This is a genomic window from Pseudomonas sp. BTN1, assembly GCF_001907715.1.
Taxonomy (GTDB): domain Bacteria; phylum Pseudomonadota; class Gammaproteobacteria; order Pseudomonadales; family Pseudomonadaceae; genus Aquipseudomonas; species Aquipseudomonas paracarnis.
Genome location: NZ_MPBM01000032.1, coordinates 113,190 through 169,618, shown reverse-complemented (window position 1 = coordinate 169,618; position 56,429 = coordinate 113,190). Strand labels below are relative to the sequence as shown.

Annotated in this window: 50 protein-coding genes and 4 tRNA genes (2 of these 54 cut by a window edge); 31 read left to right on the top strand and 23 right to left on the bottom strand. The window is 61.0% G+C overall.

Going from position 1 to position 56,429, the window contains the following annotated elements:
* Positions 1–410: the end of an NCS1 family nucleobase:cation symporter-1 gene (locus BMH52_RS17110; RefSeq protein WP_073844425.1), read on the top strand. 1,078 nt of this gene lie to the left of the window's left edge; 410 of the gene's 1,488 nt are visible here — the last part of the coding sequence; the start codon falls outside the window, past its left edge; its stop codon occupies positions 408–410.
* Between the two features lie 148 nt (positions 411–558).
* Positions 559–1,842, top strand: a complete 1,284-nt coding sequence (locus BMH52_RS17105; protein ID WP_073844423.1) for a Zn-dependent hydrolase — start codon at positions 559–561, stop codon at positions 1,840–1,842.
* Positions 1,843–1,961: 119 nt separating this feature from the next.
* On the opposite strand, the gene BMH52_RS17100 is transcribed toward BMH52_RS17105, so the two are convergent.
* Genes BMH52_RS17100 through BMH52_RS17090 form a run of 3 tightly spaced genes read right to left on the bottom strand, consistent with a single transcriptional unit; the run spans position 1,962 to position 7,741 of the window.
* Positions 1,962–3,377, bottom strand: a complete 1,416-nt coding sequence (locus BMH52_RS17100; protein ID WP_072433872.1) for an efflux transporter outer membrane subunit — start codon at positions 3,375–3,377, stop codon at positions 1,962–1,964.
* Positions 3,361–4,530, bottom strand: coding sequence for an efflux RND transporter periplasmic adaptor subunit (locus BMH52_RS17095; protein WP_072433873.1), 1,170 nt, complete (start codon positions 4,528–4,530; stop codon positions 3,361–3,363). Before BMH52_RS17095 ends, BMH52_RS17100 begins: the two co-directional genes overlap by 17 nt.
* Positions 4,520–7,741 (bottom strand): efflux RND transporter permease subunit, encoded by a 3,222-nt coding sequence (locus BMH52_RS17090; RefSeq protein ID WP_072433875.1) that lies wholly within the window; start codon positions 7,739–7,741, stop codon positions 4,520–4,522. Before BMH52_RS17090 ends, BMH52_RS17095 begins: the two co-directional genes overlap by 11 nt.
* 206 nt (positions 7,742–7,947) lie before the next feature.
* Here BMH52_RS17090 and BMH52_RS17085 point away from each other — a divergent pair, with 206 nt between their 5' ends.
* Positions 7,948–8,358 carry a hypothetical protein gene (locus tag BMH52_RS17085; protein WP_003192269.1) on the top strand — a complete coding sequence of 137 codons (411 nt, stop codon included), beginning with the start codon at positions 7,948–7,950 and terminating at the stop codon, positions 8,356–8,358.
* Here the strand turns inward: BMH52_RS17085 and BMH52_RS29300 are convergent.
* On the bottom strand, positions 8,355–8,516 hold the full coding sequence (locus BMH52_RS29300; RefSeq protein ID WP_003192266.1) for a hypothetical protein: 162 nt from the start codon (positions 8,514–8,516) through the stop codon (positions 8,355–8,357). The two genes, BMH52_RS17085 and BMH52_RS29300, sit on opposite strands and share 4 nt — an antisense overlap.
* A 334-nt stretch (positions 8,517–8,850) precedes the next feature.
* Between BMH52_RS29300 and BMH52_RS17080 the strand changes: the two genes are divergently transcribed.
* Entirely contained in the window at positions 8,851–9,516 is a 666-nt protein-coding gene (locus BMH52_RS17080; RefSeq protein WP_034134471.1) for a peptidase C39 family protein, read from the top strand.
* A 111-nt stretch (positions 9,517–9,627) separates the two neighbouring features.
* Here BMH52_RS17080 and pbpG read toward each other — a convergent pair whose 3' ends face one another.
* The 4 genes from pbpG to folD form a co-directional block, all read right to left on the bottom strand.
* Complete coding sequence (gene pbpG, locus BMH52_RS17075; RefSeq protein WP_072434112.1) at positions 9,628–10,551, bottom strand: D-alanyl-D-alanine endopeptidase; 924 nt, start codon at positions 10,549–10,551, stop codon at positions 9,628–9,630.
* 155 nt (positions 10,552–10,706) lie between these two features.
* On the bottom strand, positions 10,707–11,276 hold the full coding sequence (locus tag BMH52_RS17070) for an HD domain-containing protein (RefSeq protein WP_072433876.1): 570 nt from the start codon (positions 11,274–11,276) through the stop codon (positions 10,707–10,709).
* 100 nt (positions 11,277–11,376) lie between these two features.
* A complete protein-coding gene (locus tag BMH52_RS17065) occupies positions 11,377–11,934 on the bottom strand; it encodes a helix-turn-helix transcriptional regulator (RefSeq protein WP_072433877.1) in 558 nt (185 codons plus the stop codon).
* Positions 11,935–12,060: 126 nt separating this feature from the next.
* A complete protein-coding gene (gene folD / locus BMH52_RS17060) occupies positions 12,061–12,915 on the bottom strand; it encodes a bifunctional methylenetetrahydrofolate dehydrogenase/methenyltetrahydrofolate cyclohydrolase FolD (RefSeq protein WP_014718989.1) in 855 nt (284 codons plus the stop codon).
* Between the two features lie 275 nt (positions 12,916–13,190).
* Between folD and BMH52_RS17055 the strand changes: the two genes are divergently transcribed.
* The 10 genes from BMH52_RS17055 to BMH52_RS17010 all read left to right on the top strand — a co-directional run bounded on the left by BMH52_RS17055 (position 13,191) and on the right by BMH52_RS17010 (position 22,615).
* A tRNA-Arg gene (locus BMH52_RS17055) sits at positions 13,191–13,267 on the top strand.
* 32 nt (positions 13,268–13,299) lie between these two features.
* Positions 13,300–13,375: transfer RNA gene (locus BMH52_RS17050), tRNA-His, on the top strand.
* 58 nt (positions 13,376–13,433) lie between these two features.
* A tRNA-Leu gene (locus BMH52_RS17045) sits at positions 13,434–13,518 on the top strand.
* A gap of 77 nt (positions 13,519–13,595) precedes the next feature.
* A tRNA-His gene (locus tag BMH52_RS17040) sits at positions 13,596–13,671 on the top strand.
* A gap of 401 nt (positions 13,672–14,072) precedes the next feature.
* The gene (gene tig, locus BMH52_RS17035; protein ID WP_014718988.1) at positions 14,073–15,383 is read left to right on the top strand and encodes a trigger factor; all 1,311 of its coding nucleotides are present in this window, start codon (positions 14,073–14,075) and stop codon (positions 15,381–15,383) included.
* Positions 15,384–15,474: 91 nt separating this feature from the next.
* On the top strand, positions 15,475–16,110 hold the full coding sequence (clpP, locus tag BMH52_RS17030; protein ID WP_003192255.1) for an ATP-dependent Clp endopeptidase proteolytic subunit ClpP: 636 nt from the start codon (positions 15,475–15,477) through the stop codon (positions 16,108–16,110).
* Between the two features lie 112 nt (positions 16,111–16,222).
* On the top strand, positions 16,223–17,506 hold the full coding sequence (clpX, locus tag BMH52_RS17025; protein WP_003192254.1) for an ATP-dependent Clp protease ATP-binding subunit ClpX: 1,284 nt from the start codon (positions 16,223–16,225) through the stop codon (positions 17,504–17,506).
* Positions 17,507–17,693: 187 nt separating this feature from the next.
* Positions 17,694–20,090 carry an endopeptidase La gene (gene lon, locus BMH52_RS17020; RefSeq protein ID WP_003192252.1) on the top strand — a complete coding sequence of 799 codons (2,397 nt, stop codon included), beginning with the start codon at positions 17,694–17,696 and terminating at the stop codon, positions 20,088–20,090.
* A gap of 149 nt (positions 20,091–20,239) precedes the next feature.
* Complete coding sequence (locus tag BMH52_RS17015) at positions 20,240–20,512, top strand: HU family DNA-binding protein (RefSeq protein ID WP_003174819.1); 273 nt, start codon at positions 20,240–20,242, stop codon at positions 20,510–20,512.
* Positions 20,513–20,740: 228 nt separating this feature from the next.
* Positions 20,741–22,615 carry a SurA N-terminal domain-containing protein gene (locus BMH52_RS17010; RefSeq protein WP_073844421.1) on the top strand — a complete coding sequence of 625 codons (1,875 nt, stop codon included), beginning with the start codon at positions 20,741–20,743 and terminating at the stop codon, positions 22,613–22,615.
* An 81-nt stretch (positions 22,616–22,696) separates the two neighbouring features.
* On the opposite strand, the gene nhaA is transcribed toward BMH52_RS17010, so the two are convergent.
* Both nhaA and BMH52_RS17000 read right to left on the bottom strand, forming a co-directional pair.
* Positions 22,697–24,040 carry a Na+/H+ antiporter NhaA gene (gene nhaA / locus BMH52_RS17005; RefSeq protein ID WP_073844419.1) on the bottom strand — a complete coding sequence of 448 codons (1,344 nt, stop codon included), beginning with the start codon at positions 24,038–24,040 and terminating at the stop codon, positions 22,697–22,699.
* A 118-nt stretch (positions 24,041–24,158) separates the two neighbouring features.
* Complete coding sequence (locus BMH52_RS17000) at positions 24,159–25,340, bottom strand: MFS transporter (protein WP_073844417.1); 1,182 nt, start codon at positions 25,338–25,340, stop codon at positions 24,159–24,161.
* A 116-nt stretch (positions 25,341–25,456) separates the two neighbouring features.
* Here BMH52_RS17000 and BMH52_RS16995 point away from each other — a divergent pair, with 116 nt between their 5' ends.
* Positions 25,457–26,356 (top strand): LysR family transcriptional regulator, encoded by a 900-nt coding sequence (locus tag BMH52_RS16995; RefSeq protein ID WP_177345096.1) that lies wholly within the window; start codon positions 25,457–25,459, stop codon positions 26,354–26,356.
* A gap of 88 nt (positions 26,357–26,444) precedes the next feature.
* Positions 26,445–27,236 (top strand): DUF2242 domain-containing protein, encoded by a 792-nt coding sequence (locus BMH52_RS16990; RefSeq protein WP_014718983.1) that lies wholly within the window; start codon positions 26,445–26,447, stop codon positions 27,234–27,236.
* A 366-nt stretch (positions 27,237–27,602) separates the two neighbouring features.
* Here the strand turns inward: BMH52_RS16990 and BMH52_RS16985 are convergent, their stop codons facing one another.
* Together BMH52_RS16985 and BMH52_RS16980 are read right to left on the bottom strand one after the other, a co-directional pair.
* Positions 27,603–28,637, bottom strand: coding sequence for an AraC family transcriptional regulator (locus BMH52_RS16985; RefSeq protein WP_019819480.1), 1,035 nt, complete (start codon positions 28,635–28,637; stop codon positions 27,603–27,605).
* 4 nt (positions 28,638–28,641) lie between these two features.
* Positions 28,642–29,772 (bottom strand): carbon-nitrogen hydrolase family protein, encoded by a 1,131-nt coding sequence (locus BMH52_RS16980; protein WP_072433882.1) that lies wholly within the window; start codon positions 29,770–29,772, stop codon positions 28,642–28,644.
* 211 nt (positions 29,773–29,983) lie between these two features.
* On the opposite strand from BMH52_RS16980, the gene BMH52_RS16975 reads away from it, so the two are divergent.
* Together BMH52_RS16975 and BMH52_RS16970 are read left to right on the top strand one after the other, a co-directional pair.
* Positions 29,984–32,023 (top strand): NADPH-dependent 2,4-dienoyl-CoA reductase, encoded by a 2,040-nt coding sequence (locus tag BMH52_RS16975; RefSeq protein ID WP_019819476.1) that lies wholly within the window; start codon positions 29,984–29,986, stop codon positions 32,021–32,023.
* A gap of 57 nt (positions 32,024–32,080) precedes the next feature.
* Positions 32,081–32,971, top strand: coding sequence for a 1-aminocyclopropane-1-carboxylate deaminase/D-cysteine desulfhydrase (locus tag BMH52_RS16970; protein WP_073844413.1), 891 nt, complete (start codon positions 32,081–32,083; stop codon positions 32,969–32,971).
* A gap of 151 nt (positions 32,972–33,122) precedes the next feature.
* Here BMH52_RS16970 and BMH52_RS16965 read toward each other — a convergent pair whose 3' ends face one another.
* The 3 genes from BMH52_RS16965 to BMH52_RS16955 form a co-directional block, all read right to left on the bottom strand.
* A complete protein-coding gene (locus BMH52_RS16965) occupies positions 33,123–33,677 on the bottom strand; it encodes a cytochrome b (protein WP_073844411.1) in 555 nt (184 codons plus the stop codon).
* Positions 33,678–33,791: 114 nt separating this feature from the next.
* Positions 33,792–34,619 carry a phosphonoacetaldehyde hydrolase gene (gene phnX / locus BMH52_RS16960; protein ID WP_073844409.1) on the bottom strand — a complete coding sequence of 276 codons (828 nt, stop codon included), beginning with the start codon at positions 34,617–34,619 and terminating at the stop codon, positions 33,792–33,794.
* Between the two features lie 27 nt (positions 34,620–34,646).
* The gene (locus BMH52_RS16955) at positions 34,647–35,756 is read right to left on the bottom strand and encodes a 2-aminoethylphosphonate--pyruvate transaminase (protein ID WP_073844407.1); all 1,110 of its coding nucleotides are present in this window, start codon (positions 35,754–35,756) and stop codon (positions 34,647–34,649) included.
* Positions 35,757–35,868: 112 nt separating this feature from the next.
* Between BMH52_RS16955 and BMH52_RS16950 the strand changes: the two genes are divergently transcribed.
* Positions 35,869–36,723, top strand: coding sequence for a LysR substrate-binding domain-containing protein (locus tag BMH52_RS16950; protein WP_014718975.1), 855 nt, complete (start codon positions 35,869–35,871; stop codon positions 36,721–36,723).
* Here the strand turns inward: BMH52_RS16950 and BMH52_RS16945 are convergent.
* A complete protein-coding gene (locus BMH52_RS16945) occupies positions 36,699–37,589 on the bottom strand; it encodes a LysR substrate-binding domain-containing protein (RefSeq protein WP_014718974.1) in 891 nt (296 codons plus the stop codon). The two genes, BMH52_RS16950 and BMH52_RS16945, sit on opposite strands and share 25 nt — an antisense overlap.
* A 258-nt stretch (positions 37,590–37,847) precedes the next feature.
* Between BMH52_RS16945 and BMH52_RS16940 the strand changes: the two genes are divergently transcribed.
* Together BMH52_RS16940 and BMH52_RS16935 are read left to right on the top strand one after the other, a co-directional pair.
* On the top strand, positions 37,848–39,173 hold the full coding sequence (locus tag BMH52_RS16940) for an MFS transporter (protein WP_020302353.1): 1,326 nt from the start codon (positions 37,848–37,850) through the stop codon (positions 39,171–39,173).
* Positions 39,174–39,282: 109 nt separating this feature from the next.
* Positions 39,283–39,987, top strand: a complete 705-nt coding sequence (locus BMH52_RS16935) for a YebC/PmpR family DNA-binding transcriptional regulator (protein ID WP_003192227.1) — start codon at positions 39,283–39,285, stop codon at positions 39,985–39,987.
* Between the two features lie 122 nt (positions 39,988–40,109).
* Here the strand turns inward: BMH52_RS16935 and BMH52_RS16930 are convergent, their stop codons facing one another.
* Positions 40,110–41,408: a protein kinase gene (locus tag BMH52_RS16930; protein WP_073844405.1), complete on the bottom strand. Its 1,299-nt coding sequence runs from the start codon at positions 41,406–41,408 to the stop codon at positions 40,110–40,112.
* 37 nt (positions 41,409–41,445) lie between these two features.
* Positions 41,446–42,540 (bottom strand): cell division protein ZapE, encoded by a 1,095-nt coding sequence (zapE, locus tag BMH52_RS16925; RefSeq protein ID WP_073844403.1) that lies wholly within the window; start codon positions 42,538–42,540, stop codon positions 41,446–41,448.
* Between the two features lie 190 nt (positions 42,541–42,730).
* Here zapE and BMH52_RS16920 point away from each other — a divergent pair, with 190 nt between their 5' ends.
* The 7 genes from BMH52_RS16920 (at position 42,731) to BMH52_RS16890 (ending at position 49,047) form a co-directional block, all read left to right on the top strand.
* The gene (locus BMH52_RS16920) at positions 42,731–43,222 is read left to right on the top strand and encodes a spore coat U domain-containing protein (protein ID WP_093114405.1); all 492 of its coding nucleotides are present in this window, start codon (positions 42,731–42,733) and stop codon (positions 43,220–43,222) included.
* A complete protein-coding gene (locus BMH52_RS16915) occupies positions 43,216–43,761 on the top strand; it encodes a spore coat protein U domain-containing protein (RefSeq protein ID WP_014718969.1) in 546 nt (181 codons plus the stop codon). Before BMH52_RS16920 ends, BMH52_RS16915 begins: the two co-directional genes overlap by 7 nt.
* 18 nt (positions 43,762–43,779) lie before the next feature.
* Positions 43,780–44,322: a spore coat protein U domain-containing protein gene (locus BMH52_RS16910; RefSeq protein ID WP_003192220.1), complete on the top strand. Its 543-nt coding sequence runs from the start codon at positions 43,780–43,782 to the stop codon at positions 44,320–44,322.
* A 2-nt stretch (positions 44,323–44,324) separates the two neighbouring features.
* A complete protein-coding gene (locus BMH52_RS16905; RefSeq protein WP_073844401.1) occupies positions 44,325–44,813 on the top strand; it encodes a spore coat U domain-containing protein in 489 nt (162 codons plus the stop codon).
* Positions 44,814–44,839: 26 nt separating this feature from the next.
* Entirely contained in the window at positions 44,840–45,628 is a 789-nt protein-coding gene (locus BMH52_RS16900) for a molecular chaperone (RefSeq protein ID WP_014718967.1), read from the top strand.
* A gap of 72 nt (positions 45,629–45,700) precedes the next feature.
* Entirely contained in the window at positions 45,701–48,049 is a 2,349-nt protein-coding gene (locus tag BMH52_RS16895) for a fimbria/pilus outer membrane usher protein (RefSeq protein WP_073844431.1), read from the top strand.
* A 77-nt stretch (positions 48,050–48,126) separates the two neighbouring features.
* Positions 48,127–49,047: a spore coat U domain-containing protein gene (locus tag BMH52_RS16890; protein ID WP_073844429.1), complete on the top strand. Its 921-nt coding sequence runs from the start codon at positions 48,127–48,129 to the stop codon at positions 49,045–49,047.
* Here BMH52_RS16890 and BMH52_RS16885 read toward each other — a convergent pair.
* Both BMH52_RS16885 and BMH52_RS16880 read right to left on the bottom strand, forming a co-directional pair.
* On the bottom strand, positions 49,044–49,781 hold the full coding sequence (locus BMH52_RS16885) for an anti-sigma factor (RefSeq protein WP_014718964.1): 738 nt from the start codon (positions 49,779–49,781) through the stop codon (positions 49,044–49,046). The two genes, BMH52_RS16890 and BMH52_RS16885, sit on opposite strands and share 4 nt — an antisense overlap.
* Positions 49,778–50,284: a sigma-70 family RNA polymerase sigma factor gene (locus BMH52_RS16880; RefSeq protein ID WP_014718963.1), complete on the bottom strand. Its 507-nt coding sequence runs from the start codon at positions 50,282–50,284 to the stop codon at positions 49,778–49,780. Before BMH52_RS16880 ends, BMH52_RS16885 begins: the two co-directional genes overlap by 4 nt.
* Positions 50,285–50,451: 167 nt before the next feature.
* Here BMH52_RS16880 and BMH52_RS16875 point away from each other — a divergent pair, with 167 nt between their 5' ends.
* Both BMH52_RS16875 and BMH52_RS16870 read left to right on the top strand, forming a co-directional pair.
* A complete protein-coding gene (locus tag BMH52_RS16875) occupies positions 50,452–51,534 on the top strand; it encodes a catalase family peroxidase (protein ID WP_014718962.1) in 1,083 nt (360 codons plus the stop codon).
* A complete protein-coding gene (locus tag BMH52_RS16870) occupies positions 51,531–52,070 on the top strand; it encodes a cytochrome b (RefSeq protein WP_073844399.1) in 540 nt (179 codons plus the stop codon). The genes BMH52_RS16875 and BMH52_RS16870 overlap by 4 nt, the downstream gene beginning before the upstream one ends.
* Before the next feature lie 51 nt (positions 52,071–52,121).
* Here the strand turns inward: BMH52_RS16870 and BMH52_RS16865 are convergent, their stop codons facing one another.
* Positions 52,122–53,273: a M14-type cytosolic carboxypeptidase gene (locus tag BMH52_RS16865; RefSeq protein WP_014718961.1), complete on the bottom strand. Its 1,152-nt coding sequence runs from the start codon at positions 53,271–53,273 to the stop codon at positions 52,122–52,124.
* Between the two features lie 465 nt (positions 53,274–53,738).
* Positions 53,739–54,032 carry a DUF6124 family protein gene (locus BMH52_RS16860; RefSeq protein WP_014718960.1) on the bottom strand — a complete coding sequence of 98 codons (294 nt, stop codon included), beginning with the start codon at positions 54,030–54,032 and terminating at the stop codon, positions 53,739–53,741.
* 187 nt (positions 54,033–54,219) lie between these two features.
* Here BMH52_RS16860 and BMH52_RS16855 point away from each other — a divergent pair, with 187 nt between their 5' ends.
* Positions 54,220–54,855: a LexA family transcriptional regulator gene (locus BMH52_RS16855; protein WP_014718959.1), complete on the top strand. Its 636-nt coding sequence runs from the start codon at positions 54,220–54,222 to the stop codon at positions 54,853–54,855.
* Here the strand turns inward: BMH52_RS16855 and BMH52_RS16850 are convergent.
* A protein-coding gene (locus BMH52_RS16850; RefSeq protein ID WP_073844397.1) for an acetyl/propionyl/methylcrotonyl-CoA carboxylase subunit alpha crosses the window boundary here: on the bottom strand, positions 54,852–56,429 show its 3' portion. 348 nt of this gene lie beyond the right edge of the window; only the last 1,578 of its 1,926 coding nucleotides appear in the window; the start codon falls outside the window, past its right edge; it ends in the stop codon at positions 54,852–54,854. The two genes, BMH52_RS16855 and BMH52_RS16850, sit on opposite strands and share 4 nt — an antisense overlap.

Genomic DNA, 56,429 nt, shown 5'->3' with positions numbered 1-56,429 from the left:
TCACCGGCCTGGTAGGGCTGGCGCTGATGGCCCATGAATTGCTGAAAAAACTCGGGCTGATCGTCTCGGACGTGAGTCTTGAAACCGTGTATTCCAATTGGCTGCTGGGCTATTCAAGCCTACTGGGGCCGATTGCCGGGATCATGGTGGTGGACTATTTCATCACCCGCAGACAGCAGTTGGACCTGGCCGGCCTGTACCGCGATGACGTGTACCCGGCCTGGAACTGGAGCGGCTTTGTCGCCTTTGGCGTACCGGTGGTGCTGACGCTGCTGTCGCTGGGCAGCGATGCGTTCAGCTGGTTCTACAGCTACGGCTGGTTCACCGGCTCGGCGTTGGGCGGGGTGTTGTATTACGGCTTGAACGCCAAGCGCGGGGCGAGCCCGATCACCGCCAAGGCGCCGTTGTAAACCACGGTCGAGGTGGGAGCTGGCTTGCCTGCGATAGCGGACTATCAGTTAAAGCCGTGTCGTCTGACACACCGCCATCGCAGGCAAGCCAGCTCCCACAGTTGACCGCGTCAATTCATAAGAACCTGTAGCCTGAGGAGACCCCCCCATGAACGCTGCCCTCGACGTTCTGCAATCGCCCCATCAGCACATCAATCGCGACCGTCTGTGGCAGTCGCTGATGGACCTGGCCAAGCTCGGCGCCACGCCCAAGGGCGGTGTGTGTCGCCTGGCCCTCACCGACCTCGACCGCAAGGCTCGCGACCTCTTCGTGCAGTGGTGTGAAGCGGCGGGTTGCACCGTGACCATCGACGGCATCGGCAATATCTTTGCGCGCCGCCCCGGTCGCAATCCCGACCTGCCACCGGTGATGACCGGCAGCCATATCGACACCCAGCCCACCGGCGGTAAGTTCGACGGTTGCTTCGGCGTGCTGGCCGGTGTGGAAGTGCTGCGCACCCTCAACGACCTCAAGGTGGAAACCGAGGCGCCGCTGGAAGTGGTGGTGTGGACCAACGAAGAAGGCTCGCGCTTCCCGCCGTGCATGATGGGCTCAGGGGTGTTTGCCGAGAAGTTCAGCCTGGCCGATACCCTGGCCAAGGTCGATACGGACGGCGTCAGCGTGGAGGAGGCGTTGAACGCGATTGGCTATGCGGGAACGCGGCCGGTCAGCGGGCATAAGGTCGGCGCGTATTTCGAGGCCCATATCGAACAAGGGCCGATTCTGGAGGATGAACACAAAACCATCGGCGTGGTGCTCGGCGCCCTCGGGCAAAAGTGGTTTGACCTGAAGCTGCGCGGTGTTGAGGCCCATGCCGGCCCTACACCCATGCACTTGCGCAAGGACGCCCTGGTCGGCGCGGCAGCGGTGGTGGCCGCCGTGAACGCGGCGGCGTTGGCGCACCAGCCCCATGCATGCGGCACGGTGGGGTGCCTGCAAGCGTATCCGGGATCGCGCAACGTGATTCCCGGTGAAGTGCGCATGACTCTGGATTTTCGTCATCTTGAACCGGCGCGGCTGGATTCGATGATTGCCCAGGTGCGTCAGGTGATCGAAGACACCTGCGCCAAACATGGCTTGAGTTTCGACATGCAGCCTACGGCGGACTTCCCGCCGCTGTACTTCGACAAAAGCTGCGTGGAGGCAGTGCGCAATGCCGCCAATGGCTTGGGCTTGTCGAACCTGGACATCGTCAGCGGGGCAGGGCACGACGCGATCTTCGTCGCTGAGCTTGGCCCGGCGGGGATGATCTTTGTGCCGTGTGAAGGCGGCATCAGCCATAACGAAATCGAAAATGCCGCGCCGGATGATCTGGCGGCGGGGTGTGCGGTGTTGTTGCGGGCGATGGTGGCCGCTTCAGCGGCCATCGCCAGCGGCCAGCTCGCGGCCTGATCGTTCCCACGCTCCGCGTGGGAATGCACCCTGTGACGCTCCGCGTCACGATTTTAGAGGCAGACGCAGAGCGTCCTGAGCGGCGTTCCCACGCAGAGCGTGGGAACGATCAGTGGGTATTAACCCGGCTGCCAGCCGCCGCCCAGTGCGGTCAACAGCCCTACGCTCGCCTGCAACTGCCGGGTCTGCACCGCCTGCAACGTTCTCTGTGCCTGCAACGCGGCGGTTTGGGCGGTGACCACATCCAGATAGCTCACTGCCCCGGCCTGATAGCTGTTCATCGCCAAGGCCTGGGTATGTTGCGCCGCCTCTGCCGCCGCTTGCTCGTCCTCGGCTTGCTGCTGCAGATCCCGCAGTTGCGCGAGGTTATCTTCCACCTCGCGCACGGCTTTCAATACGTGGCTACGGTACTGTGCCGCGGCCTCCTCGAACTCGGCCTTGGCCTGGCGCTCGTTGGCGCTCAAGCGCCCGCCGTCGAAGATCGGCAGGTTCATCAGCGGCCCCAGTGCCCAATACCGGTTGCCGGCGGACAGCAGGTTGCCAACACCTTGGGTCTGCCCGCCCAGCACACCGGTCAAACTGAAATCCGGAAACCACGCTGCCTTGGCCACGCCGATCGTTGCGTTGGCCGCAAACACGCGACGTTCAGCTGCGGCAATGTCCGGACGACGCTGCAGCAGGTGGCTGGGCAACTGCGCCGGAATGCCTGGCAACGCCATTAACTGCGAGCTGGGCGGCAGTGAAAACTCACTGGCCGTCACGCCCACCAATTCGCCGATGGCATGTTCGGCGAGGTTGCGCTGGCCACGCACTTCGTCCAGCTGCGCCTTGGCTTCGGCCAGTTGGTTCTGCGCGCGGGTCAGGTCCAATTCCGAGGCAATCTGGCCTTCATAACGGCTGCGGGTCAGTTGCAGCGCCTGGCTGAAGTCTTGCAACGAAGTGCTCAGGATTCGGCGCTGCGCATCCAGCCCATTGAGCTGTACATACAGGCTCGCCAACTGCTGTTGGAGGCTCAAGCGCACCACCGCCAAATCATCAAAGGACGCTTGTGCCTGGGCATCGCCCGCGGCGACCTGGTTGCGGATTCTGCCCCACAGGTCGAGGTCGTATCCCAGGGAGAACCCAGCGGTATTGCTGTTGTACACCGACGGCTGTGTAGTACCGCGTAACGGTCGTGAATCCGATTGACGCTGGCGCAGCGGTTGCACGCTGGCGGTGATTTGCGGGAAAAGGCCCGCGTGCAGTTGACTGGCATAGGCCTGGGACGCATCGAAGTGCGCCAGCGCCGCGGCCAGGTCCGGGTTGGCCTTGAGCAGTTGCTGCTGCAGCGCGTTCAGGCGCGAATCGTTGTAGAGCTGCCACCACTGGGGCGCCAGTTGGTCTGACGGTTGCGCGCTGTGCCAGGGGCCTTCGCTGGTTTGTTCGCGGTAGTGGGCGGGCAGGTCAATCGACGGCACCGTATAGGTGGGCGCCATCGAGCAACCCTGCAACGCCAGCACCATCAGTGCCGCCAGCGACTTAAGCCTTGGGCGCATGCGCACCTCCCGAGGCGGCGGCCAGTTGCACTGGGTCGCCTTCGCGCAGGGCGTCGGGCGGGTTGTCGATGATGTGGTCAGCAGGCTTCAGGCCTTGGTCGATCACCAAGCGCTCGCCGAGGTCCAGGCCAATATGAATGTCTTGCAGGTGCACATGATTGCGCCCGTCCAGCACCGCAACCTGGGTGCCCTGGGCGCGGAAGATCAAGGCGCTGGCCGGGATGCTTACGCCATGGGTGTCAGCCGGAATCGGTAGGGTGACTTCGGCGTAGTCGCCCGGCAGCAGTTCGCCGTTGGGGTTGTCGGCGACGAACTGGGCCAGCAGGGTGCCGGAGCGGCGGTCGATGGCGGTGGAGTCACCGATCAGGCGTGCCTTGAAATGCTCGCCGGGGTGCTCGGGGACGGTCAGTTCGACCTCAAGGCCCGCATGAATGACCGCTGCATAGTTCTGCGGCACCGGCACGTACAAGCGCAATTGGTGGGTGTCGGCAATGTTGAACAGTTCTGGATCGCTGGCGTTATCGGCTTTGATCAACTGGCCGATGTCCGTGTTGCGGGCGGTGATGGTGCCGGCGAACGGCGCGCGCAGGGTCTTGTAGCTTTCCAGGGCGCACAGTCGCGCATAGTCTGCTGCAGCGGCTTCGGTGTTGGCCTTGGCGGCTGCGGCGTTGGAGGTTTTCTCATCGGCGTCCTGGCGCGATACCGAATGGCTGGCCAGCAGGTTTTGCCAGCGGGTCGCCGTGGTGGCTGCCAGGCGTGCATTGGCTTGTTGCTGGATCAGGCGCGCATGGGCCTGGGCCAGTTGTTGGTCGAGGTCGGGGCTGTCGATTTCGGCGAGGATTTGCCCGGTCTTGACCTGGGTCCCGATGTCGACTTTCCAGTCCTTCAAGTAGCCGCTCACCCGCGCATGGATAGCCGCCTTGCTCCACGCCTCCAGGTGGGCGGGCAGGCGCAGGGTGTCACCGCCGGCGTTTGGCTTGGGTTGGAACACCATCACCTGGGGGACGGCGGCGGCTTCGGTCCAGGCAGTGACCGATTGCTCGTGCAGCGTACGCGCGTGCAGGCCGCTGGCGACCAGCAAGGCAGCCAACGTCAGGCCACCGACACCCAGGAGCATCAGGCGCTTGCGCGAGGGTTTTTGATCAGGCGACATGGGGCGTTTCTCCAGCAGTTGCGCGAGTAGGATGACGACCGTGGACCAGGCTGAAGACCACGGGAACAAACAACAAAGTGGCGATGGTGGCGAAGACCAGGCCACCGATGACCGCCCGGCCGAGCGGGGCGTTCTGCTCCTCGGAAATCGCCAGGGGCAACATGCCAATGATCATTGCCAGGGCGGTCATGCACACCGGGCGAAAGCGTGTGTAGCCGGCTTCCAGCGCGGCTTTCAACGCATCGCCGTGTTCGGCCAGGCGCTCACGGCAGAAGCTCACCACCAGGATCGAGTTGGCGGTCGCCACACCCATGCACAAGATGGCCCCGGTGAGTGCTGGCACCGACAACGAGGTGCCACTGAGGAACAGCATCCACACGATGCCCGCCAATGCTGCCGGCAACGCCGTGATGATCACAAAGGGGTCAGCCCACGACTGGAAGTTGACCACGATCAGCAAGTAGATCAGCACCACCGCGCCGAGCAGTCCGAAGCTCAAACCACTGAACGCCTCATGCAGCGCATCGATCTGCCCGTGCAGGCTGATGGTCGCGCCTTTGGGGCGCATGGACGCCGTGTCATCCAGCACCTTTTGCACATCGCGGGCCACACCGCCGAGGTCGCGACCTTGCACGTTGGCGTACAGGTCCAGGGTCGGTTCGATGTTGTAGTGGGTCACCACGGCCGGGCTTTGTACCCGGGAAATAGTTGCCACGCCGCCGAGGATTTGCGCCTGGCCATTGGCACCGGTCACCGGCAGCGCTTCCAGGGACGGCAGGCTGTCGAGACGGTATTGCGGGGTGGCAGCGACGATGGAATAAGACACGCCATTGGCCGGGTTGAGCCAGAAGGTCGGCGCGGTTTGCGAGCTGCCGGCGAGGGAGGCGACCATGCTGTTGGTAACATCACGCTCGGTAATGCCCAGGCCGTTAGCGCGCATGCGGTCCACGTTTACTTGCAGCGAGGGGTAGCCGGTGGACTGCTGGATGCGCAGGTCGGCAATCCCCGGTACATGCTGCAAGCGCCGTTCAAGCTCGACGGCATAAGCGCGGTTTTCTGCGTCATTGCGCCCGGAGATTTTGACGTCCAGCGGGGCGGGGGCGCCGAAGTTGAGGATCTGGCTGCTGATGTCGGCGGGCAGGAACGCAAAGTGGCTGCCGGGGAAACTTTGCGGCAGGGCTTCGCGCAGTTTTTTCACATAGTCGGCGGTGGGCGCGTGGTGCGTTTTCAAGCTGACTTGAATATCGCCATCCTGCGGGCCGATGGTACCGCTGCTGCTGTAGGCCATGTCGATGCCGCTGAGCGGAATGCCAATATTATCGACGATGGTGTCCAGCTCTTCGGCGGGGATGACCTCGCGGATCCGCGCTTCGATGCGGTCGAACGCCGCGGCGCTTTCCTCGATGCGCGTGCCCAGTGGCAAGCGCACATGCAGGGCCAAGGCACCCGCATCGGTGGCCGGGAAAAAGTCCTGGCCCAGGCTCGGCAACAACAGGAACGACGCGAGTACGCAGGCCAGGAACCCGACAATGAAGCGCTTGCGTGCGCCCAGTGCCAGCGTCAGCAGGCCATGGTAGGTGTCGCGGACATTGGAAAAATGCCGCTCGAATCCCTGTTGAAAATTCAGCACCGATTGCAGCAACGCATTGCGTGGTTTCGGGTGTTGTTCACCCTCGTGGTGATTGATGAATGCATCTTCCGGATGATGCCCCGCGCCTGGCTCCGGCCTATGCGGTTTGAGCAAAAACATCGCCAGTGTCGGCACCAGGGTGCGCGAGAGAATGAACGAACTGGCCATGGCAAAGATCACCGCCAGCGCCATTGGCCGGAACAGGTAACCGGCGATGCCTTGCAGCAAAAACATCGGCACGAACACGATGCAGATGCACAACAGCGAGACGAACGCCGGGCCGACGATTTGCGCGGCGCCGTCGAGAATCGCGGCCTTCACCGCCTTGCCTTGCTCCAGGTGCCAGTTGATGTTTTCGATGGTCACCGTGGCGTCGTCCACCAGGATGCCCACCGCCAACGCCAGCCCGCCCAACGTCATGACGTTGAGGGTTTGCCCACTGACAGCCAATAGCGCAATGGCCGAGAGCACCGCCAGGGGAATCGACGCGGCGATGATCAAGGTCGAGCGCCAACTGCCGAGAAACAGCAGGATCATCGCACTGGTGAGCAGTGCAGCAATGATGCCTTCCTGGGCCACGCTGCCCACCGACTGCTTGACGAACGCCGAGGCATCGCCCAGCAGCGAGGTTTTCAGCGACGGCGGCAGGGTTTCGTTGATGCGCGGCAGCATCTGCCGGATACCGTCGATGATCGACAGGGTGGAGATGCTGCCGTTTTTCAGCGCCGGCATCAGCACGGCGCGATGGCCGTCGACCCGCACGATATTGGTTTGCGGCGGTGAACCGTCGCGCACGTGGGCCACTTGGCCGATGGTGATCAGCGCCCCGTCAACCGTCTTGATCGGCAGATCGTTGAGTTCATCGATGGCCTTGGGGCTGTTATTGAGCAGGATCGTGTATTCGTTGAGGCCCAGCTTGGCGGTGCCCACCGGGATGATCTGGTTCTGCAGCGCCAGGGCATTGCCCACATCCTGGGCCGACAAGCCTTTGGCGGCCAGCGCCTGAGGGTCGAGGTCGAGGGTGATCTGCCGTTGCTTGCCGCCCATCGGTGTAGGCATGGCCAGGCCAGGCAGGGCGCTCAAGGGCAGGCGGATATTGTTCTGCACCAAGTCGCGAATTTTGGCTTCCGACAGGCTGGGGCTGGAAAACGCCATTTGCAGGATCGGCACCGTGGAGGCGCTGTAGTTGAGGATCAGCGGCGGGGTGATGCCCGGTGGCATTTGCTTGAGCACAGTCTGTGACACCGCCGTGACCTGGGCGTTGGCGGTACGGATATCGACGCCAGGCTGGAAGAAGATCTTGACGATGCCCATGCCGGGCAGCGATTGCGACTCGATATGTTCGATGTCGTTGACGGTGGTGCTCAGGGAGCGTTCGTAGGTGTAGATCACCCGGCCGGCCATGGCGTCCGGGGACAGGCCGTTGTACTGCCAGACCACGGCGACCACGGGAATGCCGATATCGGGAAAAACATCCGTGGGCGTGCGCAGGGCCGCCATCGGCCCGATGATGCAGAGGAATATAGCCAGCACGATGAAGGTGTACGGCTTGTGCAGTGCGGTCTTTACCAGCCCGAGCATGCGTGAGTCTCCGAGAAGAGCAGGATTGCAAACCCCGGCAGTCTTGACCGACCCACCTAACACGCACCTTTCAGCCAGGTGAAGGAAGTTTTAGTCAAGGGCTGAAGATACTTTCATAGGGATTCATTTGTTCCAGGAAGGGCGGCTGATCAAGCTTGTCAGCCATCGGATACGCCCTTTTTACATCTGCCCTTTGGAGCGCTGTCATGTCACTCAAACCGCTGTTGTTAGTTCCCGTCCTTGGCTTTGTCTGTTTGTTGTCGGCGTGCGCCGGCCCGATCCCCAAGGCGGACCCCAGCCAAGCCTGGATCGGCTTGCAGGAAGAAGCGCCGAATGACCTGATGGCCGAGCGTGTCGATGGCAAGCGTGTGGACGATGGGCGCTATTTTGAAGTGACCCCGGGGGACCATCGCCTGGACGTGACTTTATTTGAAGACGAGCCGGGTGATGACAACCAGCAGGACTGCCAGGGCCGCATCGAGTACAAGCACTTCAAGGCAGGTGAGCACTACACCCTGGTGGAGTCGAGCCTGGGCACCACGGTGCGTGCGTCCCTTGAGGACGGCCACGGCAAGGAAATTGCCGCCACCCAGGACTTCAATTGCATGCCTGGCTAGGCGTGATGCGCCGTCGTCTTGCGTGGCTCGGCGGGTTCAGCAGGTTTGACGTGGGGATGATGATGCCGGCGCGTCACGCGCATGACCCCCCACAGCATGGCGGCGGCGACGGCCAGCCAACCACAGATCAACAGGAAAATCGTTGTCGCAAGGCTCATTCGGGCCTCCTTTCGCCCACTTGGGGCACACACAGTCTTCTCAATGGACAGTCTAGCCAGCCGGCGGTTGCCTGCTATTGACCAATGGTCGAGTCCGTCCAACTTGTTTGCTCTATCGTCACCGCTTTATTGCACGCGTCGGCTATAGATATCTTGCGCCGCCCCCTGTAGGAGCGAGCTTGCTCGCGAAAAACGTCAACGATGACGCAGGCTTCCTGAATAAACGCGGCGCCTGTAAGTTTTTCGCGAGCAAGCTCGCTCCTACGGGATAGAGAAAGCGCGATTGGGCTATGATCGGGGCCTTTACCGGCAGTTGATCAAGAGAGTGAAAAAATTGCGCTTACGGTCGAACCTTAAAACTTCCTTGCTACTGGCCGTTGCCCTTGGGTTGGCGGCCTGTTCCAGCAACACTCCATCGAAACTGCCTGGCTTGCCCGAGCGCGTCGAACTCAATGGCGTGCCGACCTTTCGCAGTGAGGCTTATCAGAGCGGTCCTACGGCACTTGCCAGCATGCTGTCGCAACAAGGCATTGTCATGACACCGGGTTTGCTTGATAAGCCGCTGCGCCTGCCCGGCGCCGAGGCGGGCCTTGAGCGCAACATGCAGGTGCTGGCGCGTGAGTACGGGCTGATGGTGTACCCATTGGAGGCCAAGCTGACCGCCGTGCTGGCGCAGGTGGCGGCGGGTTACCCGGTGATGGCGCGGATCAACGCCAGCTATTGGTCCGGGGCGCGTTATGTCGTGGTGGTGGGGTTCAACCAGCAGAAGAGTACGGTGCTGTTGCGCTCAGGCAATGAGCGCCGCTTGAGCATGAGCTTCAGCGACTTTGAGTCGGCGTGGAAGGGCGCGGGCCATTGGGCCATCCTGACCCAGCGCCCGAGCCAGTTGCCGGCCAACGTGGATGCGCAGCGCTGGCGCGATGCGGCCAATGCCACGGCCCAGGCGGGGCAGGAGCAAGCGGCGGCCCAAGCGCTCAAGGTGTTGGCAGAGAAGAAGTGAAACTCAAATGTGGGAGCGGGCTTGCTCGCGAAGGCGCAGTGTCAGTCGCTGAATGCTTAGGCTGACCCACCGCATTCGCGAGCAAGCCCGCTCCCACACTAAAATCGCTGTTTATCGACGTACTTCCGTAGCAGTCGCTCGATTCTTGAGGTTTTTATCGGCCTTGTAACGCAGCGCCACATCCGGCACTGCGCCGCCTTTGCCGGTCTCGACCCAGCTACGAATACGGCTGGCATCGGCAAAATGGGTGAACTTGCCAAAGGCATCCAGGATCACCAGCGACACCGGGCGATTGCCCATGCTCGTCACCAGCACCAGGCAGTGGCCGGCCTGGTTGGTGAAGCCGGTCTTGGTCAGCTTGATATCCCAGTTGGCGCGGTTGATCAGGTGGTCGGTGTTGGAGAAGCCCAAGGTGTAGTTGGGCTTGCGGAACGACACGGTCTTTTCCTTGGTGGTGCTCAGCTGGCTCAGCATCGGGAATTTACGCGCATAGGCCAGCAGCTTGCTCAGGTCGCGGGCGGTCGACACGTTATGGATCGACAGGCCGGTGGGCTCCACGTAGTGGGTGCTGGTCATGCCCAAGGACTTGGCCTTGGCGTTCATCGCCGCGATAAAGGCTGCGTAACCGCCAGGATAATGGTGGGCCAGGCTCGCAGCGGCGCGGTTTTCCGAAGACATCAGCGCGATCAGCAGCATTTCCTTGCGCGGCATCTGGCTACCGATCTTCACCCGGGAGAACACGCCTTTCATCTCGGGCGTGTCGGTGATGTTGATGTCGATGTACTCGTCCATATTCTGCTTGGCTTCGAGGACGATCAGGCCGGTCATCAGCTTGCTCACCGAAGCGATAGGTACCACCACGTCGGGGTTGCTGGAATAAATGACTTTATTGGTCTGCAAATCGACCAGCATGGCGCTGCCGGAGGCGATCTGCAGCTTGGAGGCGTCACGCGGGGCCAGGGTGGTTTCGGCGGCGTGGGCGAAGGTACCTGCCAAAGCAAAAAACAGGCTGACAATAGAAAGACGAATTTTCACGCGGATGAACTCGCTAAAAAGTAAGGAAATGCCGTTGTGAAACGGATCTTGTGACAAATGACGTTACATTTTAGGAGTATGGATCAGAAAGCGATAGAGAGCCTTTAAATAAAGGCTGTAAGCCGATGATTGGTCGGGCTTGTAGCGATTTTTACCTACTGCTTTGATATTTTTTCCCGAGTGTCCTCATCGATAAGATGTCGAAGTTGCTCAAACAGAGGGTTGGCATCTGTGTACTTCTTGCCGTAAGCCAGATTGAACTCGTAATTGAAGTCCGGTGGGTTCTTGCCCTGATTGTGCTGGAGCAGCGTTTCCAGCTTGTCCAGCGCCTTGACGGCTTTTGCCTCCGCAGACTGTGCGTGCTCATAGTCATCCCAGAGCGCCAATATCTCAGCTTTCAGCGGTTCATCCAGCGCAGAGGTCAGAAGCAGAAGATCGTTTCTCTCTTGCTCGCCCTTGTTGGGAAACGCCGCCTGGCTGACGGCTGGAATGTCTCCGCTGATGGCCTCACCCAGATCGTGAATGACGCACATCTTGAGGATCTTCAGCATGTCTAGTTCGGCCAGTTGGTCCTCGAAAACAATAGCCATCAGGCAAAGACGCCAACTGTGTTCCGCCGTGCTTTCCGTGCGCCCGGAAGAGGTGTGTGCACTTCTGAGAACGTCCTTGAGTTTTTCCGTTTCGCGCAGGAATTCGAGGCGCCCTTTGATTTTGTCGATGTTCATGAAGTTCTCTGTCTCCGGTGGCGAAGGCTATGCTATTGGAGTCAGATTAAGCCCGGGTAGGCTGTGCGTCCACGCATACAATATGCATAGCGCAGGGCAGTCAAAGCGTCTCCACCAAACGCGCCGATGTACCGTCTGAAAGAGGAATGCGCGTCCACCGACAGGCGCTCTGGCTGATAGGCACAACAAGTGAGTCATTGTGGCCGGTGACGAACTCGATCGCCGGTGGCGCACTGACTTCCCTCCACCCGGATTCATCCAGGGAGAGCTCCTTGCTGATGATTTCCGGTGTCGCAAAGCGCCATAGCGAACGCCCCAGCAATTCGCTGACGGGGCTTGCGAACTGGGCTGCGCGGGCAGGGGAGCAAGCCAGCAGACGATGGGTCAGGTCGCACATGAGATGAACGGGTCGTGAGCTTTCCCTGACCAGGCGGGCCAAGGCTTGATCGGCGGCCGCATCAAGGCGGGCGGCGAGCAATTGCTCAAGCTGTTGGTGCGCGCAGGGGTCGATTGCCTGTACGCCGCTTTCCCAGCGCGAAATAGTGGATTGGGTGACGTTGAACAACTGCGCAGCGTGGGCTTGTTTGACTCGGTGCAACAAGCGCCACCGCCTGAGCGCGATACCAGGCAAGGCTGGCTTTGGGAAGATGCCAGGCATTTCGAATCCGGAAGAGTGGCGGCTTTTGGCTAGTTTGTTTAATGCACTAACAGCCTGCAACAAGGGTTTTTCACGGGCATTAAAAAGCCCTGCGATAAAGCAGGGCTTTTTCATCATGCCTGGTTATCAGCCGTGTAGGGTTTCTGCGGCATACAGCGTATTTTCCAACAGGCACGCCCGGGTCATCGGCCCGACACCGCCTGGAACCGGCGTGATCCAGCCAGCGCGGGGCAGGGCGGTTTCATACACCACGTCGCCCACCAACTTTCCGTCTTCCTGGCGGTTGATGCCCACGTCGATGACGATAGCGCCTTCCTTGATCCACTCACCCTTGACCAGGCCTGGCTTGCCGGCGGCGACTACCACCAGGTCAGCGCGGCCGACGTGGCCGGCCAGGTCCTTGGTGAAGCGGTGGGTGACGGTCACGGTGCAGCCGGCCAGCAGCAGCTCCATGGCCATCGGGCGACCGACGATGTTCGATGCGCCCACCACCACAGCGTCAAGGCCATACAGGTCGACACCGGTGCTTTCCAGCAGCGTCATGATGCCTTTGGGGGTGCATGGGCGCAGCAGGGGAATGCGTTGGGCCAGGCGGCCGACGTTATAAGGGTGGAAACCGTCGACGTCTTTGTCCGGGCGGATGCGCTCCAGGAGCTTGGAGGCGTCCAGGTGCTCGGGCAGTGGAAGTTGCAGCAGGATGCCGTCCATGTTCGGGTCATCGTTGAGGCTGTCAATCAGGTCGGTCAGGGCCTGTTGAGTGGTGTCCGAAGGCAAGTCATAGGCCTTGGAAATAAAGCCGACCTCTTCACAGTCTTTACGCTTGTGCGAGACATAAACCTGAGAGGCAGGATCGCTGCCGACCAGGATCACCGCGAGGCCAGGCGTGCGCAGGCCTTGCTGGCTGCGCTCGGTGACTCGTTTGGCGATCTGCTGGCGCAGGCTGGCGGCGATTGATTTGCCGTCGATAAGTTGTGCAGTCATTACGCGTGATTAACCATCGAGAGGGGGAAGAAAAGTGCGCGCATTCTCGCATGCCAAGGCGCGAGGGCAAAGGCGCTTGGTCTGCAAATTGCCCTAACCCCTTAAATAAAATCAGTTTTTTTCAAAAAAGATTTGACGGGTTTCCGGGGCATCTATACTATTCGTCGCACTTGTCGGGCACAGCCTAGCACTGGTTAAGAAGGTCGAGCAGAATAGTTGTACTGCAAGGCTGGAAGCACTTAGTTTGTAATCCTCCAAGAGTACAGATTAATAAGGCGCCCGTAGCTCAGCTGGATAGAGCATCCGCCTTCTAAGCGGATGGTCGCAGGTTCGAGTCCTGCCGGGTGCGCCATTAGGCAGCTTTGGCACAAGTAGCGCTATATGGTGGGCGTAGCTCAGTTGGTAGAGCACGGGATTGTGACTCCCGTTGTCGAGGGTTCGATCCCCTTCGTCCACCCCATATTCTGAAAAGGCGCCAGATTTAACAGTCTGGCGCCTTTGCTTTAAGAGCTTTAAGCGCGGATGTGGTGGAATTGGTAGACACACTGGATTTAGGTTCCAGCGCCGCGAGGCGTAAGAGTTCGAGTCTCTTCATCCGCACCAATTAAAGCTTTTCCCGGTCGTCAGGCGGGGCAGGGCTCAACAAAGAAGTGGTTTGGTTTCTTTGTTAACGCAATATGGTGGGCGTAGCTCAGTTGGTAGAGCACGGGATTGTGACTCCCGTTGTCGAGGGTTCGATCCCCTTCGTCCACCCCATATTCGAAAGGCGCCAGATTTAACAGTCTGGCGCCTTTTTTGGTTTTGGCGGTTTGAGATTGGGTGGTCGCAGGTGCTGGGCTGCCCCGGCAGGGCGTGTCGTCGTATTTGTGTATCTCGATGATGCCGCGTTGCTTGCTCGCTCTGTTCGCAGGGCGGGCCGTCAGGGAGATGGATGCGTGTTCCTTCTATATATAGAGAGGGGCGGCGCAGAGCCCTGGCGCAATTTGGCTGTATTTGTCACCGGGGCGAGGTACTTCAGTGCTTTCGTACCGATAAATTGCCGGCTGTTTTCCGCTGTGTTTTCAGTAGGGTGACTTCTTGAGTTTGACCCACTAGAATGCATGCCCTTGATTGGGGTCGGAAATGGCCGGCTAATGTCTGTGCAACGAGGAATATCCATGCAAGTTTCTGTTGAAAATACTACTGCTCTCGAGCGCCGCCTGAGCATCACCGTGCCGGCAGAGCGTATCGAGACTGCGGTCAACAAGCGTCTGCAGCAGACTGCCCAAAAGGCCAAGATCGCTGGTTTCCGTCCAGGCAAAGTGCCGATGAGCGAAATCAAGCGTCGTTTTGGTGCCGATGCGCGCCAGGAAGCTGTAGGTGACGTGATCCAGGCTTCTTTCTACGAAGCCGTTGTCGAGCAAAAGCTGAACCCGGCAGGCTCGCCTTCGATCGAGCCCAAGTCCCTGGAAGCGGGCAAGGACCTGGAATACGTTGCCGTATTCGAAGTGTTCCCGGAATTTGAAGTGGCCGGTTTCGACGGTATCGAAATCGAGCGTCTGAGCGCCGAAGTGGCCGATTCGGACCTGGACAACATGCTGGAAATCCTGCGCAAGCAGAACACTCGTTTTGAAGTGGCCGACCGTGCCGCCCAGAACGAAGACCAACTGAACATCGATTTCGTTGGCAAGGTTGACGGCGAAGTCTTCGCTGGCGGCTCCGCAAAGGGCACTCAACTGGTGCTGGGTTCCAACCGCATGATCCCTGGTTTCGAGGACGGCCTGGTTGGCGCCAAAGCCGGCGAAGAGCGCGTTCTGAACCTGACTTTCCCTGCTGACTACCAGAACCTGGACCTGGCTGGCAAAGCCGCCGAGTTCACCGTTACCGTCAACAGCGTTTCCGAGCCTAAGCTGCCAGAGCTGAACGAAGAGTTCTTCGCCCAGTTCGGCATCAAGGAAACCGGCATCGAAGGCTTCCGCACCGAAGTTCGCAAGAACATGGAGCGTGAGCTGCGCCAGGCTATCAAGTCCAAGGTCAAGAACCAGGTCATGGACGGTCTGCTGGCCGCCAACCCGATCGAAGTGCCTAAGGCCCTGCTGTCCAACGAAGTGGATCGCCTGCGCGTTCAAGCGGTTCAGCAGTTTGGTGGCAACATCAAGCCTGACCAACTGCCGGCCGAGCTGTTCGAAGAGCAAGCCAAGCGCCGCGTTGTGCTGGGCCTGATCGTGGCTGAAGTGGTCAAGCAGTTCGACCTCAAGCCAGACGAAGACCGCGTTCGTGAAATGATCCAGGAAATGGCTTCGGCCTACCAGGAGCCTGAGCAGGTCGTGGCTTGGTACTACAAGAATGAGCAGCAGATGAACGAAGTACGTTCGGTTGTGCTGGAAGAACAAGTTGTGGATACTGTTCTGCAGAAGGCTAAGGTGACCGATAAAGCGGTCTCTTACGAAGAAGCAGTCAAACCGGCGGAAGCAGCACAAGCCGACTGATTGTCCAACTCGTTGGAAATTCAACCATAAGCCAGCCTCGCGCTGGCTTATGCGTTTTCAAGACATGACTATTTGGGAGTAACTGCAGAGCATGTTCCGTAATTCCTATATTCAGCAGAACTCTGATATCCAGGCCGCAGGCGGCTTGGTCCCGATGGTTGTCGAGCAGTCCGCTCGTGGCGAACGCGCCTACGACATCTACTCGCGCCTGCTCAAGGAGCGAGTGATCTTTCTGGTTGGCCCGGTAGAGGACTACATGGCCAACCTGATCTGTGCGCAATTGCTGTTCCTTGAAGCGGAAAACCCGGACAAGGACATCCATCTCTACATCAACTCACCGGGCGGTTCGGTGACTGCGGGCATGTCGATCTACGACACCATGCAGTTCATCAAGCCAAACGTGTCGACCACCTGTATTGGCCAGGCGTGCAGCATGGGCGCCTTCCTGCTGACTGCGGGTGCCGAAGGCAAGCGTTTCTGCCTGCCGAACTCGCGCGTGATGATTCACCAGCCGCTGGGCGGTTTCCAGGGCCAGGCGTCGGACATCGAAATCCACGCCAAGGAAATCCTCTTCATTCGTGAGCGTCTCAACACGCTGATGGCCAAGCACAGCGGGCGCACCCTGGAAGAAATCGAGCGCGATACCAACCGTGACAATTTCATGAGCGCTGAAGCCGCCAAGGAATACGGGTTGATCGACGCAGTGATCGACAAGCGCCCCGCTTAATATAAGCCGCTCAAAATAGGGCTGGTCGGCATGTCCGACCACTGGCGGGCTTGAAAAAGCCCGCATAAGCCTTCATCTTGTGTTGCAAGCCTATCGGATTTGGATCGAACGAATGACTGACACCCGCAACGGCGAGGACAACGGCAAGCTGCTCTATTGCTCCTTCTGTGGCAAAAGCCAGCATGAAGTACGCAAATTGATTGCCGGCCCCTCGGTGTTTATCTGCGACGAATGCGTCGACCTGTGCAATGACATCATCCGTGAGGAGGTGCAGGAAGCCCAGGCCGAGAGCAGTGCGCATAAATTACCTTCGCCTAAAGAAATCAGCGGCATCCTTGACCAGTACGTCATTGGTCAAGAACGTGCAAAGAAGGTTCTGGCCGTAGCGGTGTACAACCACTACAAGCGCTTGAACCAGCGTGACAAGAAAGGTGATGAGGTTGAACTCGGCAAGAGCAACATCTTGCTGATCGGTCCTACAGGCTCGGGTAAAACCCTGCTTGCAGAAACCCTCGCTCGCCTGCTGAACGTTCCGTTCACCATCGCCGACGCCACCACCCTCACCGAGGCTGGCTACGTGGGTGAAGATGTCGAGAACATCATTCAGAAACTGCTGCAGAAGTGCGACTACGACGTAGAGAAAGCCCAGATGGGTATTGTCTACATCGACGAGATCGACAAGATCTCGCGCAAGTCTGATAACCCGTCGATCACCCGGGACGTTTCCGGTGAAGGCGTGCAGCAGGCCCTGTTGAAACTGATCGAAGGCACGGTTGCGTCCGTACCGCCGCAAGGTGGTCGCAAGCATCCGCAGCAGGAATTCCTTCAGGTTGATACGCGTAACATCCTGTTCATTTGTGGCGGTGCGTTCTCCGGTCTGGAGAAGGTGATTCAGCAGCGTTCCACCCGTGGCGGCATTGGTTTCAGTGCGGAAGTGCGCAGCAAGGAAGAGGGCAAGAAGGTGGGCGAGTCCCTGCGTGAAGTCGAGCCTGACGATCTGGTCAAGTTCGGTCTGATCCCGGAATTCGTTGGCCGTCTGCCGGTCCTGGCCACGTTGGACGAGTTGGATGAGGCGGCTTTGATCCAGATCCTCACCGAGCCGAAAAACGCCCTGACCAAGCAATACGGCAAATTGTTCGAGATGGAAGGTGTAGACCTCGAGTTCCGGACCGACGCGCTGAAATCGGTGGCCAAGCGAGCACTGGAGCGTAAGACCGGTGCACGTGGCCTGCGTTCTATCCTCGAAGGCGTGTTGCTCGACACCATGTACGAAATCCCCTCGCAGTCTGAGGTGAGTAAAGTGGTGATCGATGAAAGCGTGATCGAAGGCAAGTCCAAGCCACTGTATATCTACGAAAACAGTGAGCCGGCTGCCAAGGCTGCACCCGACGCATAAGCGTTCAGCAGTTGCGGTACAAGCAAGGGGCCTCTAGGGGCCCCTTGTCTTTGGGGGCGTTTCTTAGGGCGGTGGTTAAATTCGCGTGTATTCATGCGTTTAACTACTGGCATTGAGCTTGTTTTTTTTGCATGTAACCCCCATCTTGGTTTCAAGCTTATTTTTGAACTGTCATAGAGGCGAAATCATGAAGACAACCATCGAATTGCCTCTCCTGCCGTTGCGCGATGTCGTCGTCTATCCGCACATGGTTATCCCGCTGTTCGTGGGGCGCGAGAAGTCTATCGAAGCCCTCGAGGCCGCGATGACGGGCGACAAGCAAATCCTGCTGTTGGCCCAGAAGAATCCTGCTGATGATGATCCGGGTGAAGATGCCCTGTATCGCGTCGGCACCATTGCCACTGTCCTGCAATTGCTCAAGCTGCCCGATGGCACCGTCAAGGTGTTGGTCGAAGGTGAGCAGCGCGGTGCCGTAGAGCGTTTTATGGAGGTGGACGGCCACCTGCGCGCGGAAGTGGCGCTGATCGAAGAAGTCGAAGCCCCGGAGCGTGAATCCGAGGTGTTCGTGCGCAGCCTGCTGTCGCAGTTCGAGCAATATGTGCAGTTGGGCAAGAAAGTCCCGGCTGAAGTCCTGTCTTCGCTCAACAGCATTGATGAACCGAGCCGCCTGGTCGACACCATGGCTGCACACATGGCGCTGAAGATCGAGCAGAAGCAAGACATCCTCGAAATCATCGACCTGTCGGCCCGTGTCGAACACGTATTGGCGATGCTGGATGGCGAAATCGACCTGTTGCAGGTTGAGAAGCGTATCCGTGGCCGCGTGAAGAAGCAGATGGAACGTAGCCAGCGCGAGTACTACCTGAATGAGCAGATGAAGGCCATTCAGAAGGAGCTCGGCGACGGCGAGGAAGGCCACAACGAAATCGAAGAGCTGAAAAAGCGTATCGATGCCGCTGGCCTGCCCAAAGACGCCCTGACCAAGGCCACCGCCGAGCTGAACAAGCTTAAGCAGATGTCGCCAATGTCGGCCGAAGCCACTGTGGTGCGCTCGTATATCGACTGGTTGGTGCAAGTGCCGTGGAAGGCCCAGACCAAGGTGCGCCTGGACCTGGCCCGTGCTGAAGAGATTCTCGACGCTGACCATTACGGTTTGGAAGAGGTCAAGGAGCGCATCCTTGAGTACCTCGCCGTGCAAAAACGTGTGAAAAAAATCCGCGGTCCGGTGCTGTGCCTGGTCGGGCCTCCAGGTGTGGGTAAAACTTCCCTGGCGGAATCGATTGCCAGCGCGACTAACCGCAAGTTCGTGCGCATGGCCTTGGGTGGCGTGCGTGACGAAGCTGAGATCCGTGGTCATCGCCGTACCTACATCGGTTCGATGCCAGGAAGATTGATTCAAAAGATGACAAAAGTGGGTGTACGCAACCCGCTGTTCCTGCTCGATGAAATCGACAAAATGGGCAGCGACATGCGTGGCGACCCGGCGTCGGCCTTGCTCGAAGTGCTTGATCCCGAGCAGAACCATAATTTCAACGACCATTACCTGGAAGTCGACTACGACTTGTCTGACGTAATGTTCTTGTGCACCTCCAACTCCATGAACATTCCGCCAGCCTTGCTGGATCGGATGGAGGTGATTCGTCTGCCGGGCTACACCGAAGACGAGAAGATCAACATCGCGGTCAAGTACCTGGCGCCCAAGCAGATTTCGGCCAACGGCCTGAAGAAGGGCGAGATCGAATTCGAGGTCGAGGCGATCCGTGACATCGTGCGCTACTACACCCGCGAGGCCGGTGTACGGGGCCTTGAGCGCCAGATCGCGAAGATCTGCCGCAAGGCGGTGAAGGAGCACGCGTTGGAAAAACGCTTCTCTGTGAAGGTGGTCGCCGATTCCCTGGAACACTTCCTGGGCGTGAAGAAATTCCGCTACGGCCTGGCCGAGCAGCAGGATCAGGTCGGCCAGGTGACTGGCTTGGCGTGGACCCAGGTGGGTGGCGAATTGCTCACCATCGAAGCGGCGGTGATTCCGGGCAAAGGCCAGTTGATCAAGACCGGCTCCCTGGGTGATGTGATGGTCGAATCCATTACGGCCGCGCAGACCGTGGTACGCAGCCGCGCCCGCAGCCTGGGCATCCCGCTGGACTTCCACGAGAAGCACGACACCCATATCCACATGCCGGAAGGGGCGACCCCCAAAGACGGCCCTAGCGCTGGCGTGGGCATGTGCACGGCGCTGGTATCAGCGTTGACCGGCATTCCTGTGCGCGCTGATGTGGCGATGACCGGAGAAATTACCCTGCGTGGCCAGGTATTGGCGATCGGTGGTCTGAAAGAGAAATTACTCGCTGCGCACCGAGGTGGAATCAAGACCGTGATCATTCCTGAAGAGAATGTTCGCGACTTGAAGGAAATTCCTGACAATATCAAGCAGGATCTTCAGATTAAACCGGTTAAATGGATTGACGAGGTCCTGCAAATTGCGCTGCAATACGCGCCGGAGCCCTTGCCGGATGTGGCCCCGGAGATCGTCGCGAAGGACGAAAAACGCGAGTCCGATTCCAAGGAAAGAATTAGCACGCATTAATGTGTTGGAGCCTGGGGGGCTTCCTTGACAGCTTTTTAGAGCCCTTGTTATAAAGCGGCTCTTAAGTGTCTGTAGGCCATTCAGCACTGGTTTTGCTTTTTACCAAAAAACTTAGAATCATACTCAATAGATATATAAGGGGACTTAGAGTGAACAAGTCGGAACTGATTGATGCTATCGCTGCATCCGCTGATATCCCGAAAGCTGCTGCTGGCCGTGCGCTGGACGCAGTAATCGAATCCGTCACTGGCGCTCTGAAGGCCGGCGACTCCGTGGTACTGGTAGGCTTCGGTACTTTCTCTGTGACTGACCGCCCAGCTCGCACTGGCCGTAACCCACAGACCGGCAAAGCACTGCAAATCGCTGCTGCCAAGAAACCAGGTTTCAAAGCCGGTAAAGCCCTGAAAGAAGCCGTTAACTAAGCTTCGTTCAAGCCTTTGCTTACCCGGGTCGGACGCAGGTCTGGCCTGGCAGCGGAGCGGTAGCTGACCCACGTATCGGGTCGCCACGCCGGGGGTGCAGATTCGAACCCCCGTCCGCTCCGCCAGTTACGAGAAGGCGCATCCTCGGATGCGCCTTTCTTCTATCCGGACTCTACCCACGCTCCACGGTTGCCTAATTTTTGAAGTTCAACCGTTTCTGGGGGACGCATGCTGCAAAATATCAGGGACAATTCACAAGGCTGGATTGCCAAGACCATTATCGGGATCATCGTCGCTTTGATGGCGTTCACCGGTATCGAAGCCATTTTCCAGGCTTCGGGTAATAACAAGCAGGACGTGGCCAAGGTCAACGGTGAACAAATCACCCAGACCGAGCTGAGCCAGGCTGTCGATATGCAACGGCGCCAGCTGATGCAACAGTTGGGTAAGGATTTCGATGCTTCCCTGCTCGACGAAAAACTGCTGCGCGATGCTGCCCTCAAGGGCCTGATCGATCGCAAGCTGCTGCTGCAAGGCGCTGCCGATTCCAAGTTCGGCTTCTCGGAAGCTGCGCTGGATCAGGTGATCCTGCAGACGCCGGAATTCCAGGTGGACGGCAAGTTCAACGCCGAACGCTTTGACCAGGTGATCCGTCAGCTGGGCTATAGCCGCATGCAATTCCGTCAGATGCTGACCCAGGAAATGCTGATCGGCCAGGTTCGCGCAGGCATCGCCGGCAGCGGGTTTGTGACCGACGCCGAGGTGCTGGCATTTGCCCGTCTGGAAAAACAGACCCGCGATTTCGCCACCGTCAACATCAAGGCTGATCCCGCGGCGGTGAAACTCACCGACGCTGAGGTCAAAGCCTACTACGACCAGCGCGCCAAAGAGTTCATGACCCCGGACCAAGTGGTCATCGACTATCTGGAATTGAAGAAGTCTTCCTTCTTCGACCAGGTGACTGTCAAGGACGATGAGCTGCAGGCTGCCTACGAGAAGGAAACCGCCAACCTCGCTGAACAGCGTCGTGCCGCGCATATCCTGATTGAAGTCAACGACAAGGTCACCGAGGCGCAAGCCAAGGCCAAGATCGAAGACATCCAGGCGCGCCTGGCCAAGGGTGAGAAGTTCGAAGCTCTGGCCAAGGAGTTCTCCCAGGATCCAGGTTCGGCCAACAATGGCGGCGACCTCGGTTTTGCTGGCCCTGGTGTTTACGACCCGGACTTCGAAACCGCCTTGTACGGCTTGAAGCAAGACCAGGTGTCGGCGCCGGTGCGCACCACCTTCGGTTGGCACCTGATCAAGTTGCTGGGCGTTGAAGCGCCTGAAGTGCCATCGTTCGCCAGCCTGAAAGACAAGCTGACCCGCGAGCTCAAGGCACAGCAGGTTGAACAGCGTTTTGTCGAAGCGACCAAGCAATTGGAAGATGCGGCATTCGAAGCCTCTGACCTGGCTCAGCCGGCGTCTGACCTGAAGCTGACCGTCCATACCTCCGCGCCGTTTGGCCGCGAAGGTGGCGAAGGTGTAGCGGCCAACCGTGCCGTGGTCACTGCCGCATTCAGCCCGGAAGTGCTGGATGAAGGTGCCAACAGCAGCGCCATCGAACTGGACCCGGAAACCATCATCGTGCTGCGTGCCAAGGAGCATCTCAAGCCGGCCCAACTGCCGCTCGAGAAGGTCGAGGCGGCCATTCGCACCCAGATGACCAAGGAGCGCGCAAGCGCTGCTGCCAAAGCCCGTGCCGACGAGTTGATCGCCAGCCTGCGTGATGGCAGGACCGCGCTGGACCAGCCGGTTGACGGTCAGGCTTGGAAGGTGACTGAGGCGGCTACCCGTGGTCAGGAGTCTATCGACCCGGCCGTGCTGCAAGCCTTGTTCCGCATGCCTAAGCCGGCGGCCAAGGACAAGCCTACCTTCACCACCGTGACCCTGCGCGATGGCAGCCTGATGATCGTGCGCTTGAACGGCGTGAACGAAGCGGCGGCCCCTACGGACGAAGAAAAGGCGCAATACCGCCGCTTCCTCGCTTCCCGTATTGGCCAGCAGGACTTCGCGGCCTACCGCAAGCAGCTGGAAACCCAGGCAGACATCAAGAAGTACTGATGCCGGCCTGAATAAAAAGACCCCGACCTGAAAAGGCCGGGGTCTTTTTTTGCCCTTGATAAAGTGAGTGCTGAATGCGCTTTAGGCGTTCTTGGCTGCAAACTTGAGCTTGCCCCACGTCAACCCGATCACCGCCGCCAGGGTTGAAGCCGCCAATACGCTCAGCTTCGCAGCCGACAGCAGGGCCGGGTCGGAAAATGCCAGGGACGAGATAAAGATCGACATGGTGAAACCGATCCCCGCCAACAGCCCTACCAGGCCAACGCCCGTCCAGTTCACACCGTCCGGCAGCTTGCAGATGTTGAGCTTGACCAGCGCCAGGCTCGCCAGCATCACGCCCAGAGGCTTGCCGAGCACCAGGGCGAAGACGACACCCATAAATACGCCATGGGCCAGCGGGTCATCCAGATTGAAACCGTCCAGGCTCACACCGGCGTTGGCCAATGCAAACAGCGGCATTACGCCGAACGCGACCCAGGGGTGCAGCGCCGATTGAACACGCTGCACTGGCGGCAGTATTTCCCGTTGAGCTTCGCGCAATTGTTTGAGGGGCGTGGCGACTTGCTGGGCCCCTTCGGCTGGCTGCGAGAACCGGTCCATCAGCTCGTTGAAGGTGCGTTCGATGGTTTCCAGCGGGCGTTCCCGGGTGGGCTTGGAATTGACGGGGGTCATCAAGCCAAGGATCACCCCGGCGAGTGTTGGGTGCACGCCGGTCTTGAGCAGGCCAAACCACACGATAGCGCCTGGCAGCAGGTAGATCGCCGCCTTGCTGATGCCCATGCGTTGGAACACCAACACCAGGGCCAGCCCGCCGACAGCAATCACCAAGCCCATGTAGTCGAGGCTGGCGGTGAAAAAGATCGCGATGATCAGAATCGCCACGATGTCATCGATGATCGCCAAGGCCAGCAGCAGGATGCGCACGCCACTGGGAATCGATTTGCCCAGCAGCGCGAGCACGCCCACGGCAAAGGCGATGTCGGTCGCGGTGGGGACCGCCCAGCCACTCGCGGCGGCGGTGCCGTGGTTGAGCAGGGTGTAGATGAGGGCGGGCATCAGCACACCGCCCAACGCCGCGCCCAACGGCAGCGTGGCCAGCTTCAGGTTAGCGAGGGCGCCGTCTTTGATTTCCTGGCGGATCTCGGCTCCGACTACCAGAAAGAAAATGGTCATCAGCCCGTCATTCACCAGAAAATGCAGGGAGCGCGACACGCTGTAATCGCCCAGCCCGAGGGTGATGGGCGTGTTCCAGAAATGCTCGTAGGTCGCGGCGGCGGGGCTGTTGGCCCACACCAGCGCGACGATGGCGGCGAGCAGCAGCACGATACCGCTGACGGCTTCGATGTGTGAAAAGCGCTCAAGGGCGGACAGCGCGCCCTCAGTCAAACGTTGGGGGCGGGGAATGGCGGGGTGTTTATCAGGCACGACAAATCTCCATTGGCGGCCCGACCAATGCTTGGCTTTTAACCTGCGCCGTGCTTTATGCAACAACGCACCCAGGGGCGATGATAGGAAGGTGAGGAATAAGTTGTAAACAAACTTGTCATCGCGCGGGCAGCGCTTTACCCCGGATTGCACCCAGCGCCAACACGATCAATCCTAGAACTGCCCATGGAAATGCCACGACGCCCCAACGTTCGAGCAAGAGCCCGCCCACTAATCCACCTCCGGCGATGCCCAGGTTCCATACCGTAACCAACATCGATTGGGCGGTATCGGCCGAGTTGCCAGCCGACTTGGCCAGCGCGGTTTGCAATAGCGCTGGGAGGCCACCGAAGGCGAGCCCCCACAACGCCACGCTGACGTAAATGGCGACTACGCAGTTGAACCATAGTCCGAGCAGCAGGGCCGCAACGGCGAACATCGCGCAACTGATGAGGGTCAGCAGCCTCAGGTGCTGATCAATCCAGATGCCTACCAGCCAAATGCTCAGCAGGGCCATCAGGCCGAACACCAGCAGCACGCGATCAATCTCGCGGTCGATACCGGCGGGCACCAGCAAAGGGGCGATGTAGGTATAGAGAATGTTATGCGCGAGCACGTAGGTAAAGGTCACCCAGAGCACCGGCCTGATGCCTGGCAACGCCAGTACCTGACGTAAGCCGAGGCGTTTGCTTGGCGGTTCACCGGCAAAATCCGGCAGTTGCCAACGCGCCCATATCAGCAGTAACAGGGTCAGGCCAGTCATGATGGCAAAACTGGCGCGCCATCCGACAAGCGTGCCCAGCAGGGTGCCGGCGGGCACGCCGAGGGACAAGGCCAGCGGCGCACCCAGCATGGCCACGGCAATCGCCCGGCCCTGCAGATGAGGTGCGACCATACGACTGGCGTAACCCGCCAACAAGGCCCACAGCAAGCCAGCGAACACACCGGCGAAAAATCGTGCAGCCAAGGTCAAGCCATAGTGGCTGGAGAACGCGGTGACGCTGTTAACCAATGCAAAACCGCCGATGGCGATCAACAGTAGCGGCCGCCGGCGCCAACCCCGGGTCAGCAATGTCAGGGGGATAGCAGCAAGCAACGAGCCGAGCGCATAGAGGGTCACCAGTTGCCCGACCAGGGCCTGGGAGACCCCAAGCCCAGCACCGATTTGCGGTAATAAGCCGGCGGGCATCGCCTCGGTCAGGATGGTGATAAAGCCGGCGCAGGCCAACGCCAGCAGACCGGCCAGGGGCAGGCGTTCAGCGTGGGGCGCTGTATCGACCAATAGGGGACTGTCGTTCATGGGCGCTCTCCTTGAAAGGGCAAGGAGCCAGGGTAGGGGGCTGCGAGGCGCGGAAAAACAGGCTAAGGTTCCGAACTTATCGGACGTTGATGTCCGCAATCGGCAAAGGCATCACCATGGACAATCTGGGCAGCCTCTCGGTTTTTGTGCAGGTCGCGCAAACCCTCAGCTTTACCGCTGCGGGCCGCGTACTGGGCGTGTCATCGTCGGCGGTGGGTAAAAGCATTGCGCGGATGGAGGAGCGCCTGGGCGTCAGGTTGTTTCATCGCAGCACCCGCAGTATCACCCTGACCAGCGAGGGCGCGCTGTTCCTGGAGCGTTCGCGGCGCATCCTGGCGGAACTGGAGGCGGCCGAACAGGAGTTGACTGAGGTCACTGCCAGCCCTCGCGGCAAGCTGCGGATCAGTGTGCCCCAAGTGCGCGGCTTGTTGATGCCGGTGATCAGCGATTTTATGCGCGCCTACCCGGACATTGAGTTGGATGTGGATTTTTCCGACCGCATGGTGGACGTGATAGAGGAGGGCTTCGACGCGGTGATTCGCACCGGCAAGCCAGAAGATTCGCGCTTGATGGTGCGCCATCTAGGGCATTACCAGTTGGTTCTCGTCGGTACGCCCGGCTATTTCGACCAGCATGGTACGCCCCATCGGCCACAGGACCTGAATCATCACGCCTGCCTGCGGCACAAATTCTGCGCCACCGGCAAGCTGGAGCCCTGGCCACTGCGTCCTGTCCCGGGGGCTGCGGAACTGAACCTGCGCGCACCGCTGGTCAGCACCACCATCGAGTCCCTCAATCATGTGGTGCAAGAAGGACTGGGCATTGCGTGCCTGCCGGACTACATGGTCAACCAGGCCGTACAACATGGGCGTTTGCGACGGGTGCTGGATGAGCACCTCGAACATCGCGGCAGTTTCTGGTTGCTGTGGCCGGCCAATCGCCATGCTTCGGCCAAGCTGCGGGCCTTTATCGATCATATGTGCGCCGGGCTTTTTCCTACTGACGCCGCTGTCTGAGCTTGAGATGTTTTACCGACAGGAATCGCGCTTCAATGTCGCGTTCTGTTGCACAATACCGTCCGGACCGTTTTCTTCAGGATTTTCAATGTCGACATCATTTCACTTGCGCAATCTCGGGTTGGCGCTGGTGCTGGCGGGCGCCGCGGGCTGCTCGTCACCCAAGACCGCTATCTATGAACATGAGAATTTCGACGATTCCGGTACGTTTTCCCGCGATTACCCGGTCAGCGATGTGGCGGCCTGTGAAGCTGCGCGCCGTGCCCTGCTGAGCCAGGGCTACATTATCACCAGCAGCGATCCGAAACTGGTGGCCGGCAACAAGAGTTTCCAGCAGACCGGCGAGACCCACCTGCAGATCAGTTTCAATGTGGTGTGCGCTGCTGATGGCAAGGGCAGCAATCACTCGACGATGTTTGCCAATGCCTTGCAGGACCGCTATGCGCTGAAGAAGGTCAACAACTCCGCGAGCCTCGGTGTAGGCGTGCTGGGCTCGGTGTCGATGCCGATTGGCTCCACCGACGACTCGATGGTGAAGGTGGCAAGCGAGACCGTCTCGGCACCGAAGTTCTACGAGCGTTACTTTGCGTTGGTGGACGTGTTCCTGCCGCAGGAAGTAAAGCAGGCCGAGCATATCCCCGAGCAGCCCAAGGCTGACCTGGGCGTGCCTGAACCCAAGGCCGCTCCGGCACCCGAGAAGGTCGAAGCGCCGAAGGAGGTGCCTGTAGCGCCTGCCGCTGCAGAGCCGCTTGCGCCGCCACCTGAGGCTGCACCGATTGCACCGGTGACAGAGCCCGCTCCGGTTGCGCCGGCGCCGACTGATCCTGCCTTGCCGGCCCCGACAGAAGCGATTCCACCGCTTCCGATGCCTGCGCAATAACGCAATGCTCTTCTACTGTTGGAGCGGGCTTGCTCGCGAATACGGCGTAACAGTCGCCAGGTGTGTTGAATGACACACCGCTTTCGCGAGCAAGCCCGCTCCCACATTTTGACCGAGGTTGCGGTTAAGTTAAATCCAGTGATCGCCGCTACGTTTAATCCTGAAGAGCAGGAATGTCACGACGTCGACATTTTTTCGTCATGACGGCACTTTAGGCTGGGTTCGCAGGTCATTAATCTGCAACCGCTTTCAACACGAAAAGGAGTCCACCATGGACGATTACCAGGAAGAGCTGCTGGAGTACCAGGCATTCGAATTGGACCCGCTGGATCCGGTCGACGATGCCACCGAGCTGTAACGCTGACTTCAGGCGGAATGCCGCTGACTGCGGCGAAATTCCCCTGGGGTCTGGTTGTTCCAGCGTCTGAAGGCCCTTTGGAAGGCTTGGGCCGAAGCAAAACCGAGCAAGTAGGCGATCTCGCCGAACGCCAGTTCCGTATCGCGAATGTAGGTCATGGCCAGGTCGCGACGGGTGTCATTGAGGATCGCGCGAAACTGCGTGCCTTCCTCGGCCAGTTTGCGCCGCAATGTCCAGGTTGGCAGCTTCAAGCGTGCCGCCACTTCCTCCAGGTCGGGTTCCCGGCCGCCATTGAGCATCGGCCCGAGCAAACGGGTAATGCGCTCGCGCAGGCTGCGGGTGCGGGTCAATTGCTCTAATTCCCTTTCACACAGCTGTAGCAACAGGTGCCAGGTGCTTGGGCAATGCTGCGGGTTGCGCAGCGCCAGGGTGGGTTGGCTGAGGCGCAGTTGATTGACCTCGGCGCCGAAGTGGACCACGCCCTCTCCCAACACCCTGTAGTGGTCGTGGTAGTCCGGCGCGTCGAATTCGATTTCAATCCGCTGGGCCTGCACCGGCTGTTGCGCCAGGCCAGACAATTGCTGCAGCCAGCCGGCGATGATCGAATCCACCACAAAGCGGTTGTAGGCGTTATAGGGGCTGATGGAATAAAACCGCAGCCACGCGCCTTCAGCGTCTTCATGAAAGCTTGATTGCCCGCGATAGTTGGAGCCGTACAGCGCTTCAAAGCGTGTGAGCGTGCGCGCCGCTTCGCGCACTGTAGGCGCTTGAGCGGCAGTGACGCCGGCAAGACCAGCCTGGCTCAAGCGGCTGAGCTGGCCCATACGCAGGCCCAGGCCGGGGTTGCCGGTCAGTTGGATGGCCGCGTGGCCCAGGCGCATGTAGCGCGGGATCGACAAGCGTGCGCCGGCCTCAGCCAGGCGAGCTGGATCAAGGCCGTATTGCAGCAGCAGGGGCTGTGGGTCCAGGCCGTGGCTGTGGATGGCGTCGGCCAGGGTGTGCACGAAGCCCACCGACAGATCCCCCAGGCGCACCGGCTTCAAGGCGCTACAGCCAGATATTCAGCAAGCGCGCACCACGGGCGTCGCCATCGGCGAAGACTTGCCCATTGCGGCTGAGAAAACTCTGGCCGGCGCTGCCCAGGTCCCAGAATTGCCCGCGCAGAAAGACGCTCATGCCCGCGGTGGCTTCGCTGACAGGTGGCTGGCTGATCAGGGTAAGACGACGCCAGGCCGCGCCCTCACTGGTTTCTTCGGGCTTGAGGCTCACTTCTGAGGGCGTAGATACGCTCTTGAAACCGCGCCACGGACGCTCCCAGGTATCGCGGCCGGTGACAAAAGCGGGTACCGCGATCAATTGCGCGCCTTGCTCGTTGAGCTTGCGGTAGTTGTCCGGGTACCAGCTGTCGCTGCCGACCAGGATGCCCAGGCGCCCGGCGGGGGTGTCGACAACGTTGACGACATGCTCATCGCCCGGCTCGATAAAGCCACGCTCATCGTAGATCGGGTAAAGCTGGCGCTGCGGCTGGCCCAGCGGCAAGCCGTCGGCGGCAAACACCACGCTGGCGTTGTACAGCGCGCCGTGGCCGATCTCCAGTTGTCCCTGGATCACGCTTGGGTTGGGCAGGGCGATGGAGCCGGCCACCAGGGTCACGCCAAATTCTTTGGCGAGGCCGCCAAACAACACTTGATAGTCGCGGGCCATGGCCGGGGCTTTCATGCGCAGGTATGCATCGTCCATGCGGTTGTCGCCGGTGGCGCTGATCCAGGCTTTGGCAAATTGCAGCGGGTTGCTGATCGACAGCCAGTTCATGGCGTCCTTGAGGTGAGCGGCCTGGTACAGCTCATTCTTCTCTGCGCCGAGCATCAGCCAGGTGCCGATATGTTCCGGCAGCACCACCACGGTCTTGGCATTGATCAGCCCAAGGTCCCGGGCATTTTGCAGGTAGGCCGACAGCTTCAGGTGCAGGCGTTCCAGGCTTTGGTAATCAGCAGGGAACAGTTCCGGCTGGATGCCCAGCAGGTTGCCCCGGTCGGCCGGTTCGCCCTCGTTGACGGCGAGGGTGATGCGCAGGTCGGACAGGTAATGCGCCACGGGGCGCTCCTGGGTCCAGACCAAGTACGCGGCGAGGGAGGCAACCAGGGCCATGATGACGGTGAACGCTAGAAGTTTACGCATGGGGCAACAGACAACAGACCAGGTGCAGGGTTCGCGACTAGGGTAGGGCCCATGGCGTGGCTTGCCAAGGGGCGCTGTGCATTTGGATCAATAACTTGTCAGTTTCAGTCATTGAGCCGTGGTCCACCGCCTCTTAGTCTGTGGGACATAAACCGATGGCACGCCGTTCGAGTGCGCCACGTCCCGTGATGATCCGTTGTGGAGCTGTACCATGACCGCTGCTGCCTACCCGCACCTGCTGGCCCCGTTGGACCTGGGTTTTACCACCTTGCGCAACCGTACCCTGATGGGCTCGATGCACACTGGCCTGGAAGAAAAGCCCGGCGGTTTCGAGCGTATGGCCGCTTACTTTGCCGAGCGTGCCCGTGGCGGCGTGGGCCTGATGGTCACCGGCGGTATCGGCCCCAATGACGAGGGCGGCGTGTACGCCGGTGCAGCCAAGCTGACCACCGAAGAAGAGGCGCGCAAGCACAAGATCGTCACCCAGGCCGTGCACGACGCGGGTGGCAAGATCTGCATGCAGATCCTCCACGCTGGGCGTTACGCCTACAGCCCCAAGCAGGTGGCACCGAGCGCTATCCAGGCGCCCATCAACCCGTTCAAGCCCAAGGAATTGGATGAAGAGGGCATCGAAAAGCAGATCCAGGATTTTGTCACCTGCTCGCTGCTGGCCCAGGTCGCCGGGTATGACGGCGTCGAAATCATGGGTTCCGAAGGCTATTTCATTAACCAGTTCCTTGCCGCCCACACCAACCATCGCACCGACCGTTGGGGCGGCAGCTTTGAAAATCGCATGCGCCTGGCGGTGGAAATCGTGCGCCGGGTACGCGAAGCCGTAGGCCCGAACTTCATTATCATCTTCCGCCTGTCGATGCTCGACCTGGTGGAAGGCGGCAGCGTCTGGGAAGAAATCGTGCAGTTGGCCAAAGCCATCGAACAGGCCGGCGCGACGCTCATCAACACCGGTATCGGCTGGCACGAAGCCCGCATCCCGACCATCGCCACCAAGGTACCCCGTGGTGCGTTCAGTAAAGTCACGGCCAAATTGCGCGGTTCGGTACAGATCCCGCTGATCACCACCAACCGCATCAACACTCCGGAAATTGCTGAGCAGATCCTGGCCGAAGGCGACGCCGATATGGTCTCGATGGCGCGGCCGTTTCTCGCCGACCCCGAGTTCGTCAACAAGGCCGCTGCCGGGCGCGCTGATGAGATCAATACCTGCATCGGCTGCAACCAGGCCTGCCTGGACCACACCTTTGGCGGCAAGCTCACCACCTGCCTGGTCAACCCGCGGGCGTGCTACGAAACCGAGCTCAATTACTTGCCGGTCAAGCAGATCAAAAAGGTCGCGGTCGTCGGCGCAGGCCCTGCGGGTTTGGCCGCTGCCACCGTGGCCGCCGAGCGCGGACATCAAGTGACCTTGTTCGACTCGGCCAGCGAGATCGGCGGCCAGTTCAATATCGCCAAGCGCGTGCCGGGCAAGGAAGAGTTCTTCGAGACCCTGCGTTATTTCAAGCGCAAATTGCAGACCACCCACGTCGAGCTGTGCCTCAACACCCGTGTGGACGTTGCGCAACTGGTAGCGGGTGGTTATGACGAGGTGATCCTGGCCACCGGCATCGCACCGCGTACCCCGGCGATTCCCGGTGTCGACAACGCCAAGGTCCTGAGTTACCTGGACGTGATCCTTGAGCGCAAGCCGGTGGGCAAGCGCGTGGCGGTGATCGGCGCCGGTGGCATCGGTTTTGACGTGTCTGAATTCCTCGTGCACCAAGGCGTCTCCACCAGCCTGGATCGCGAGGCGTTCTGGAAAGAATGGGGCATCGACACCCAACTGCAAGCCCGTGGCGGCGTGGCCGGGATCAAACCCGAGCGCCACGCGCCGGCCCGTGAAGTGTTCCTGCTGCAACGCAAGGCTTCCAAGGTGGGCGACGGCCTGGGCAAGACCACGGGCTGGATCCACCGCACCGGCTTGAAGAACAAGCAGGTGCAGATGCTCAACAGCGTTGAGTACCTGAAGATCGACGATGAAGGCTTGCATATCCGCATCGGCGCTGAGGGCGAGCCGCAAGTCCTGGCGGTGGACAATATCGTCATCTGCGCCGGCCAGGACCCGCTGCGCGAATTGCACGACGGCCTGGTCGCGGCCAACCAGAACGTGCACCTGATCGGCGGCGCCGATGTGGCGGCCGAACTGGACGCCAAGCGCGCCATCAACCAGGGCTCGCGCCTGGCGGCCGAGTTGTAAGGCGACAATAGGGGCGGTGTTAGACTACCGCCCCTTTTTTCATGCAGATGCGCCCACATGGGTCCTTTCGACTGGCTGCCCCACGCGCCCCTTGAATCTTTGCAGCTGGATTGGCTGAACGGAGTCGAGCTGGCCGTGCTGCGCCTGGACCGTATCGATCCGCTGATCAGCGGCAACAAGTGGTTCAAGCTCACCGAGCACTTGGCCCAGGCTCGCGATGCCGGAGCGTCAGGTATTATCAGCCTCGGCGGAGCCTACTCCAATCATCTGCACGCATTGGCGGCCGCGGGCAAGCGCTTTGATTTCCCCACCGTCGGCCTGTTGCGCGGCCATCCTCAAGACACACCCACGGTGCTCGACCTCAAGGCCTTCGGCATGCAACTGCATTGGCTCGGTTATGGCGGCTATCGCGCACGCCACGAGCCGGGCTTTTGGCTGCCTTGGCGCGAACAATATCCCCACCTCCATCCGATACCCGAAGGCGGCGGTGGGCTGGCCGGTGCGCAGGGCTGTGGCGTGTTGGTCGAGCAGGCGCGGGCGCAGTTGGGCAGCGTCGGTTGGACCGATTACGACGCCTGGTGGCTGGCGGCAGGTACCGGCACGACAGTGGCGGGGCTGGCACTGGCGGAGGCGGGTGCGCATCGGGTGTATGGTGCTCTGGCGGTGCCGGATGATCACGGTGTAGCGCAGAACGTGAGTGCTATCGTGCAGGACGGTTATGCGTTGCTGGACGCCAGTCGCGGTGGCTTTGCCAAGGTCGATCCGCTGTTGTTGGACTTCATCCAGTGCACCGAGCAAGCATGCGGTCTACCGTTGGAACCGCTCTACACCGGCAAGGCGCTGCTGGCATTGAAACAGCAGATCGAGGCCGGACGCTTTGCCCCCGGCACGCGCCTGATCTTCATCCACACCGGCGGCCTGCAAGGCCGCCGAGGCTTCAGCGACTGACGCAAACCCCTTGTGGGAGCGGGCTTGCCTGCGAAAGCGGTAGTGCAATAGGAGATACTGTGGCTGACACACCGCCTTCGCGGGCAAGCCCGCACCCACAGGGGAGTTGCGCTTAACTGATGGCCTGAGTTCAGTCGATGAATGGGTTGGCTTAAAGCCTCCTCCCACCCGGCATCATGCGCAGCGCCGTGTTATCGCGCACCACATAATGATGAAAGATCCCCGCCAGTGCATGCAGCCCGATCAACCAATAGCCGACCTGGCCGAACAGCACATGCCAGCCTTCAATCTCCTCGGCCAGCGCCTTGTTTTCCGCGATCAGCGGCGGCAATTCCATTCCATAGAACATCACCGAATGCCCTTTGGCACTGACGATCAACCAACCGGCAATCGGCAACCCGATCATCAACGCATACAGCGCCCAGTGCATCAGCTTCGCCAGCAGATTCTGCCATTGCGGCGGTGCCGGCACGATCTTCGGCGCCACCCCCAGGCTGCGTGCGAACAGGCGCAGCCATACCAGCACAAACACGGTAAGGCCGAGCATAAAGTGCATTTCCACAATCAGCGTGCGTGCGCCGCTGCCTTTGGGGAATTGCCCGCGCAGTTCAATGCAGGCGTAGACCACCGCCAGCAGCACCACCATCAACCAGTGCAACGCAATGGACATAGTGCTGTAGCGCGTATCGGAATTTTTCCACGGCATCGCTGTGTTCCTCACTCATCAGGGCATACCTCCATTCTTTAGCGATGGAGTGCATTAACTGTATGCCTGTTTTGAGCGCTGCGCTTGTTGCCAATGCCCTTGTCTTGACTTCGGTCAGTAGGCCTGCGGCATTTCCCCGCGGGCCAGGCGCTGGTTGATGTCACTGATGACCCGTTGCAGATCGGTGATGGTGTCAATCAGGTAGTGTGGACGTGAAGCTTCGAACATCGCCTCGATGCGCTGGCGCTCGCTGGCCAGTGTGTCGCTGTCCAGGGCGCGGAATTGCTCGTAGGTGAGGCCCAGCGCATTGCCCGAGCAGGTCAGGGCCACGGTCCACATGCCGGCACGGCGACCTTCAAGAATGCCCGGCACGGTGTCGTCGACCTTCACGCAGGCGGCCACATCATCAATGCCCAGGGCGATCACGTTGGCCAGTGCCTGGGCCGGCCAAGGGCGACCGTTGGGGACTTCGTCGGTAGCCACGACGTGGTCGGCGACATAGCCGTTGGTGGCGGCCAGGGCCACGACCTTGTCCATCACTTGCTTGGGATAGCCGGAGCAGGAGCCGATCTTGATCCCTTGCGCCCGCAGCGCTGCAATGGTGTCGAGGGCGCCGGGGATCAGGGCCGAGTGTTCAGCGATCTTCTCGATCTGCAGCGGCATGAAGCGCTGGTAAATGGCGCTCACATCGTCGTCGGTCGGCGTGCGGCCGAACGCCTTGCGGTAGCGTTCGGCAACCTGCGGCTGGTCGCAGAGGGTGCGGATATGGTCCCACTTGCCCATGCCCATCGGGCCACGGGCTTCCTCGATAGACACCTGCACGTCGAACTCGGCGAAGGCCTCGACAAAAATCTGCGTGGGGGCGAAGGAGCCGAAATCGACCACGGTGCCGGCCCAGTCGAGGATAACGGCCTGGAGGGTGTTGGGGTTTTGATAGTTCATGGTTCAGATCCTGTGGTAATGGGGGGGTCAAATGTCCAACACTTCCATTTCTTGCAGCACCTCGGCGATGGCCTCGACCGCCGCGCGCATGCCGGCTGCGTCGACATGGCCGATGCAGCCCACGCGAAAGGTTTCCACCTGGGTCAATTTGCCGGGGTACAGGATGAAACCCTGGGCCTTGACCCGTTCGTAGAACTCCTTGAACTGGTAGCGCGGGTCTTTTGGGGCGTGGAAGGTGACGATGATCGGCGCCTGGATTGCCGCCGGCAGAAAGCTGCGCAGGCCCAGCGCGGCCATGCCATCCAGCAGTGCCTGGCAGTTGTCCGCGTAGCGTTGATGGCGGGCGGGCAGGCCGCCTTCCTCAGCGTATTGCAGCAAGGCTTCATGCAGGGCGGCGACCACGTGGGTCGGCGGGGTGAAGCGCCATTGTCCGGTCTTGGCCATATAGGTGTGCTGGTCGAACAGGTCCATCGCCAGGGAATGGCAGTTGCCCTGGGACGCAGCCAGCGCCGCTTTTTCGGCAAAGACAAAGCCCATCCCCGGCACGCCTTCCAGGCATTTGCCCGAGGCGGCAATCAGCGCGTCGAAGGGGATTTCACGGGCATCAATCGGTAGCGCGCCGAAGGAACTCATGGCGTCGATGATCAGGCGCTTGCCGTGGCGTTTGACCACCTCGGCGATCTGCGGCAACGGGTTGAGAATGCCCGTGCTGGTTTCGCAATGGATCAGCGCGACGTGGGTGATGGCGCTGTCGGAGCTCAACAGGCGATCCACATCGGCGGCAGTGGTGGGCTCGTCTTCGGCGGTTTCAAAGGTGCTGAATTCGCGGCCAAGCACCTCGCAGATTTTCGCCAGGCGCTTGCCGTAGGCGCCGTTAATCAACACCAGCACCTTGCCATTGCGGGGGACCAAGGTGCCGATCGCCGCTTCGACGGCGAAGGTACCGCTGCCTTGCAGCGGCACGCAGTGGTGGCTGTCCGCACCGTTGAGGATCGCCAGCAGCTGCGTGCACACACTGGCTGTGAGCTGGTTGAAGCGGTCGTCCCACGACCCCCAATCCACCATCATCGCCTGGCGGGTGCGGGTCGAGGTGGTCAGGGGGCCGGGGGTCAACAGGATCGGCGCGGCAGTGGGCATGTCAAATCCTCGCAAGGTGTTGGGGTTCAAGCTACGGCGCCTAAATTGCAGTTTGGCTTGTCATCAATCAAATTGTTTGTTGTTATGCGAGCTATCAGTGAGGCCGATAACGATGAACCTGTTCCAACTGCGTGCATTCGATGCCGTGGCCCGTGAGGGCAGTTTTACCCGCGCGGCGGCTCGGCTGTTTATCAGCCAGCCGGCAGTGACCGGGCATATCAAGGCGCTTGAGGAGCACTACCAGATCCCGCTGTTGCGCCGCACCGCCCGCCGGGTGGAGTTGACCGAGGAGGGCGCACGCCTGGCGGCCATCACGCGGGCGATCTTCGGTTTGGTCGACGAGGCGCAAACCATGCTGGAGGCCAACCGCCAGTTGCTCACCGGGCGCCTGGAAGTGGCGGCGGACGGCCCTCACTTGGTCATGCCGATGATCGCCAGCCTGCGCGCGCGCTACCCTGGCATTACCGTGAACCTGCGTTTGGGCAATGCTCAGGAAACCCTGGCGGCGCTGCTGTCCGAACATGCCGATGTGGCGGTGCTCACCGAGGTGGAGCCGCGCAATGGCCTGCACTTGCAACCCCTGGACGAGTCACGGATTTGCGCCTTGGTGCCGGCTGCGCATCCGTGGGCCAGGCAGGCCAGCGGTATTGAACTGGCGCAGCTGCATGAGGTGATCATGGTGCTGCGCGAGCCGAGCTCCATCACCCGCCGCACTTTTGATGACGCGTGCCTGGCGGCGAATGTGCAACCCAAGGTGCTGCTGGAACTGGACAGTCGTGAAGCCGTGACCGAAGCGGTGGCGGCAGAGTTAGGGGTGGGCGTGGTGTCGTCGATGGAGGTCAGCCCGGACCCGCGTGTACAGGCGGTACCGATCCTGGGCGATGGCCTGCTGAACCGGCACATGCTCGGCTGCATGGAGCGGCGCCGCTCGCTGCGCTTGATTCAGGCGTTTTTCGAGTTGGCGTGAAGGCTCTCACGCACGATCTCCAGGAAGGTCGCGACCACGCGGCGTGAACTCTGCTCTTTCAGGCACACCAGGGTTTCTTTCATGCGTTGTGTGCAATCGCGGATCGGCATGGCGTATACCCGCGCGTCGGCGCCGAACTCTGCCGCCGACACCACGCCCACGCCAATTCCCACCACCACGGCTTCCCGGGCGGCTTCGCGGCCTTCCACCTGGATGGCCGGGCGAATGCGCAGGCCGGCCTGGCGCATTTCCTGCTCCAGGGTTTGACGGGTGACCGAGCCGGTTTCCCGCAGCACCAGCGGAGTGTTATCGAGGTCGGCCAGGCAGATCGATTCGCGCCCGGCCCAGGCATGGTCACGTGCGACAAAAGCCAGTAGTTGATCGTCGGGCAGCGGCAGTGACAACAGGCGCGGATCATCGACATCGCGCCCCAACAGCGCCAGGTCGGCCTGGTAGTTGTAAAGGCGCGACAGCGACTCATCGGTGTTGCCGGTTTCGATTTTCACGCTGATCCCAGGGTAGCGCTGGCAGAAGCGCGCAATCTGCGGCAGTACGTGCACGGGTGCATCCACCGCCAGGGTGAGGGTGCCGGTGAGCAGGGCGCGCGAATCCTGCAGCAATTCTTCGGCTTCGGCTTCGATCACAAACAGGCGCTGGGTGATGCCCAGCAGGCGCTCACCCAGATCGGTCAGGCGCACCGAGCGCTTGTTGCGGTGGAACAGCAACACGCCGAAGCGCTCTTCCAGTTTGCGCACCTGGTCGGAAATCGCAGGCTGGGTCAGGAACAGGCGTTCGGCCGCCCCGGTAAAACTGCCGTGAATGGCCACCGCATGGAAGGCTTTGAGCTGGGCATGGGAAACCGACATAGCGCGTCCTCTTACAAGCTGGGCTTATATTTGAAATACGATAAATCGATTTTACCTATGAGTCAGCCATTGCTTTCATGCGCCTCAGTCGCCGTAGGTTGAGTCCTACAACCACGGCTGCCATGGGGGCAGGCACACCGCACCCATCTGACCAATACCGCGCTCTCCAAGGCCCGGCATTGCAGTGCTCAACCATAAAAACAACAGGCGTTTTCTTTCGATTCTGCCGGCACACTCACACCTGAGGTCAGAACCACCATGAATATCCCTATGGGTAGCATCAAGCGTTGGCGCGTGCAGATTTTTGCCATCACCTGGCTGGCGTATGCCGCGTTCTATTTCACCCGCAAAGCGTTTTCAGTGGCGAAGCTGGGGATCGGCGACGACCCGAGTTTCCCCCTCGACAAAATGATGATGGCCAACCTGGATGGGCTCTACCTCGCCGCGTATGCCGTAGGCCAGTTCACTTGGGGCATGCTTGCCGACCGCTTTGGACCACGGGTGGTGGTGCTCGGTGGCTTGCTGATTTCCGCAGGCGCAGCGCTGGTGATGGGCACCTTTGCCACCTTGCCGATCTTTGTTACCTGCATGTTGGTACAGGGCTTGGCCCAGTCCACTGGCTGGTCGGGGCTGTGCAAGAACCTCGGCAGTTTCTTCCCGGCCCAGCAGCGGGGGCGGGTGCTGGGGTTATGGAGTTCGTGTTACGCGTTCGGCGGATTGGTCGCGTCACCGTTTGCCGGTTGGTGGGCCTATACGCTGATCGGTAGTTGGCATGCGGCGTTTATTTCCAGTGCCGCAGTGGTAGCGGTGGTGGCCGTGCTGTTCTTTATGTTCCAGCGCAATACCCCGCAGGATGTGGGCTTGCCGGCAGTCGAGCCTGAGCCGGTGCTGAGCGCCGAGCAGTTGGCCGCCCAGCAGCGCGTCAGCGTACTCGAACCCCTGCGCGCGATCCTGCGTAACCGCACAGTGTTGACCCTGGGGCTGGCGTACTTCCTGCTCAAGCCGGCGCGCTACGCGATTCTGTTGTGGGGGCCGGTGATCGTCTACGAGCAGATGCCGTCGGTGGGCAAGGTCGGCGCCGCCATCGTGCCCACCGCGTTTGAGTTGGCTGGTTTACTGGGGCCAGTGTTGATCGGCCTGGCCTCCGACAAACTGTTCGGCGCCCGGCGCATGCCCGCCTGTGTGCTGAGCCTGTTGGCGCTGACGGTTGCCCTGGCGCTTTTCATGGGCGCGCTGCACACCGGCAGTGTGGTGCTGGTGATGACGTTGCTGTTTGTCATGGGGCTGACGCTGTATGGGCCCGACTCAATGATCAGCAGCACGGCGGCCATCGACTTCGGCACCGCCAAGGCCGGCGCTACCGCCGCGGGTTTTGTGAACGGCTGCGGTTCGGTGGGGGCGATTCTGGGTGGTTTGCTGCCAGGCTATTTCGATACCGTGACGGTATTTATCGTGTTTGCCGGTGCGGCGCTGTTTTCTTCGTTGGTGCTGATGCCCTACTGGAATGCCAGGCCCGCCGTACTGGCCCAGGCGGGGGATTTTGTGCCGGACCGCAATGCGGTGATCAAACCCTTGCGCACCTGAGTACCCTGGCCGGTTTTTTGGTGGAACGAAGCGTTCTCGCGCTATAAACTCTGCCCCCAAAGCGCCGGCCAGTAGACGTTTCGGCGCGATGGAAATAAGAGAGTGAGTCATGGGCGCACAGTGGAAAGTCAAACATAAAGAAGCGGCAGCCAATGCCAAGGGCAAGATTTTCGGCAAGCTGGTGAAAGAAATCACCATCGCCGCCCGCAACGGCGCCGATACCGCGACCAACGCGCACCTGCGCCTGGTGGTGGAACAGGCCAAAAAAGCCTCGATGCCCAAGGAAACCCTGGACCGCGCAATCAAAAAGGGCGCCGGTCTGCTCGGTGAGACCGTGCAATACCACCGCGTGACCTACGAAGGTTTCGCGCCGCACCAGGTGCCTTTGATCGTCGAGTGCGTGACCGACAACATCAACCGCACCGTGGCGGAAATCCGCGTGGCCTTCCGCAAGGGCCAACTGGGCGCTTCCGGTTCGGTGGCCTGGGATTTCAACCATGTGGGCCTGATCGAAGCATCGCCGGACACGCCAGACGCCGATCCAGAAATGGCCGCCATCGAAGCCGGCGCCCAGGACTTTGAAGAGGGTGAAGAAGGCGCCACCTTGTTCATTACCGAAACCACCGACCTGGATGCTGTGCAGAAGGCCTTGCCGGAGCAGGGCTTCACCGTGCTGTCGGCCAAGCTGGGTTATATCTCCAAGAACCCGGTCAGCGGTTTGACCGATGAGCAGATGGCAGAAGTCGAGGCGTTCCTGGAAGGCCTGGACAACCATGATGATGTGCAGGATATGTTTGTCGGCCTGGCGGGCTGATTTCTACCTGACTACACGCGGTCAACCTGTGGGAGCGGGCTTGCTCGCGAATGCGGTGTGACAGTCAACAGATGTATTGGCTGTTCCACCGCATTCGCGAGCAAGCCCGCTCCCACATTGGTTTAGTGGTGTTGCATAGATTCGAGCAAGACCTCAATTTCTTCAAAGCTCGGCCGCGCCAGCACATCCGGCTGGCAGCAGCGTTGTTGCAGTGCCTGCAAGCCTTCGTCACTGGCCTCAACCCGCTCCAACAATTCCCCCAGCAACACTCCGAACGCGCGCACTTCAATACGCTGCAGCGCACGGGTTTCCAACGTGTCCGCCGTGGCATGGAAGGAGGCCGCGCCAAAGTCTCCCAGCAAGCAATCACCTTCTGCGTTCCACAAAATATTGTGACCATACAGGTCACCATGGGTAATGCCGCGCCGATGCAGGTGCGCCGCCACCGAAGCAATGCCCCGCGCTATGCGCAGTGCTACGTCCAGGCTGAAACGGGTGGTGGGTGCGTAGACATCCCGCGTGCACGACGCCAGGCTCGGCAGGGCTGCGAGGTTGCGGTAACTGGGGTCGATCAGCTCCATCACCAGGGCGGCCTGGTTATCGGGATGGCCGACGACGCGTCCTTCAACCTTGATCAGGCTGGGATGCAGGCCAGCAGCGATGCAGGCTTGCATTTCATGCAGCGGTGAACCGTCGCTGGTGATGGTGCCCTTGTACAGCTTGACCGCGACCGGCAACGCCCGGGGTTTCCACAGCGCCTTGCGAATAATCCCCGAAGCGCCTTCGCCAAGGACTTCGCCCATGTCCAGTTCCTGCCAGGCGATGTTCGGCGTCGCCTCATCACTGCTCACCTGCACGGCCATTTCCACCGGGTTGCCGGCGTAGGCCAGCCAGGTCAGGCTCGGCAGGGTCAGCAGCCACTGCGGCAGGTGGGTGAGGCGGTTGGAGGCGATGCGGATCAACTCCAGGTTTTGGCACTGGGCCAGGCTTGGCGGCAGGTCGGTCAACTGGTTACCGGCCAGCATCAGCTTTTGCAGCAAGGGGCGTTCGCCCAGTTCATCGGGCAATTGGCTGATGCCGTTGTCGGTGAGGATTAGCCAGCGCAACTGTGGCGGCAGGGCGGCAGCGGCTACCTGGCTGATCTGGTTGGCCTTGAAGCCGATCATGCTCAGTTTTGCACACTGGCCCAGGCATTGCGGCAGTTCGGTAAAGGCGTTGTCCGAACAGAACAGCACGCGCAGGTTCGTCAGGCGGTGCAGGTCGTCGGGCAGGCTGCTCAGGGCGTTGCCGGTGAGGTTGAGGATTTCCAGCGAGTCGGCCAGTTCGAAGATTTCCCGGGGAAACTCGGTCAGCCCGCAGGCCAGGTCCAGGCGCGTAACGCCAGCCAATTGGCCAGCCTTGAGTTGGGCGAGGGTATTCATGCAGGGCGCGGTGCTCGGAAGAGGGCGTAAAAGGCGCTCATGATAGCGGCTCGGACGCGGTTTGCGGGCACAGCGTCTGCAATTGGCGCAGGCGACTGGCGGTGCGGGCGAGGTCGATGGCTTGGCCTTCCAGGCATTTATCCAAGGGCTGATGGCCGATCAGCGTCAGTTGCTTGTCCTGGTCGTAGAGCACGTCTACCAGATTGATAAAGCGCTGTTGCACGGCGATGGGGCATTCGGCCAACTGCGGCAGGCCGTCGATGATCCAGTGGTCGAAGTCCTGGCACAACAACAGGTAATCCATGACCGCCGTGAGTTGTTCGCACAGGTCATTGAAGGTGAACGCGATGGTTCGTGCCTGATGGCCTCGGCACGTTAACTGCCGAGTGCCGACCTTCAGGGTTTGCGCCGGGCAATCTGTGGCAGGCAGGCCCAGGCTTTCACGCTGTCCAGCGGTACCTGGCCAGACGTACTGGCCGCCCGTGAAGCGCTGTTGCGCGTGGGCCTGGGCCAGGCTGCGAAAGTCCTGAGGCGCACTGACTTCCAGCACCTCCATGCGCGCGGCGATCAGCTCGATCACCGGTTTGAAACGCTCGTGATACAGCGGATTGGGCAGCAAGCCTTCGGGTGGGTAGTTGGAGGTCACCAACACCAGCACACCGCGCTGGAACAGGGCCTTGAACAAACGGCTGATGAGCATCGCATCGCCGATATCGTGCACATGGAATTCGTCGAAACACAGCACTCGGCAGCCGGCCAGCAGCTCGTCCAGCGTGACGCCCAGAGCATCATCATGTCCGCGGTGCAGGAACATGCCTTGGTGCAGCCGGGCGAAGAAAGTGTGGAAATGCACACGTTGCTTCTCGGCGATGGGCAGTGCCTGGAAAAATCCATCCAGCAGCCAGCTTTTGCCACGCCCCACCGGGCCATGCAGGTACAGGCTGCGCGTGGCCTGGCCGTTGAGCAGGTGTTGAGCTTCGCGATTCAGGGCGGTAATCGCCCGGATTTGCCCATCACTGAGGGTATAGCCCTGTTGTACGGCCTTTTTTTGAAAATACGCCGGGATAGGCGAGGCGTCCGAGGCGTCGGTTTTTTTACCCAGCAGGCGCTGGAGCAGGGCAAGCACGGCCAAGAATAAACACTCTGTATTACGGTGGTCGCTCACTGTAGGACGCCCGATGCCATTTGACCAATGGTGAAGGGCCCCAAACCTTGCAAACTGGCACTTTCGCGTTAACTGGCTAACCTCATACACAGTTGTCACCCCTGTATAAGGAATTGGGGCTGTGAAGGGACCGGCGGTATTGGCTGTCATGGGCACGATGCTCTGCAACACGGTGTTTGCTGCGCAACTCCAGGTGCAGGTGCGCATCGACGTGCAGCGGGGTTGCCAGTTGGTGGGCACCACCCGCAATGCGGGCATCGAGCAACTTGGCGTATTGGATTTCGGCAGCGGCCCGCGTCTGGATGACCCGGCCGGCCCCCTGAGTGCGGCCCTGATCAGCCAGCGCCAGCCGCGCCTGGAATGTAACCCCGACACGCCTTACCAAATGCGCGTTGACGGCGGCCTGCATGGCGGCGCCGGCGAAGTGCGTTATCTCGCCAATCCGGCGCCCTCCAGCCGGCCCATTCCCTATCGAATCTATGCTGACGCCGCGCGGCTGATCCCCTTGCCGGTGGACGTGCCGATCAGTGGCCGCGTGCCGGACACTGGCTCTGTCGACCTGCCGCTGTATGGACGCATCGAACCGCTCAAGGACATCCCCGCCGTCGGCCGTTATTCCGACCTGCTCAAGGTCACGGTCACATGGTAAGCCGCTACCTGGCCGTGACGGCCCTGGGTGGCCTGCTGTTGCTGGCGGATGACGCGCAGGCGGCGGTGGTCAACGGCCAGGTCCATGCGCGGTTGGTAATCACCGCCAGTTGCGAAGTGAGCAAGGGCGTGGAAACCGCGCCGGTCACACCCGAAGGCGGCACCGCGCTGTTGGACTTTGGCAGCCAGGGGCCGACGTGGAACGAGACCTTGGACGCGGCGATCTCCGATGGCGACAAGGCGCCGCTGTCGGTGTCCTGCAATCCTTCGGTGGTCAGCAGTTTCACGGTGACCATCGATGGGGGGGCTAACGGCGACGGGACCACGCGGCGCCTGAGCAATGGCCGCCAGACCATTCCCTATCGACTGTCGGCTGACCCACAGGGGCGCAGTGCCTACAGGATCGGCCAGCAACGCAATTTCGTCGTGACCCAGGGCACCCAGGTACCGATCCCGGTATTCGGTTCCGTGGTGGCGAATACCAGGGCCCTACCGGCCGGCCTCTACACAGACACCCTGACGGTGACTCTGGATTGGTAAACCATGAGGATGGATATCATGCATGTACTTGTATCGCGAATCGGCCTCTGTGCCCTGGGCCTGGGGCTGGCGTCCAGCCTGAACGCGGCGACCACGGTGACCGGGCAGATCAGTTCCAGCCTGACCTTGATCGCCAGTTGCCAAGTCAACGGCTCCGGGGCGGCCACCGGGTTGAATTTCGGTAGCTTGAACTTCGGCACCACCAACAGCCTGTTTACCAATGCCGACGCCCAGCTGCTCGGCGGCACCGGTACCGGCGGGGCGTTGTCGATCCTGTGTTCGGCTGGCACCGCGCCAACGATCAAGGTGCGTGCCGGCGCCCACGACGGTGCTTCCCCCGGTGGCACCCGTGCGCTGGCCGATGGCGTGGGTAACTTCGTGCCCTACGATTTCTACACTGACAGCGGGCGTTCAGCGCTGTTGGCGATTGACGGCGTGGTGACCCTCGCCACCAGTACCGGCGTGGCGCAGACCGTCAACCTTTACGGCCGGGCGGTGGGCAAGGCGGGACTGCCGGCGGGCACCTACACCGACACCGTGGCCGTGGAACTGACGTTCTAACGATGTGGCCCAGGGTGTTGCTCGCCATCGGCCTGGCGATACCGTTGCCGCTGTCGGCGGTGGTCAACCAGAGCTTCCAGGTGAGTGCGACCATCACGCCGGGCTGTTTGATCGTGGGCGGCGGCGCCAACTACGGCACCTTGGCCTACGGCAGCTATTCGGCCCTGGCCACCAGCACGGTCACAGCGGCTCTCACTGGCGGCGTAACCCTGCAATGCACACCGGGCGTGGCCCTGAGCATGAGCGTGGATGGCGGCCTGTACAGCAGCACCGGGCGCAATTTGCAGATCAACAGTGGCAGCGCGCGGGTGGCTTACCAATTGTTTCGCGATGCGGCGTTCAGCCAGAGCCTGGGGATCAACCAGAGCGTCAGCGTGACCTACAGCGATGCGAGCAACATCAGCCTGCCGATTTACGGGCGGGTGGTTTTACCGGGCAATCAGCCTGGGGGGACGTACAGCGACACGCTGCAGGTGCAGCTGACGTGGTAGGGCTAACGGTTTTAAGGAGGGGTGTCATGGGTTGTGCTTTGCGACGGTTATGGACCGCGGGTTTCGCCTTGGGGGCGTTGTGCTCGGCAGGGTTTGTACAGGCGGCCAGTTCGGTGCTGATCTGGCCCATCGACCCGGTGCTGGAGGCTGACCAACAGGCCAGCGCGCTGTGGCTGGAGAACCGTGGCACCGAGACCGCCAACCTGCAGATCCGCGTGTTTGCCTGGAGCCAGAATGGCTTTGACGAGCAGTACCAGAACCAGCGCGATGTGATCGGCAGCCCGCCGGTGGCCAAGATCGAGCCGGGCCAGAAGCAACTGGTGCGCCTGACCCGCACCCGGGAAGTGCCGCCGGGGCAGGAGTTGGCCTATCGCATCATCATTGATGAAATCCCCTCGGCGTTGCAGGTGCCGGCGCCGCCGGAGGGCAAGAACACGGCGGCGGCGATTCGCTTTCAGATGCGTTATTCGGTGCCGCTGTTTGCCTACGGCGCCGGCTTGTGGAGCAAAGATGACGCTACCCGGCAGCGCGATCCCAAGGGCGCGGGCAAGCCGCAGTTAAGCTGGCAAAAGGTCAACGTGGCAGGGCGCAACTACATCGAGGTGCGCAACCAGGGCGCCGTGCATGCGCGGCTTACCGATGCGTCATTCAAACAGGGCGGGCAGACCCGGCCGTTGGTGGACGGTTTGCTCGGCTATGTGCTGCCGGGCGCGAGCATGCGTTGGCCGGTGCCGGACGCCGTATCGGCCGACCAGCCGTTGCAGGTCAGGGTCAACGGCGCGCCGCAACTGGAGAGCCTGGCGCCCAAGCGCTAACCGTTATGTAGCGCAACGGGCACACGCCCGGGTTTTCACAGGATGGAGATGTCCATTGAAGGACACAACGCCATGGTGAGTCGTGGTTGGGCTCGGGTTTTATGGCCGTCGGTGGCAGTGGCAAGCGGGCTGTGGGGCGCAGCGATGGCGGGCGACTTGCCGCCGCCGCCCGGCAGCATGGAGGCAGTTGCCGATGCACAGCTGTTTCTGGAACTGGTGGTCAACCAGATGGACACCGGCCGCGTTATCGCGGTCGAGCAGCGCGCCGGCCAGCTGTTTGTGCCGGCCAGCGCGTTGCAGGACGTGGGCATGAAACTGCCCGGTGAGCCCGTCGGCAGTGTGGCCCTGGACCAGGTGCCGGGCCTGCACAGCGACTACGACAGCAACGGCCAGCGCCTGCTGCTGGATGTGCCGCCTTCCTGGCTGCAGGAACAGTTCATCGGCAACCGCAATACCTATTCGCGTACCCAGGCCATGAGCAGCTTCGGCGCCTTGCTCAACTATGACGTGTATTTCAATGACACCGACGACGGCGGCAGTTACCTCGCGGCGTGGAACGAAGTGCGGCTGTTCGACACCTGGGGCACCTTGTCCAACACCGGGCAACTGCGCCAGACCCTGTCCGACGGAGTCAGCGGCGGTACCCTCAACAATGGTTACCGACGTTACGACACCACCTGGCGTTTCTCCGACGATGAGCGCCTGCTGACCTACGAGGCTGGCGACGTGATCAGCGGCGCGCTGCCCTGGAGCAGTTCGGTGCGCCTGGGCGGGGTGCAACTGTCGCGCGATTTTGCCGTGCGCCCCGACCTGGTCACGTACCCCTTGCCGCAGTTTGCCGGTGAGGCGGCGGTGCCGTCGTCGGTGGATCTGTTTATCAACGGCTATAAATCCGACAGCGCACAGTTGCAACCCGGCCCCTACACCCTGACCAACATCCCGTTTATCAACGGTGCCGGCGAGGCCGTGGTGGTCACTACCGACGCCCTGGGACGCCAAGTGTCGACCACGGTGCCGTTCTACGTCACCAGCACCTTGCTGCAACAAGGCTTGACGGATTTTTCGCTGGCCGCCGGTACCTTGCGCCGTGACTACACCCTGCGGGACTTCGGCTACGGGCCGGGCGTGGCCAGTGGCACGTTCCGCTACGGCTATTCCGATAACCTGACCCTGGAAAGCCACGCCGAAGCCTCCAGCGACCTGACCCTCGGTGGGCTCGGCGGCAACCTGCGCCTGGGCAACTTCGGCGTGCTCAATACCGCCCTCAGCCAGAGCCAGTTCGACAGCCGCACGGGCCAGCAACTGAGCCTCGGTTACCAGTACAACAGCACGCGCTACAGCTTTATGTACCAACGGGTGGAGCGCCGCGACGACTACGCCGACCTGACCCTGGTCGATACCCCTTACGCCAGCCTCAGCAAGCGCAGCGAGCAGGTGACCCTGAGCCTCAACCTCCAACGTTTCGGCAGCCTGGGCCTGGGTTATTTCGACGTGCAGGCGGCGGACGACTCGCGCACGCGCCTGCTCAACCTGAGCTGGAGCAAACCGTTGTGGCGCAACACCAGCTTTTATCTGTCAGCCAACCGCGAAATCGGTGACAGCAACTGGGCCATGCAGGCGCAACTGGTCATCCCGTTCGACCTCAACGGCAGCCTGGCCTTGAGTACCGAGCGCAGCAAGGACGGCGCCAGTCGCCAGCGCATCAACTACAGCCGCGCGGTGCCCAGCGAAGGCGGGGTGGGCTACAACCTCGGCTATGCCCAGGGCGATGCCCCCAGCTATCGACAGGCCGACCTGACCTGGCGCTTGCAGTCGGTGCAGTTGCAGGCCGGCGTGTACGGCAGCAGCGAGGCCATGACGCGCTGGGCCGATGCCAGCGGCTCGCTGGTGTGGATGGGCGGCGAAACCTTTGCCGCCAACCGCATCAATGACGCCTTTGTGGTCGTGAGCACCCAGGGCTTTGCCGGGATTCCGGTGCGCTACGAAAACCAACTGGTGGGCCAGACCGACCGCAACGGCCATTTGCTGGTGCCGTGGAGCAGTGCCTATTACCGCGGCAAATACGAGATCGACCCGTTGAACCTGCCGGCGAATGTGCAAAGCCCCAATGTGGAACAGCGCGTATCGGTACGCCGTGGCAGCGGTTACTTGTTGGAATTCCCCCTGCGCCGGGTGCTCGCTGCAAGCATCACCCTGGTGGACCGCCAGCATCAGGAGTTGCCGCTGGGCAGCCTGGTGGTGCACGAGCAAAGCAACACCCAGGCGGTGGTCGGCTGGGATGGCCTGGTGTATCTGGAAAACCTCAGCGCCCACAACACTTTGCAGGTCACTTTGGGAGAGGGCCGCACCTGCCAGGCAACCTTCGATATGGACGAGCAGCAACAGGACGTGCCCTTGATCGGGCCATTAGTGTGCCAATGAGGGATCGAACAGGGAGTGTTCAGGTGAAGGGCAGCGTAGGGTTGTATGGCGTGGGTTTGTTGTTTTGCGGGCAGGCCATGGCGGCGTGTTCGGTGGTGTCCACCGTGCCGGCCAGTTTTGGTTCGATCAGTTCGATGACGGTGCGCACCGCCGCGCAAACCAGCTCTACGGCCAACTCAGGGTTGAGTTGCACCTCGGCGCTGATATCGCTGCTGGTGTCCACCGACCATTTTTACGCCACGATCACCTCGGCCCAGACCGGTTTGGTCGGGCCGACCGGTGATGTGATCAGCTACACGATTTATGGCAATAACAGCACCAGCTATCCCATCACCCGTGGCAGCCAATTCGATTTCGGCGGCGCTGGCGGCATCGCCCAGAGCATCGGCCTGATCGCCGGGCCCGGCGCGAAAACTGTGCCGTTGTACCTGAGCAGCATCACTGGCAGCAACGTCGCCGCCGGGGTGTACACCGAGACATTGAGCATCGCCTGGGTGTGGAATTATTGCTCGGGGATCGGCCTTGGCGGCATTTGCCTGGGACGTGACATTGGCAGCGGCACGGCGTCCCTGACCGTCAGCATGACCGTGACCAACGATTGCCAGATCACCGCCCCGAATATCAGCTTCGGCAGCGCGCCGGTGGTCAGTGGGTTTAGTGCGGTGAGCGGGCAGACCATCAACATCGCCTGCACCAAGGGCAGCGCCTATACCGTGGGCTTGAGCGATGGCCAGAACCCGGTGAGTGTCGGCGGCCGGCGGCGCATGGTTTCCGGCGGCAATTACCTGGCCTATGACATTTTCAAAAGTGCCGGCACCACGCGTTGGGGCAGTGTCGGCGCGGCGCGGCGGGCCAGCTCCACGGCCGAGGTCAATCCCGGCAACGGCTTGGGTAATGGCAGCCAGGTGTACAACTACAACGCCAAGGTCTACACCGACCAGCCCACGCCGCCGGCTGGCACCTATCTGGATAACGTGGTGCTGGACGTCGGTTTCTAGAATGGCGTCTGCAACGCGGCGGCCTGATCCACCGGGCTGACCATCGCGTAGTTGTAGCCGCCGCCCGACCAGTAGTCGGCCTGCAAGCCATCGGCACTGCGGCTGCCGCGAGGCAGGAAACCGTTGTTCGGGCCCGGCGGGCGGATATAGAAGCTGATGCGCCGGCCTTGCGCGTCCTGGTACAGCACCATGGCTGCCGCGCCTTGGTCGGTGGTGAGCAGGCGCCCGCTGACCGGCTTGAAACCGGCTTGGCTCAGGTCGGGCAGGCGATGGGCCTGGTTGAAATAACGGTCGAGCCAGGCCTGCATGGTGCCAGGGTCCTGAGCGTTGTAGTCGGCGGGCATGATGCCGTCCTGGGCAAACAGGCGGTAGGCCTGCATGGCGTCGGTCATCGGCAACAGCGGCGGCTGGGTGGCTTCACGGGCGTGCCAACCGCCAACCCCGCCGAGGCTCACGGCGATCAGCAACAACGCCGCCGTGGCCAAGTGCCGACGGGACTGTTTCTTGATGCGCTGGCGAATCAGCGCCGGGTCCAATGCCGGGTTGTGCGGCTGTTGCAGGGCGCCGCTCAACGACGCGCGCAGCAACTGCGCATCTTGTTGCCAGGCCTGTACCCGGGCCGCCACTTCGGGGTGGCTGGCCAGCCAGGTTTCAAGCACACAGCGATCAGTGTCCGGCAATTGGTGATCGACGTAGGCATGTAAATCGCGTTCGCTGGGGGGCAGGCTGATCATTTGAGTCTCCGCAGGGCAGGGCCGGCCATTTCGCCATCGCTGAGCTGACGCAACGCTTGGCGTGCGCGGGACAGGCGTGACATTACGGTGCCGATGGGCACCTTGAGGATCTCGGCCACTTCCTTGTAGCTCAAGCCCTCGACGGACACCCACAGCAACAGGGCGCGCTGTTCGGTGTTCAGTTGGTCGAAGGCTTGCAGGGTGGATTGGGCCAGCACCGTGCGTTCTACCGAAGGTTGCACGTCATCGCGGCCGGTGAAGAATTCGAGCATGCGCGCATAGCGGCGGTTGCGGCGGTGGGCGTCGAGGAACTGCCGGTAGAGGATCGAAAACAGCCAGGCGCGCAGGTCGCCCTCGATACGTTTATCGGCCCAGGCGACGATCGCGCGTTCCAGGGTCGATTGCACCAGGTCATCGGCGCTGCTGCTGTTGCGCGTCAGGGACACGGCAAAACGCCGCAACCTGGGGATGAGTTCGCGTAACTGTTCGTCGAGTTCATGCATGGGTGTCTGGCTGATCACTACGCTGGGACTAGAGAGACGTTTGGCGTTGAAGGTTATTCCCCGTCCCGCAAAATAAATCCAGGGCCTGGGAATAGAGCCCATCGGCGTTCGTCTTAATGCTCCGACCTTATGTTTAAGCCTGAGGCCTCTGGCCCTGGAGTTCCTGCATGGTAGATCACTCATCACCACCCCGTCCTCCCTTGAGCACTGCGAGCCTGATCGCACGACTCGCCGGCATCGGTGCCGTGGTTGCGGTTGTTGCCGGCGCATTTGCCTACGTCAATGGCACGCTCGACCCACAACGCCTGCGGCCAAAAACCTTGGTCAATGCCCTGGAAACCAATAACGGCGTGCATCCGGGTTTTCGCCGTAACCATGCCAAGGGCGTATGCGTGGCGGGTTATTTCCAGAGCAGTACCGAGGCCCGTGCCTATTCCAGCGCCCAGGTGTTCAGCGAGGCCAAGACCCCGATCATCGGCCGGTTTGCCTTGCCCAGCGGCAACCCCTACGCGCCGGACAGCAGTGTGCCGATTCGCAGTTTCGCCGTGCAGTTCAGCCAGGCCAACGGCCAGCAATGGCGTACAGGGATGAACAGCATGCCGGTGTTCCCGGTGGGTACGCCCGAGGCGTTCTACCAGTTGCTCAAGGCCGGCGCGCCAGACCCGGCCACTGGCAAGCCGAACCCGTCGAGCATGCCGGCTTTTTTTGCCGCACACCCGGAGACAGCGCCATTCTTGGCCTGGGTCAAGACCGCCAGGCCATCGGCCAGTTATGCGACTGAAACCTATAACGGCATCAACGCGTTTTACCTGGTGGCTGCCGATGGTTCGCGCCAGGCCGTGCGTTGGGAGGTGGTGCCCCAGAGCCAGGATGCGGCGGGTGATACCGCACCTGCTGGCAGTGACTTCCTGGAGCAGGATTTGGTGCGACGCCTGGCTGCCGGGCCCTTGCGTTGGCAGTTGAACATGACCCTGGCCAACCCCGGCGACCCGCTGGACGATGCAAGCAAGACCTGGACCGGCGCGCACAAGGTACTCAATGCCGGCACGTTGGTGTTGCAAAGCAGCCAGCCCCAGGCAGACGGTGATTGCCGCGATATCAACTTTGACCCGTTGATTCTGCCCAGTGGTATCCAAGCCTCCAACGACCCCTTGCTGGCCGCACGTTCGGCCGCGTATGCCAGTTCGTACCTGCGCCGCGCCGGTGAAGTCAGCCCGTTGCACAGCGCCCCTCAGGAGTCGAAGCCATGAATGCTCAACCACGGTTCTTTGCGCCCTTGGCGCGCGTGTTGCACTGGCTGATGGCGTTGATGATCATCGCCATGCTGTTTATCGGCGCGGGTCTGGCGTCGTCGGTGTCGGAGCGCCATGAGTGGCTGATCCACCTGCACAAGCCGCTGGGCATTGCGATTCTGGCACTGGTGATCGTGCGCCTGGCGGTACGTTTTTCCACCCGCCAGCCGCCGTTACCAGCGGATTTGCCGGTGTGGCAGAGGCTGGCAGCCAAGGCCTCTCATGTGCTGTTGTACGTGTTGATGCTGGTGTTGCCGCTGCTGGGTTGGGCGATGATTTCAGCGGCCGGTGACCCGGTGATGCTCAGTAGTAACCTGCAACTGCCCGCGCTGCTGGGGGCGAATGCGCCGTTGTTTGCGTTGTTGCGCAAGGCTCACGGTTATTTGGCCTATCTGCTGTTTCTCACCGTGCTGGTGCATCTGGCAGCCGCGTTATTCCACGGTTTGATCCGCCGCGATGGCGTCTTGCAAAGCATGACCGGCAGCAAGGATTGACTGCTTCTGGTGGCGAGCAAGCTCGCTCGTCACCAGAGCTCGCCTCAGGGGTTAGCGCAAACGCCCGACGATATCAGCGACGCTGCTCAAGACGTCCTTGCCCAACTGTTTCGAACGATCGCCTGACCAGCCAGTTCGCAGGTTGGGTGCGTCGTCGTTGTCCTTGAAAGGCATTTCCAGGGTCAGGGACAGGCAGTCGTACTTTTCCCCCACCGCGTTGCAGGCCAGGGTCATGTTGGCTTGGCCAGGCAGGTCGCGGGTGTAGCCGTGGGTGGTCTGGAAGTCTCGGGTCAGGTGGCTCAAATGGCTGCGGAAATGTTTTTCCAGGGCTTCGATGCGCGGCGTGTAGCCGGGGTTGCCTTCGCAGGCTGCGGTGAACACGTAGGGGATTTCTTCATCGCCGTGGATGTCGAGGAACATATCCACGCCGTATTTTTCCATCTGTTGCTGGACGAACAGGACTTCCGGGCTGAGTTCCTGGCTGGCGCTTTGCCATGCGCGGTTAAGGTCCTGGCCCATGGCGTTGGTGCGCAGGTGGCCATGGAAGGCGCCATCCGGGTTCATGTTCGGTACCAGGTACAGGTCTGCGACGGCCAGCAGTTTTTTCAGTTCGTCGTCGCCGTCCTTTTGCAGGCGCTCAATCACGCCCTCCATAAACCACTCGGCCATGTGCTCGCCGGGGTGCTGCTGGGCGATGATCCACACCTTGCGCCGGCCTTCGATCCCTTTGCCACGGCGCAGCAGTTGGATATCGCGGCCTTCAGCGCTCTTGCCGGTGGCTAGCAGGGTGACCCCGGCGTACTTCAGGGCTTGCTCGATCAACCAGTCATGACGTTCACGGCTGTAGGGCTCGAAGTAGGCAAACCAGGCGTACTTTTGCCGGGTCTGGAGGGTGATGTGCAGGATCTCGCCATCAAAGCGCGTCGGTACCCGGAACCAGTTGATATGGTCATAGGACGCCACGGCGTTGTAACCGCTCCAGGCATGCTTGTAGGACGAGCGCCCTGCGTTGCTCAAGCGAAAGGTGTGGGTGTGCCCCACGTGCATGCCTTCGGCCTTGAAGTGGAACCATTGGTAGTGATCGCTGCGGGTGTCGGGATTGATTGCCAGCAACAACTGATAAGCGTCGCTGGCATCCAGGACCTGGATGTTGCCGCTGTCGAAGTCGGTGCTGATCTTGATGGAGGTCAAGGCCACGGTCATAGTCTGGTTGCCTGAATATGAGTGATGTGGCGGCTATCTTACACAGGCGTTCGGTAAAACCTGGATGCAAAAATTGTTGCAGGGGGAGGGGGCGTCATCCCTGACGCCGCCGCAGCTTAGAGTCTATGAGATTGATTCTCAAGCGCTAATTCGCAGAGATACGCGCTAGAGCACTCGGACGACTTTCGTTGGGCGATAGTCTTTTGCTACCATGCGCGGCATCAAGCAACACACAGTCTTCATTAGCCTGAAGCCACGCCAGGAAAACTGGCAAAAAAAAGACCCGGCCAAAGAGCCGGGTCAAAAACCGTGATTAGCCTGATGAGGAGATATTCCAAGAGTCCGACCTAAGGTCTCTTGGTCTATCGACTGATCTTGCGATCAGCTGAGCCCAATAATAATCATTATCATTTGCAAGTCAAATGTTTTTATCCGTGGGATAGAAATATTTTTCTTTCATGCCTGCTACGCGTTTGCCGCCGCTCTGGGCGCTTGCAACGACCGCTCCACCATCGCCTTCGCCATATCGATCAAATACACCACTGAAAACGCCAGGTCGCGTTGGTTGCCCTGATGGCTGCACGCCGACTCGTAGGCGGTTGCCGCTGCACTGCGCAACAGGTCCGAGGCGTGTATCAGGGCTTCCTCCTGGCTGACATCGGATTTGATCGCGAACATGGCCCCGTCCGAATCCGGCGTCGACCGATTTTCTTTCAAGTAGTAGTCCAGTGCGCGCTGGGCTGCGCCACTGTTGCACATGTCGTTTACTTCAGTCAGTTCGGATGTGTCGGGCGTTGGGTGTGTGCGGGTCGTCATAAGCGGCAGTACTCCGGTGGGTGTCGAAATCCTTGGGCTTGATGATAGTACGTATCGTATTCCTGTCGTTTTATGGATTACTACAAACTGTTTATTGCCCGCAAAAATGGGCGCCGTATTGTGATGCGCCATGGATAACTGGATAGCGTTGGTCAAAGCCAACATGAAAGACCGCAAGGTCACGCAGGATGAACTGGCGCAGCGCCTGGGGATGTCCCAGGGCGGCATCGGCCATTGGCTCAATAAACGCCGCGTGCCGAGCCTGGCGGACATGAACCGCGTGCTGGCCGAACTGGGGTTGGGGTATTTGGAGGTGGCGCTGGAGATTCGTGAACGGGCCGCGCAAGTGCCTGAACGGGAAGCGCACTACAACCCGTATTTCCGCTACCCGGTCAGCGACTGGAAGCAGGCCTGCGAGCTGCGTGAAGAGCGTGCGCCTTATAGCACCGAGCGCTACGAATTGACCGATTACCACGCCCGAGGCGAGGCATTCTGGCTGCCGGTGACGGGAGACGCCATGACCGCCCCCACGGGCATGAGCATTGCGGCTGGCATGATGATCCTGGTTGACCCGGCCATCGCGCCCGAGCCCGGCAGGCTGGTGGTGGCCCAATGGGCTGGCACCCCCCAGGCCACCTTTCGCCGATTGCAGGAAGAAAGCGGCCAGCACTACCTGGTGCCGCTCAACCCCACTTACCCCAAGGTGCTGCTCACCGACGGCTGCCGCCTCCTGGGTGTGGTGGTGCAAGCCACGGCGAAGTTCTAGCCGGCCGTTTCAAGCTCCACCAGCGCGCTGCCTTCTGCCACCATTTCACCTTCCTGGCAGAACAGCGCCTTGACCACCCCGGCGTGGGGCGCCCGGATGCTGTGCTCCATCTTCATGGCTTCGAGCACCACCAGTTGAGCGCCGGCTTCAACAGTTTGGCCCACCTCCACGAGTACTCGCACGATGCTGCCGTTCATCGGTGCGGTGAGGCCGCCCTGATGAGATTGACTGGCTTCGACCGCCGCAATCGGGTCGAACAGGCTGACGGCATGCATCTCGCCGTCCCAACGCAGGTACAGGCTGCCTTCACTGCGCACCGCCAGATGAGAACGGCGCACGCCCTGATGTTCAGTCAGCAACTGTTCGCCGCATAACTGAGACGGTTGCCCGGTCAGTGTCACCAACCGATCCTGCCCATTGCAGCTCAGGTGCAGCGACACCTCGGCAGGCAGGCCCGCACGAAAGCCCTGGCGATTGGCCCAAGGCCCGTCACCCGCCGGCAAGCTCTGCATAAACGCCGAGCCCGCCGCCTGCCAGAACTCATCGCTCAAGGCCCCTGGCGTCGGCAACAGCTCATCCTGATAGCGCGGGATAAACCCGGTGTCCAACTCGGCGGCGGCAAACGCAGGGTGCCCGATGATGCGCCGCAAAAAGCCCAGGTTGGTCTTGAGCCCGCCGACCGCAAACTCATCCAGCATGCTCAATAAGCGCAGGCGCGCCTGTTCGCGGTCTTCACCCCAGGCAATCAACTTGCCGAGCATCGGGTCGTAGAAGGGCGACACGCTGTCGCCTTGCTCGACGCCACTGTCCACGCGGCGTCCAGGGCCCTGGCTGGACTCGCGGTACAGCGCCAGGTGCCCGGTGGCGGGCAGAAAGTCATTGGCCGGGTCTTCGGCATACAACCGCACTTCAATTGCATGACCGTTCAACGCGACCTGTTCTTGCGTGATCGGTAGCGCCTCACCCTGGGCCACCCGGATCTGCCAGGCCACCAGGTCGAGGCCGGTAATCGCTTCGGTCACCGGATGCTCCACTTGCAACCGCGTGTTCATCTCCATAAAGAAAAACTCGCCACGGGCATCCAGCAAAAACTCCACCGTACCTGCGCCCACATACCCGATTGCCTGGGCAGCGCGCACAGCTGCTTCGCCCATGGCCCGGCGTTGCTCAACAGTCAGGCCCGGCGCCGGTGCTTCTTCCACGACCTTTTGATGACGCCGCTGGATCGAGCAGTCGCGCTCATTGAGATACAGGCAATGACCTTGCTGGTCGGCGAACACTTGGATCTCGACATGCCGCGGCTTGAGCAGGTATTTCTCCACCAGCATCTGCCCGTTGCCGAACGACGACAGCGCCTCACGCTGGGCGGAGGCCAGGGCTTCGGCCAGTTGGCTGACGTCCTCGACCACCTTCATACCCTTGCCACCGCCGCCCGCCGTGGCCTTGAGCAGCACCGGGTAGCCGATACGCTCACAGGCGGCGCGGAAGGTCTCCAGGTCCTGGGCCTCGCCGTGATAACCCGGCACAAGGGGTACGCCAGCCGTCTCCATCAGGGCCTTGGCCGCGGATTTGCT

Excerpts from the sequence above, each read along its gene's own strand:
- BMH52_RS17105 (WP_073844423.1), top strand. The coding sequence starts at position 559 with ATGAACGCTGCCCTCGACGTTCTGCAATCGCCCCATCAGCACATCAAT.
- BMH52_RS17100 (WP_072433872.1), bottom strand. The coding sequence starts at position 3,377 with ATGCGCCCAAGGCTTAAGTCGCTGGCGGCACTGATGGTGCTGGCGTTG.
- BMH52_RS17095 (WP_072433873.1), bottom strand. The coding sequence starts at position 4,530 with ATGTCGCCTGATCAAAAACCCTCGCGCAAGCGCCTGATGCTCCTGGGT.
- BMH52_RS17090 (WP_072433875.1), bottom strand. The coding sequence starts at position 7,741 with ATGCTCGGGCTGGTAAAGACCGCACTGCACAAGCCGTACACCTTCATC.
- BMH52_RS17085 (WP_003192269.1), top strand. The coding sequence starts at position 7,948 with ATGTCACTCAAACCGCTGTTGTTAGTTCCCGTCCTTGGCTTTGTCTGT.
- BMH52_RS29300 (WP_003192266.1), bottom strand. The coding sequence starts at position 8,516 with ATGAGCCTTGCGACAACGATTTTCCTGTTGATCTGTGGTTGGCTGGCC.
- BMH52_RS17070 (WP_072433876.1), bottom strand. The coding sequence starts at position 11,276 with ATGAACATCGACAAAATCAAAGGGCGCCTCGAATTCCTGCGCGAAACG.
- BMH52_RS17065 (WP_072433877.1), bottom strand. The coding sequence starts at position 11,934 with ATGCCTGGCATCTTCCCAAAGCCAGCCTTGCCTGGTATCGCGCTCAGG.
- folD (WP_014718989.1), bottom strand. The coding sequence starts at position 12,915 with ATGACTGCACAACTTATCGACGGCAAATCAATCGCCGCCAGCCTGCGC.
- tig (WP_014718988.1), top strand. The coding sequence starts at position 14,073 with ATGCAAGTTTCTGTTGAAAATACTACTGCTCTCGAGCGCCGCCTGAGC.
- clpP (WP_003192255.1), top strand. The coding sequence starts at position 15,475 with ATGTTCCGTAATTCCTATATTCAGCAGAACTCTGATATCCAGGCCGCA.
- clpX (WP_003192254.1), top strand. The coding sequence starts at position 16,223 with ATGACTGACACCCGCAACGGCGAGGACAACGGCAAGCTGCTCTATTGC.
- lon (WP_003192252.1), top strand. The coding sequence starts at position 17,694 with ATGAAGACAACCATCGAATTGCCTCTCCTGCCGTTGCGCGATGTCGTC.
- BMH52_RS17010 (WP_073844421.1), top strand. The coding sequence starts at position 20,741 with ATGCTGCAAAATATCAGGGACAATTCACAAGGCTGGATTGCCAAGACC.
- BMH52_RS17000 (WP_073844417.1), bottom strand. The coding sequence starts at position 25,340 with ATGAACGACAGTCCCCTATTGGTCGATACAGCGCCCCACGCTGAACGC.
- BMH52_RS16995 (WP_177345096.1), top strand. The coding sequence starts at position 25,457 with ATGGACAATCTGGGCAGCCTCTCGGTTTTTGTGCAGGTCGCGCAAACC.
- BMH52_RS16990 (WP_014718983.1), top strand. The coding sequence starts at position 26,445 with ATGTCGACATCATTTCACTTGCGCAATCTCGGGTTGGCGCTGGTGCTG.
- BMH52_RS16980 (WP_072433882.1), bottom strand. The coding sequence starts at position 29,772 with ATGCGTAAACTTCTAGCGTTCACCGTCATCATGGCCCTGGTTGCCTCC.
- BMH52_RS16975 (WP_019819476.1), top strand. The coding sequence starts at position 29,984 with ATGACCGCTGCTGCCTACCCGCACCTGCTGGCCCCGTTGGACCTGGGT.
- BMH52_RS16970 (WP_073844413.1), top strand. The coding sequence starts at position 32,081 with ATGGGTCCTTTCGACTGGCTGCCCCACGCGCCCCTTGAATCTTTGCAG.
- BMH52_RS16965 (WP_073844411.1), bottom strand. The coding sequence starts at position 33,677 with ATGCCGTGGAAAAATTCCGATACGCGCTACAGCACTATGTCCATTGCG.
- phnX (WP_073844409.1), bottom strand. The coding sequence starts at position 34,619 with ATGAACTATCAAAACCCCAACACCCTCCAGGCCGTTATCCTCGACTGG.
- BMH52_RS16955 (WP_073844407.1), bottom strand. The coding sequence starts at position 35,756 with ATGCCCACTGCCGCGCCGATCCTGTTGACCCCCGGCCCCCTGACCACC.
- BMH52_RS16950 (WP_014718975.1), top strand. The coding sequence starts at position 35,869 with ATGAACCTGTTCCAACTGCGTGCATTCGATGCCGTGGCCCGTGAGGGC.
- BMH52_RS16945 (WP_014718974.1), bottom strand. The coding sequence starts at position 37,589 with ATGTCGGTTTCCCATGCCCAGCTCAAAGCCTTCCATGCGGTGGCCATT.
- BMH52_RS16940 (WP_020302353.1), top strand. The coding sequence starts at position 37,848 with ATGAATATCCCTATGGGTAGCATCAAGCGTTGGCGCGTGCAGATTTTT.
- BMH52_RS16935 (WP_003192227.1), top strand. The coding sequence starts at position 39,283 with ATGGGCGCACAGTGGAAAGTCAAACATAAAGAAGCGGCAGCCAATGCC.
- BMH52_RS16930 (WP_073844405.1), bottom strand. The coding sequence starts at position 41,408 with ATGAATACCCTCGCCCAACTCAAGGCTGGCCAATTGGCTGGCGTTACG.
- BMH52_RS16920 (WP_093114405.1), top strand. The coding sequence starts at position 42,731 with ATGCTCTGCAACACGGTGTTTGCTGCGCAACTCCAGGTGCAGGTGCGC.
- BMH52_RS16915 (WP_014718969.1), top strand. The coding sequence starts at position 43,216 with ATGGTAAGCCGCTACCTGGCCGTGACGGCCCTGGGTGGCCTGCTGTTG.
- BMH52_RS16910 (WP_003192220.1), top strand. The coding sequence starts at position 43,780 with ATGCATGTACTTGTATCGCGAATCGGCCTCTGTGCCCTGGGCCTGGGG.
- BMH52_RS16905 (WP_073844401.1), top strand. The coding sequence starts at position 44,325 with ATGTGGCCCAGGGTGTTGCTCGCCATCGGCCTGGCGATACCGTTGCCG.
- BMH52_RS16900 (WP_014718967.1), top strand. The coding sequence starts at position 44,840 with ATGGGTTGTGCTTTGCGACGGTTATGGACCGCGGGTTTCGCCTTGGGG.
- BMH52_RS16895 (WP_073844431.1), top strand. The coding sequence starts at position 45,701 with ATGGTGAGTCGTGGTTGGGCTCGGGTTTTATGGCCGTCGGTGGCAGTG.
- BMH52_RS16890 (WP_073844429.1), top strand. The coding sequence starts at position 48,127 with ATGGCGGCGTGTTCGGTGGTGTCCACCGTGCCGGCCAGTTTTGGTTCG.
- BMH52_RS16885 (WP_014718964.1), bottom strand. The coding sequence starts at position 49,781 with ATGATCAGCCTGCCCCCCAGCGAACGCGATTTACATGCCTACGTCGAT.
- BMH52_RS16880 (WP_014718963.1), bottom strand. The coding sequence starts at position 50,284 with ATGCATGAACTCGACGAACAGTTACGCGAACTCATCCCCAGGTTGCGG.
- BMH52_RS16875 (WP_014718962.1), top strand. The coding sequence starts at position 50,452 with ATGGTAGATCACTCATCACCACCCCGTCCTCCCTTGAGCACTGCGAGC.
- BMH52_RS16870 (WP_073844399.1), top strand. The coding sequence starts at position 51,531 with ATGAATGCTCAACCACGGTTCTTTGCGCCCTTGGCGCGCGTGTTGCAC.
- BMH52_RS16865 (WP_014718961.1), bottom strand. The coding sequence starts at position 53,273 with ATGACCGTGGCCTTGACCTCCATCAAGATCAGCACCGACTTCGACAGC.
- BMH52_RS16860 (WP_014718960.1), bottom strand. The coding sequence starts at position 54,032 with ATGTGCAACAGTGGCGCAGCCCAGCGCGCACTGGACTACTACTTGAAA.
- BMH52_RS16855 (WP_014718959.1), top strand. The coding sequence starts at position 54,220 with ATGGATAACTGGATAGCGTTGGTCAAAGCCAACATGAAAGACCGCAAG.